This is a genomic window from Streptococcus sp. CCH5-D3 (assembly GCF_001556435.1).
Taxonomy (GTDB): Bacteria; Bacillota; Bacilli; order Lactobacillales; family Streptococcaceae; genus Streptococcus.
In genome coordinates, this window is sequence record NZ_LSIW01000097.1 from 57,672 (window position 1) to 115,342 (window position 57,671).

The 57,671-nt window shown below is 38.8% G+C and carries 51 protein-coding genes and 1 pseudogene (2 of these 52 cut by a window edge); 5 read left to right on the forward strand and 47 right to left on the reverse strand.

Translation table 11 applies throughout. From position 1 onward, the window contains the following. The 14 genes from AX662_RS06585 to AX662_RS06650 all read right to left on the reverse strand — a co-directional run. Nucleotides 1–391: the 5' end (the start) of an FtsX-like permease family protein gene (locus AX662_RS06585; RefSeq protein ID WP_060971964.1), read on the reverse strand. It extends 755 nt beyond the left edge of the window; only the first 391 of its 1,146 coding nucleotides appear in the window; it begins with the start codon at nucleotides 389–391; the stop codon falls past the left edge of the window. 3 nt (nucleotides 392–394) lie between these two features. Further along, complete coding sequence (locus tag AX662_RS06590) at nucleotides 395–1,075, reverse strand: ABC transporter ATP-binding protein (RefSeq protein ID WP_060971965.1); 681 nt, start codon at nucleotides 1,073–1,075, stop codon at nucleotides 395–397. Then, on the reverse strand, nucleotides 1,072–1,647 hold the full coding sequence (locus AX662_RS06595; RefSeq protein WP_060971966.1) for a TetR/AcrR family transcriptional regulator: 576 nt from the start codon (nucleotides 1,645–1,647) through the stop codon (nucleotides 1,072–1,074). The genes AX662_RS06590 and AX662_RS06595 overlap by 4 nt, the downstream gene beginning before the upstream one ends. Before the next feature lie 148 nt (nucleotides 1,648–1,795). Further along, the gene (locus tag AX662_RS06600) at nucleotides 1,796–2,719 is read right to left on the reverse strand and encodes an aldo/keto reductase (protein ID WP_060971967.1); all 924 of its coding nucleotides are present in this window, start codon (nucleotides 2,717–2,719) and stop codon (nucleotides 1,796–1,798) included. A 97-nt stretch (nucleotides 2,720–2,816) separates the two neighbouring features. Further along, nucleotides 2,817–4,031, reverse strand: a complete 1,215-nt coding sequence (locus AX662_RS06605; RefSeq protein ID WP_060971968.1) for an ABC transporter permease — start codon at nucleotides 4,029–4,031, stop codon at nucleotides 2,817–2,819. After that, the gene (locus AX662_RS06610; RefSeq protein ID WP_021153540.1) at nucleotides 4,028–4,921 is read right to left on the reverse strand and encodes an ABC transporter ATP-binding protein; all 894 of its coding nucleotides are present in this window, start codon (nucleotides 4,919–4,921) and stop codon (nucleotides 4,028–4,030) included. The genes AX662_RS06605 and AX662_RS06610 overlap by 4 nt, the downstream gene beginning before the upstream one ends. An 11-nt stretch (nucleotides 4,922–4,932) precedes the next feature. Then, the gene (locus AX662_RS06615; protein ID WP_173018562.1) at nucleotides 4,933–5,736 is read right to left on the reverse strand and encodes a DUF3169 family protein; all 804 of its coding nucleotides are present in this window, start codon (nucleotides 5,734–5,736) and stop codon (nucleotides 4,933–4,935) included. Beyond that, on the reverse strand, nucleotides 5,733–5,942 hold the full coding sequence (locus AX662_RS06620; RefSeq protein WP_002885361.1) for a helix-turn-helix transcriptional regulator: 210 nt from the start codon (nucleotides 5,940–5,942) through the stop codon (nucleotides 5,733–5,735). The genes AX662_RS06615 and AX662_RS06620 overlap by 4 nt, the downstream gene beginning before the upstream one ends. 5 nt (nucleotides 5,943–5,947) lie before the next feature. Further along, nucleotides 5,948–6,262: a hypothetical protein gene (locus AX662_RS06625; protein ID WP_060971969.1), complete on the reverse strand. Its 315-nt coding sequence runs from the start codon at nucleotides 6,260–6,262 to the stop codon at nucleotides 5,948–5,950. A 503-nt stretch (nucleotides 6,263–6,765) separates the two neighbouring features. After that, nucleotides 6,766–7,368, reverse strand: a complete 603-nt coding sequence (locus AX662_RS06630; protein WP_060971970.1) for a nitroreductase family protein — start codon at nucleotides 7,366–7,368, stop codon at nucleotides 6,766–6,768. A 136-nt stretch (nucleotides 7,369–7,504) separates the two neighbouring features. Next, nucleotides 7,505–8,359 carry a VOC family protein gene (locus tag AX662_RS06635; protein ID WP_060971971.1) on the reverse strand — a complete coding sequence of 285 codons (855 nt, stop codon included), beginning with the start codon at nucleotides 8,357–8,359 and terminating at the stop codon, nucleotides 7,505–7,507. Nucleotides 8,360–8,492: 133 nt separating this feature from the next. Further along, nucleotides 8,493–8,942 carry an Rrf2 family transcriptional regulator gene (locus AX662_RS06640; protein ID WP_049553619.1) on the reverse strand — a complete coding sequence of 150 codons (450 nt, stop codon included), beginning with the start codon at nucleotides 8,940–8,942 and terminating at the stop codon, nucleotides 8,493–8,495. A 179-nt stretch (nucleotides 8,943–9,121) separates the two neighbouring features. Then, nucleotides 9,122–9,985, reverse strand: a complete 864-nt coding sequence (locus tag AX662_RS06645; RefSeq protein WP_060971972.1) for an alpha/beta hydrolase — start codon at nucleotides 9,983–9,985, stop codon at nucleotides 9,122–9,124. Then, nucleotides 9,972–11,264: a PTS sugar transporter subunit IIC gene (locus tag AX662_RS06650; protein ID WP_048675316.1), complete on the reverse strand. Its 1,293-nt coding sequence runs from the start codon at nucleotides 11,262–11,264 to the stop codon at nucleotides 9,972–9,974. Before AX662_RS06650 ends, AX662_RS06645 begins: the two co-directional genes overlap by 14 nt. Before the next feature lie 248 nt (nucleotides 11,265–11,512). Between AX662_RS06650 and AX662_RS06655 the strand changes: the two genes are divergently transcribed. Next, on the forward strand, nucleotides 11,513–12,433 hold the full coding sequence (locus tag AX662_RS06655; protein WP_059749207.1) for an ABC transporter ATP-binding protein: 921 nt from the start codon (nucleotides 11,513–11,515) through the stop codon (nucleotides 12,431–12,433). Between the two features lie 4 nt (nucleotides 12,434–12,437). Continuing rightward, entirely contained in the window at nucleotides 12,438–13,193 is a 756-nt protein-coding gene (locus tag AX662_RS06660) for an ABC transporter permease (protein ID WP_060971973.1), read from the forward strand. Between the two features lie 54 nt (nucleotides 13,194–13,247). On the opposite strand, the pseudogene AX662_RS10380 reads toward AX662_RS06660, so the two are convergent. The 17 genes and pseudogenes from AX662_RS10380 to AX662_RS06740 form a co-directional block, all read right to left on the reverse strand. Beyond that, a pseudogene (locus tag AX662_RS10380) lies at nucleotides 13,248–13,466 on the reverse strand (IS3 family transposase); the annotation flags it as partial. A 114-nt stretch (nucleotides 13,467–13,580) separates the two neighbouring features. After that, nucleotides 13,581–15,209, reverse strand: coding sequence for a hypothetical protein (locus AX662_RS06665; protein ID WP_060971974.1), 1,629 nt, complete (start codon nucleotides 15,207–15,209; stop codon nucleotides 13,581–13,583). Then, on the reverse strand, nucleotides 15,206–17,452 hold the full coding sequence (locus tag AX662_RS06670; protein WP_060971975.1) for an AAA family ATPase: 2,247 nt from the start codon (nucleotides 17,450–17,452) through the stop codon (nucleotides 15,206–15,208). The genes AX662_RS06665 and AX662_RS06670 overlap by 4 nt, the downstream gene beginning before the upstream one ends. Nucleotides 17,453–17,988: 536 nt before the next feature. Continuing rightward, the gene (locus AX662_RS06675) at nucleotides 17,989–18,864 is read right to left on the reverse strand and encodes a sensor histidine kinase (RefSeq protein ID WP_060971976.1); all 876 of its coding nucleotides are present in this window, start codon (nucleotides 18,862–18,864) and stop codon (nucleotides 17,989–17,991) included. After that, a complete protein-coding gene (locus tag AX662_RS06680; RefSeq protein ID WP_060971977.1) occupies nucleotides 18,861–19,547 on the reverse strand; it encodes a response regulator transcription factor in 687 nt (228 codons plus the stop codon). Before AX662_RS06680 ends, AX662_RS06675 begins: the two co-directional genes overlap by 4 nt. Before the next feature lie 164 nt (nucleotides 19,548–19,711). Further along, complete coding sequence (locus tag AX662_RS06685) at nucleotides 19,712–20,344, reverse strand: nitroreductase family protein (RefSeq protein WP_060971978.1); 633 nt, start codon at nucleotides 20,342–20,344, stop codon at nucleotides 19,712–19,714. 90 nt (nucleotides 20,345–20,434) lie between these two features. After that, nucleotides 20,435–21,121 carry a YoaK family protein gene (locus tag AX662_RS06690; protein ID WP_060971979.1) on the reverse strand — a complete coding sequence of 229 codons (687 nt, stop codon included), beginning with the start codon at nucleotides 21,119–21,121 and terminating at the stop codon, nucleotides 20,435–20,437. Nucleotides 21,122–21,265: 144 nt separating this feature from the next. After that, nucleotides 21,266–21,520 (reverse strand): type II toxin-antitoxin system RelE family toxin, encoded by a 255-nt coding sequence (locus AX662_RS06695; protein WP_060971980.1) that lies wholly within the window; start codon nucleotides 21,518–21,520, stop codon nucleotides 21,266–21,268. Continuing rightward, nucleotides 21,510–21,725 carry a type II toxin-antitoxin system RelB family antitoxin gene (gene relB, locus AX662_RS06700; RefSeq protein ID WP_014632927.1) on the reverse strand — a complete coding sequence of 72 codons (216 nt, stop codon included), beginning with the start codon at nucleotides 21,723–21,725 and terminating at the stop codon, nucleotides 21,510–21,512. Before relB ends, AX662_RS06695 begins: the two co-directional genes overlap by 11 nt. Before the next feature lie 133 nt (nucleotides 21,726–21,858). Beyond that, the gene (locus AX662_RS06705) at nucleotides 21,859–22,701 is read right to left on the reverse strand and encodes an aldo/keto reductase (protein WP_060971981.1); all 843 of its coding nucleotides are present in this window, start codon (nucleotides 22,699–22,701) and stop codon (nucleotides 21,859–21,861) included. Between the two features lie 93 nt (nucleotides 22,702–22,794). Beyond that, the gene (locus tag AX662_RS06710) at nucleotides 22,795–23,961 is read right to left on the reverse strand and encodes a hypothetical protein (RefSeq protein ID WP_229040652.1); all 1,167 of its coding nucleotides are present in this window, start codon (nucleotides 23,959–23,961) and stop codon (nucleotides 22,795–22,797) included. Nucleotides 23,962–24,452: 491 nt separating this feature from the next. After that, nucleotides 24,453–27,470, reverse strand: a complete 3,018-nt coding sequence (locus AX662_RS06715; RefSeq protein ID WP_060971982.1) for a glycoside hydrolase family 2 TIM barrel-domain containing protein — start codon at nucleotides 27,468–27,470, stop codon at nucleotides 24,453–24,455. 3 nt (nucleotides 27,471–27,473) lie between these two features. Beyond that, the gene (locus AX662_RS06720; RefSeq protein WP_014632923.1) at nucleotides 27,474–29,378 is read right to left on the reverse strand and encodes a PTS sugar transporter subunit IIA; all 1,905 of its coding nucleotides are present in this window, start codon (nucleotides 29,376–29,378) and stop codon (nucleotides 27,474–27,476) included. A gap of 110 nt (nucleotides 29,379–29,488) precedes the next feature. Then, the gene (locus tag AX662_RS06725) at nucleotides 29,489–30,535 is read right to left on the reverse strand and encodes an aldose epimerase family protein (RefSeq protein ID WP_014634731.1); all 1,047 of its coding nucleotides are present in this window, start codon (nucleotides 30,533–30,535) and stop codon (nucleotides 29,489–29,491) included. Between the two features lie 70 nt (nucleotides 30,536–30,605). Beyond that, nucleotides 30,606–31,607, reverse strand: coding sequence for a UDP-glucose 4-epimerase GalE (gene galE / locus AX662_RS06730; RefSeq protein WP_002888050.1), 1,002 nt, complete (start codon nucleotides 31,605–31,607; stop codon nucleotides 30,606–30,608). A gap of 29 nt (nucleotides 31,608–31,636) precedes the next feature. Next, a complete protein-coding gene (gene galT, locus AX662_RS06735) occupies nucleotides 31,637–33,118 on the reverse strand; it encodes a UDP-glucose--hexose-1-phosphate uridylyltransferase (RefSeq protein ID WP_060971983.1) in 1,482 nt (493 codons plus the stop codon). A 19-nt stretch (nucleotides 33,119–33,137) separates the two neighbouring features. Further along, nucleotides 33,138–34,304, reverse strand: coding sequence for a galactokinase (locus AX662_RS06740; RefSeq protein ID WP_013990347.1), 1,167 nt, complete (start codon nucleotides 34,302–34,304; stop codon nucleotides 33,138–33,140). 140 nt (nucleotides 34,305–34,444) lie between these two features. Here AX662_RS06740 and AX662_RS06745 point away from each other — a divergent pair, with 140 nt between their 5' ends. Further along, nucleotides 34,445–35,440, forward strand: coding sequence for a LacI family DNA-binding transcriptional regulator (locus AX662_RS06745; protein WP_060971984.1), 996 nt, complete (start codon nucleotides 34,445–34,447; stop codon nucleotides 35,438–35,440). 58 nt (nucleotides 35,441–35,498) lie between these two features. Here AX662_RS06745 and dexB (AX662_RS06750) read toward each other — a convergent pair whose 3' ends face one another. From dexB (AX662_RS06750) to AX662_RS06785, 8 genes are all read right to left on the reverse strand, one after another. Then, the gene (gene dexB, locus AX662_RS06750) at nucleotides 35,499–37,109 is read right to left on the reverse strand and encodes a glucan 1,6-alpha-glucosidase DexB (protein WP_060971985.1); all 1,611 of its coding nucleotides are present in this window, start codon (nucleotides 37,107–37,109) and stop codon (nucleotides 35,499–35,501) included. A gap of 224 nt (nucleotides 37,110–37,333) precedes the next feature. After that, nucleotides 37,334–38,797, reverse strand: a complete 1,464-nt coding sequence (gtfA, locus tag AX662_RS06755; RefSeq protein ID WP_060971986.1) for a sucrose phosphorylase — start codon at nucleotides 38,795–38,797, stop codon at nucleotides 37,334–37,336. Further along, complete coding sequence (locus AX662_RS06760; protein ID WP_060971987.1) at nucleotides 38,790–39,725, reverse strand: carbohydrate kinase family protein; 936 nt, start codon at nucleotides 39,723–39,725, stop codon at nucleotides 38,790–38,792. Before AX662_RS06760 ends, gtfA begins: the two co-directional genes overlap by 8 nt. A 106-nt stretch (nucleotides 39,726–39,831) precedes the next feature. After that, entirely contained in the window at nucleotides 39,832–40,965 is a 1,134-nt protein-coding gene (locus AX662_RS06765) for an ABC transporter ATP-binding protein (protein WP_060971988.1), read from the reverse strand. Nucleotides 40,966–41,046: 81 nt separating this feature from the next. Further along, on the reverse strand, nucleotides 41,047–41,880 hold the full coding sequence (locus tag AX662_RS06770; protein WP_060971989.1) for a carbohydrate ABC transporter permease: 834 nt from the start codon (nucleotides 41,878–41,880) through the stop codon (nucleotides 41,047–41,049). Nucleotides 41,881–41,896: 16 nt separating this feature from the next. Next, nucleotides 41,897–42,763, reverse strand: a complete 867-nt coding sequence (locus AX662_RS06775) for a carbohydrate ABC transporter permease (protein WP_060971990.1) — start codon at nucleotides 42,761–42,763, stop codon at nucleotides 41,897–41,899. Between the two features lie 16 nt (nucleotides 42,764–42,779). Continuing rightward, entirely contained in the window at nucleotides 42,780–44,030 is a 1,251-nt protein-coding gene (locus AX662_RS06780) for an extracellular solute-binding protein (RefSeq protein WP_060971991.1), read from the reverse strand. A 15-nt stretch (nucleotides 44,031–44,045) separates the two neighbouring features. Beyond that, nucleotides 44,046–46,211 (reverse strand): alpha-galactosidase, encoded by a 2,166-nt coding sequence (locus tag AX662_RS06785; RefSeq protein ID WP_060971992.1) that lies wholly within the window; start codon nucleotides 46,209–46,211, stop codon nucleotides 44,046–44,048. Between the two features lie 105 nt (nucleotides 46,212–46,316). On the opposite strand from AX662_RS06785, the gene AX662_RS06790 reads away from it, so the two are divergent. Beyond that, nucleotides 46,317–47,144, forward strand: coding sequence for an AraC family transcriptional regulator (locus AX662_RS06790; RefSeq protein WP_060971993.1), 828 nt, complete (start codon nucleotides 46,317–46,319; stop codon nucleotides 47,142–47,144). Between the two features lie 169 nt (nucleotides 47,145–47,313). Here AX662_RS06790 and dexB (AX662_RS06795) read toward each other — a convergent pair whose 3' ends face one another. The 6 genes from dexB (AX662_RS06795) to AX662_RS06820 all read right to left on the reverse strand — a co-directional run bounded on the left by dexB (AX662_RS06795) (nucleotide 47,314) and on the right by AX662_RS06820 (nucleotide 54,480). Then, nucleotides 47,314–48,924 (reverse strand): glucan 1,6-alpha-glucosidase DexB, encoded by a 1,611-nt coding sequence (gene dexB, locus AX662_RS06795; RefSeq protein ID WP_060971994.1) that lies wholly within the window; start codon nucleotides 48,922–48,924, stop codon nucleotides 47,314–47,316. Between the two features lie 232 nt (nucleotides 48,925–49,156). After that, nucleotides 49,157–50,461, reverse strand: coding sequence for a sensor histidine kinase (locus AX662_RS06800; RefSeq protein WP_060971995.1), 1,305 nt, complete (start codon nucleotides 50,459–50,461; stop codon nucleotides 49,157–49,159). After that, a complete protein-coding gene (locus tag AX662_RS06805; RefSeq protein ID WP_060971996.1) occupies nucleotides 50,458–51,111 on the reverse strand; it encodes a response regulator transcription factor in 654 nt (217 codons plus the stop codon). The genes AX662_RS06800 and AX662_RS06805 overlap by 4 nt, the downstream gene beginning before the upstream one ends. A gap of 71 nt (nucleotides 51,112–51,182) precedes the next feature. Beyond that, nucleotides 51,183–52,559 carry an ABC transporter permease gene (locus AX662_RS06810; RefSeq protein WP_060971997.1) on the reverse strand — a complete coding sequence of 459 codons (1,377 nt, stop codon included), beginning with the start codon at nucleotides 52,557–52,559 and terminating at the stop codon, nucleotides 51,183–51,185. Nucleotides 52,560–52,572: 13 nt separating this feature from the next. After that, nucleotides 52,573–53,205 (reverse strand): ABC transporter ATP-binding protein, encoded by a 633-nt coding sequence (locus AX662_RS06815; RefSeq protein ID WP_014632914.1) that lies wholly within the window; start codon nucleotides 53,203–53,205, stop codon nucleotides 52,573–52,575. 15 nt (nucleotides 53,206–53,220) lie between these two features. After that, the gene (locus AX662_RS06820; RefSeq protein WP_060971998.1) at nucleotides 53,221–54,480 is read right to left on the reverse strand and encodes an ABC transporter permease; all 1,260 of its coding nucleotides are present in this window, start codon (nucleotides 54,478–54,480) and stop codon (nucleotides 53,221–53,223) included. 307 nt (nucleotides 54,481–54,787) lie between these two features. On the opposite strand from AX662_RS06820, the gene AX662_RS06825 reads away from it, so the two are divergent. Then, complete coding sequence (locus AX662_RS06825) at nucleotides 54,788–56,272, forward strand: DUF1846 domain-containing protein (protein WP_060971999.1); 1,485 nt, start codon at nucleotides 54,788–54,790, stop codon at nucleotides 56,270–56,272. A gap of 222 nt (nucleotides 56,273–56,494) precedes the next feature. Here the strand turns inward: AX662_RS06825 and AX662_RS06830 are convergent, their stop codons facing one another. After that, nucleotides 56,495–56,839, reverse strand: a complete 345-nt coding sequence (locus AX662_RS06830) for a hypothetical protein (protein WP_002891292.1) — start codon at nucleotides 56,837–56,839, stop codon at nucleotides 56,495–56,497. Between the two features lie 301 nt (nucleotides 56,840–57,140). Further along, nucleotides 57,141–57,671 carry the final stretch of a glycerol dehydrogenase gene (locus AX662_RS06835; protein WP_037601104.1) on the reverse strand. Its footprint extends 561 nt past the window's final position, so only the last 531 of its 1,092 coding nucleotides appear in the window; its start codon lies off the right edge, out of view; its stop codon occupies nucleotides 57,141–57,143.

The following is a 57,671-nucleotide window of genomic DNA, read 5'->3' on the forward strand; positions in this document are numbered from 1 at the left end:
CCATCATGAGAAATGAAGCAAAATAGCCAAGAAGCGCTCCAGCTCCAAAACTGAGTCCAAAGGCCCAAAATCGTTTAGCCAACTGGCCATTGCTATAGCCCAAAGCCTTTAAAATTCCTAATTGTTCCTTGTGGTCGTCGACAAATTGTTTGATATAAAAACACATGAGAAGGACCGACGTCAAGGACAAGACGACTCCACTGACCATGGCCACCATCCAGGAAAGCGCAACCTGGGCATCATAGTAGGTCTGAATCATGGGATTGGTTTTAGAAATCTCCAACTGCTCGATATCCAAGTAAAAATTCAAGAAGAGATTGGCCACAAAGACCGCACAGGCTCCAATGATACTGACGACAACTAATTTTCGAATATCTTTTACTGAAAACATGGCTTACCATCCAATCTCATAGGCAGTCTGAGGCTGATCATTGGTCACAACTTCGGTAATCTTGCCACTATTGACACGAATGATGGTTCTAGCCATATCCGCAATATTTTGGTTGTGCGTCACCATGATTAAAGTGAAGCCCAGTTTTTCCTTCAGTTTCCAGATATAGTCGAGAATCTTGCGTCCTGTTTCTTCATCGAGGGCTCCCGTCGGCTCATCTAAGAAGAGAATCTCTGGCTTTTTGGCCAAGGCCCGAGCAATGGAGACTCTCTGCTGTTCCCCACCAGACAATTCACTCGGATACTTGTCCAGCTTATCGCCAAGCCCCAAATCCTCGATGATCTGCAAAAAATCATGATTGTTTGCCAGGTCAGCTCCCATCTTTACATTTTGTCTAACCGTTAGATTCGGCAATAGATAATACTGCTGGAAAATAAAGGCAATCTTCTCACGTCTAAAGGCCGTCAATTGAGCATCCGTAAATTGTGATAAATCTTGTCCTTGAATGAGGATATGCCCTTCGTCTACCTTTTCTAAGCCTGACAACACATTTAAGAGAGTTGATTTCCCTGATCCAGAAGGGCCGAGGATAACCACATCATCCTGGTCTTGAATTTGCAAATCAATCCCCTTTAAAACCTTGGTTTGGCCGTAGCTTTTGTGCACATTTTCTAGTTGAATCATTTCTTTCCTACCATTTCTTTGATGAGAGATTGACAAACTTCTGTCAGTAATCCAATCACTTCTTCCATGCTGAACTGGTAAATACCAGAAGCAACCATAGAGGCCATCCCATGCGAGTAGATAAATAGATGCTGGTACAAGCGACTAGCCTCCTCTAGAGTCAAAGGATAGTCTGCGACAATCGAATCCAGAACCATTTGGTAACTATGATCCTTCATGGGAAGAAAATCTTGAAAGCGACGAATCGGATCTTTGCTAGGATTTTGGAAAAGCAACTGAAAGAGTTGGGGCTCATTTGATGCGAAAAGGATATAAGCAACCCCGACAGATCGAAAAGGCTTTTCATCTTCTAAGGCCTTGCGAATATACTCCACCACCACCATCTCCGCAGCACCAATAACCTCTGCTTGTAACTCAGCCATATTAGCAAATTGCCCAAAAATGACTCTTGGTGTGGCTCCCAGTTTCTCCGCTAATGCTCTAGCAGTTAAACTAGCCATTCCCTCTTCTCTCACCAATTGTAAAGCTGCCCCAATGATAGCCTCTTTACTAAATTTAACCTTGGGTGGCATAATACTCCTTTTGCGCAACATACGTTGCGCAACACTTGTTGCCTAAAAGATATCATAAAAAGGAAAGGCTTGTCAAGAAAAAACTGAAGACCACAAAACAAAAAACCAGACTACCGATTAGAGTGGAATCTGGTTTGATAACAAGATTCTAAGGCAAATCATTTCCTGCAGCCAGGTAGATTTGGTACCATTCCTTGCGGGTCAAATTCACCTCTGCTGCTTTCCCTGCTTCAAGGACATGCTGGGGCTTGGTCGTTCCGATGACGGCCTGCATCTTACCCGGATAGCGGAGGACCCAAGCAAGAGCGATAGCTGTCGGAGTGATCTGGTATTTTTTCGCCAAGTCATTGAGGACGTGATTGAGAGCCGCAAACTCTTCCTTGCCGACAAAATTCCCCTTGAAATAGCCATGCTGGAGGACAGACCAGGCCTGAATCACCGTATCATTTAAGCGACAATATTCAAAGACACTGCCATCTCTCATGGCTGCCTTCGGTCCTTCCATATTGACATGAAAACCTGCATCAAAGCTCGGCGTAAAGGCTGCACTCAACTGCAACTGGTTGACCTTGAGAGGTTGTTTGACTGTCGTTTTGAGCAATTCCATCATCATAGGATTTTGATTGGATACCCCAAAATGACGTACCTTGCCAGCTTGCTCCAAGTGATTAAAGGCTTCTGCCACTTCTTCAGGTTCCATGAGGGCATCCGGTCGGTGAAGGAGAAGGCTATCTAAACGCTCAATCTGCAGACGCTCGAGGATGCCATCAACGGAATCCAAAATATAATCCTTCGAAAAATCAAAATAGGTAAAGCCATCTTTGCGAATCCCACACTTAGACTGAATCCACATCTGATCACGAAGATCTGGGCGACGTTTGAGGACCTTACCAAGGAGCTGCTCACACTGTCCATTTCCATAAATATCCGCAAGATCAAAGGTGTTGATTCCAATCGACAAGGCTGCCTCCACCAAGGCCTCGACCTCGTCTTCACTCAATTCGCTAATACGCATCATCCCAAGGACAATCGTTGACAAACGCTCATTTTCAGCAAAATCAATATACTTCATCACTGCCTCCTTTTCTGTATCTCTATTGTAGTGAAAAGGGTTTCAAAAATCAATTGCGAAATAAAAGACCCTCAGCTGTAACTGAGAGCTTGTTTGATTAGCGATAGCTAAGAGCACGTTTGATGGTCTTCCATGGTCCGAGGTCATCGGTCTGAAGGATCAGGCTCGCATAGATACGGGCGATGAGAACTGTTCCCACGATGGTAAAGAGAACCGCAATTCCTAAAGAAGACCAAGATTCAAGACCAGTCGCATAACCATTTATGGTACGGAAAGGCATGAAGAAGGTTGAGAAGAAAGGAATGTACGAACCGATCTTCAATAAGAAGACATCACCGGCACTTCCCAAGGTGGTTACCCCAAGGAAGCTAAAGATAACTAACATCATTAGTGGCGAAATCGCTTTCCCTGAATCTTCAGGTCGTGCAACTGTGGAGCCTAAGAAGGCAGAGAGCACCACATACATAAAGATCCCAAGGATAATGAAGAAGACCGTATTGAGCGAGATTGACTCTGCTAGGTGCTGGGTAATTGGAGAGTTTGGAGCGAGAAAATCCTTGACAACAGGGATATCTGCTCTAAAAATCCAAACAGCTACTAAACCAATCACATAGACAAAAATATGAGTAAAAATCACTCCGAAGAGTCCGAGCATGCGTGCGAAGAAATAGTCGGTTGCTTTGATACTAGAGAAGACCACTTCCATGATCTTAGTTCCCTTTTCACTGGCTACTTCTTGGGCTGTGATACTAGAGTAGAAGATCAATATCATATAAAGCAACATTCCCAGACCACCTGCAACCATGGTTTGCACCATTTTCAAGCCTTCTTTTTTCTCATCAATTTTTTCTTTGAGAGAAACCTGTTGAGACAAGGCCGTCAGTTGCTCTTTGCTTAGATTAGCACGCGCTAGATTGATTCCTTGTTGGACTTGGCTTAATTTCGCAGCGACAAGGGTTTTCAATTCTGTTTTCATGGCTTGGTCGCCCACATAAGTAGCTTCTAGCTGACCATCTTTTTCATCAACTGTCAAGTAAGCAGCAACTTTCTCATCCTTGATGGCTTTTTTAGCAGCAGCTTCATCTTTGTAGTCTAAGGTCAAGTTATCGGTTCCTTTGAGGCTTTCTTTGACAGCTGGCACTTCTGTCACCAAGGCCACCTGATTCTTAGCATCTGTAGAAGAATCCGTCAAATAACCGATTCCGACGCCCAATCCCAAAAAGAGGAAGGGACCGAAGACCATGAAGAGAAAACTCCATGATTTCACTTGTCTGATATAGGTTTCTTTCATTACGACAAACATCTGTTTCATACTTCTACTCCTGATTCAAGTTTAAAGATCTCATCAATAGTTGGGGCTTGGTGGTCAAAGGTCGCAAGGTAGTGGCCCTTGGTCAAGCGATCAAATAATTCTGGTCCAGCTGACGCATCATCCAAGATCAGCTTCCAAGTCCCTTGCTTGGTCATGCTGACCTTGGTCACGTGTGGCAGAGCTTCTAGCTCTTCTTTGCTAAAGTCGTTAGAGACAAAGAGGCGAGTCTTGCCATAGCTATTCCGGACCTCTTGGACAGGCCCTGAAAGGACAACCGAACCATCACGGATCATTAGGATATCATCACACAACTCTTCGACGTTGGTCATGACGTGGTCAGAAAAGATAATGGTTGCCCCACGCTCTTTTTCTTCAAAGATGACCTGCTTGAGCACCTCTGTATTGACCGGATCCAGCCCACTAAAGGGTTCATCTAAAATGATCAATTTAGGTTCATGGATCAAGGTGATGATCAGTTGCACCTTCTGTTGGTTCCCTTTTGAAAGGCTCTTGATTTTATCGGTCAATTTCCCTTTTACTTGGAGTTTTTCCATCCAGGTCGGTAATTTTTCCTTGACCTCGGCGGTGCTCATTCCTTTTAAGGCAGCCAAATAGCGGACCTGTTCAAAAATCGTGAGTTTTGGCATGAGACTACGTTCTTCTGGCAAATAACCAATTTCCTTGTAGGTCTCTTGCGTAATCGCTTTGCCACCTAGGCGAATCTCACCGCTGTAGTCCAAAAAGCGCAAGATGCTGTGGAAAATAGTTGTTTTCCCGGCACCATTTTTCCCAACTAAGCCAAGGATATGCCCTTGTTGAGCTGTCAGATCTACTCCGAAGAGAACCTGCTTATTCCCAAAGCTTTTTTCTAAATTTCTAATTTCTAACATGGATGACTCCTTTACTCTTTATAATAACGTTTGGTAATCTTGTATTGTGAGACCAAGATATAGAGATAAATCAGTGATACAACTACTAAGGCTAATAAGATATCGGTATGGAAAAAGGTACCAATCAAGAAAATTCCAATTAAAGCAAAAGGCAAGATATAATTGCTTAACTTAATGATAATTTCATAGTTTTCCTCGTAGCTAATCTGCTTTTCTGCTTCATCCATCATACTCATCATAAATTCCCGCACTTCTTTGGCATTAGCATTGCGGGGAATCGATTTTCCATAAATCAGATGGAAGGTCTTGCGAAAGAAGATATCCGATAGGAAAAATAGGGCAATCAAGATAAGAAAGAGATAGAGCATGGTAAAATCTCCAAAGATAAAAAACAAGTTTCCTGTTCCAGGTCTATCCATAGACATCAATTGACTATAAAATATGACGACTAAAAAGTATGGTAAAATCAAGATTCCTTTAAAAATGGTTGCTAAACCATAAAGTTTTTTCTTTTGAACGTCATAGTGATATGCCTCATCTTCATCTTCTATTTGAAGCATCTTTTGATGGACTTTTCTTCCCCACATCAGTAAGCCCATCGTAATCATAAACACAATCAGGAATAAAACTGCAGAACCCAAATAGAGTACTTCTGTACTAAAGAAAGATTGAATTTCAATTGGCTTTTCTGATCCGAACATCCCTGTCAAAACTCCGATAACTCCTCCGATCAAACCAGAAACTGTAATGATCCCTACATTTCTCCAAAAACGGTAACGTGGAAATCTTTTTTGTGGTTGCTTTTTCATAATCATTCCTCTTCCTCTACTAGACTAAAAACATTTTCCACAGGCTCTTTGAAAACCTGGGCGATGGTGATGGCAATAATAACCGAAGGAGTATATTCCCCCCGTTCCAAGAGACTGATGGACTGACGCGAGACCCCTGCTAGCTTGGCTAGCTCAGATTGGTTGAGCCCATCACGCGCCCTCAACTCTTTCAGACGATTTTTTAATCTCATGATGACTACCTCAATTGCTGAATTAATTCAACATCTTCAATACGAACTAATTTTGTCACCCTATGTTGTTTAATGCCCTCACGGCTTAATTTAACCCAATCTTCATCACAATCAACAATTTCCCAATTACTTCCAAAACCATTTAGTCTAATACTGACCGTTTGTCCTTTTAATTCTTCTAAAAGTCTAGACATTTCTTGATTTCCTTTCAATTGTTTTTCCAATCGTCTGATGCGTCTGTTCAATCCTTTTATCTTCTTTTCTGAGCTTGCATAAACTATAAGCAGAAAAGGGATAAATAGAATCCATATGGCTCCCATAAGAATACCTCTCCTTCCTTCGTCTAAAACTATTGTAACGCTTCTTTTTATTTTTGACAAGCATCTTTGTCAAAAATAAAAAGAACATTGTCAAAATCATTGGAAATAAAATATAAGCAGCTCACCTTTTCAAACCTTTTAATGTATCTCTCCTTCGATAAACGACTTGGAAAAATTGATGTGAAAGATACCGCTAAGAAAGTACCCAAAACCAAATAATTTTAGATACTCAGAGGTTTGGAGAACTGTCTTAACCTGAGCCTAAAAATAAAAAATCGAGGGCTCAAACTTTACTCATGAAACTTCGGAGAAGATCGCTGACATTTGCTATCACCTAAGGAAAGTTTCAAAATTCAAGCTATACATTTTCTTAGGCATTACTAGTTTTGAAATAGAAAAAACTAGCAAGATTCTTCAATCCTGCTAGTCATTTGTCTTATCATTATGATTTTGTTCAGTCAGTATGTAGCCTACTGGCAAGCTGACTGACTAAATTAAAGTGATTATTTGTCGCCAAAAACTTTGAAACGACCTTCTGTCTGGATGTCTTTATCTCCTGCTGGTGCAACGATTTGACCAAATGGCGCTTGAGCACGGAGTTTCCAGTTAGCTGGAATGTCGTATTTTTCAGCCAATTGGGCATCCACAAGTGGATTGTAGTGTTGTACGTTCATGCCGATATTCTTCTCAGCCAAAGCCAACCACGTCGCATAAAGGGCGATTCCGTGACCTTGCTCTGACCAAATTGGGAAGTTTTCAGCGTAAAGTGGGAATTGCTCTTGAAGGCCTTTCACTACATCTTGATCTTCATAGAAGAGGATTGTTCCCTTAGCTTGGGCAAAACCTGCCAAACGTTCTTTTGTTGCCTCAAAGGCTTCTGCTGGCGTTACTTTTTCAAGCTCTGAATAAGCAATCTCATTCCAGAAAGCATCTGATTCTTCATCCAGCAAGATAACCACACGTGATGTTTGTGAGTTAAAAGCAGTTGGTGTGTTAAGAACCGCTTCTTGGATAGTATCAATCAATTCTTGATTTGAAAGTTCCACATCTTTTCCCAATGCATAGATAGAACGGCGTTTTGTTTGTAAATCTGTAAAGTTTGTCATCGTTATTTCCTCTTTCTTTGTGATATATGTTAATTGTTAAAATTGTTAAGTTTATTTGTAATAACTTTGATTACAATAACTATTATATAGATCCTTAATATAATGTCAATGGTTACGACTTAAAAATCACTAATTGTTAATATTTTTTTCTTATCCGTGTCAAAATACCATCATTATCCTCCAAGATTAACGCATTAGAAGATAGCCATTTGACCTCTGCTCCACAATTCTTAGCACGTTCTGCTATGGTAATCAAGTCTTCTTTGTCTTCTACTTCAAGGACGTAGTAGGCAAGACCATTCATCTCTTTGTCACGTTTGGCTAAGTTTTTGCCACCCCATTCATTGACAGCCAAATGGTGATGGTAATCACCTGAAGCAATCCAACTAGCACTTGAAATGGTAAACTTATCTGCCAGCTCCAAAACATCCTGATAGAAAGCCGTTGCTAGCTGACTATCTTTGACCGATAAATGAATATGCCCCATGCGAGTATCCTTAGCTATCACAAAAGGCTCAACCTTGCGTCCCATCTCGTAAATTTCTTGAGCTGATAGTTCTTCTGTTACACCAACGATGCGACCATCCTCACGAATATCCCATTCAGCAACAGGCTTGTCTCTATAGAGCTCAATACCATTGCCTTCAAGGTCTTCCAAATAAAGGGCTTCACTATAACCGTGGTCAGCTGCACCGACAAATGGATAGTCTAGCTCAGCAATATGTTTGAAAACATCTGCCAAATCCTCGCGAGATGGCAATAAAATTGCCATATGGTAGAGACCATAACTAGACTTGACCGCTTCCTCACGATTGGTTTCAATCAAGTGAACTAGCGGCTTGTTTCCAGCTCCCAAAACAACTTCTGTTGCAGTTTGAGATAGGATTTCAAGTCCTATAATCTGTGTATAAAAGGCCGTCTGACGTGCCAAGTCCTTTACATTAAGTACTGCCTCCGCGACGTAAATCTTACTATTGTAGTCGTATGTCATATGTTTTTCTCCTTTGTTGTAATCATTTATATGACATTATTATACTTAGTTTTATTGTAATGTCAATTATTACAACCTGAAATTAAAAAGAAACCGAAAAACTTTCGATTTCTTATAGTTTAAAATCTAAAAATCAAGCTCCAGCTTCTTTCCAGTTGGCCTTAGCATCCTTTAAAATACCAGCCAAAGTTTTCTTTTCGAGTTCTTTTTCCATTGCCATTTGAACGTCTTCTAGGCTCTGATCCAAAATCCCATGGATATTACGTCCTACTGGACACGCTGGATTAGGATTGTCATGAAAACTAAAGAGTTTGCCACTTGGACCGATGCTATCCACCGCACGATAAACCTGCAAAAGGTTAATCTCCTCTGGTGCTTTGGCTAATGTGGCTCCTCCACTTCCCCTTTGAACTGAAATCAAGTCTGCTTTCTTCAGTTGCGACAAGGTTTTGCGGATAATAACTGGATTAACCCCCACACTACCTGCCATTAAATCACTGGTTAGCTTAGTTTCATTTCCCTTATTTTGTGCTATAAGGGTCAAAATATGAACAGCAATGGTAAAGCGACTTGGTATTTGCATATCAGGACCTCTCATTCATCTTTTTCTTTTCAATTAATTATAACAAAACCAACGTTGTAAAACAAGGAGTTACAACAACTTAAAGAGTTAGTCTTACTCTAAAAAATAGAGCCATCGTAGACTCTATTCTTTTGTATTTGATAATAACTAACTAGACTAATAATACATAGTATTCTAGGTTATTGAGGTTCTAGATTGGTCTTTTGCTTCTTACGAACACCTTGTCCTTCGATATGTTGTTTGATTAGTTCCACTACTTCATCATTGGTTGGTAAATCCGAGTGTTGGGCATCTTCACCTGTAACAGTGATTTCAGTATAACTTTTTGCCTGATTCTGATAGATATATTTCCCAGCGGACACACTAGCATCGGGAACCAATTCGTCCGAATCATAGGTGATAGTTCCCGCTACCGAATAGACATGTAGGGTAGCCGGAATATTCTCCTTAGCAGCTATAAAGTCTGCTAGCATGACCGATTTATTTTTAATATTGGTTTCAGTGAAATTATAGGGCGTTCCGATAGTCATCAAAGAATTTATCTTGACATCGTAGTCGCTAAGATAATTTTCAATAAAAGCCGTATAAATCAAGCCACCATTTGAATGCCCCAACCCTTTAAAATTATTGAAATTGTATTTATTCTGCAAGGCTTCAAATGCCTGATTCATCATCTTGGTTTGTTTCTTGATATTGTTATAGCCATCTTTGTTATTCTCAAATCCAATAACAATGACTGGCTCGTTATCCTTATCCTTGATTTTACCCTCAAAGGTGATACGCCCATTGTTCCAAACCTTAACCTTGAGGAGGCTATGCTTGACACCAGGACGGTCTTGATTGAGTTTACGTACTAGGCCGTCGAATCTATTTTCCGTAGCGGAGCTCCCTGGAATCATGATAATGGGAGACAATTTTGAATTATAGAAAGTCTCTATTTCCTTGACATTTTTCCTAGTCCAACTATAGGATGGGACGGCTAGCCCAATGAGAAAGAAAGCAACAAGGATAAAGACCAACTTAGTTTTTTTATTTAGTTTCAATGCTCTCTCCTTCCTCTTTTAGACCGTGTTGTACTTTATTAGACAGACGCACAAATGGAATAAAGATAACAATGTCGACTGCAAAACAGAGCAGACTAACAGCAAGAGCTCGTAAACTACCCCCAGTTCCGATAAAGGCGAAAAGAAGACTTGGTGTACCATCTGGAACTGGATAAACCGCAGCTGGCATAAGATGAATAGCCAAGGCCACCGCAGCAATGCCCATATTGATTATAGGTGCCAGTAGGAAAGGAACCAGATAAACTAAATTAAGCAAGACTGGTATCCCCACCATAAATGGAGCCCCATTGTTAAAGAGACTAGGAAAGACACTTAGAAGACTCACCTTCTTATCCTTATAACTGGTTGATGCTAAAAGCAGAGCCACCAAGAGGGCTAGCCCTGAGCCAATGCCAGCAACCAAGCCATAACTATGATAAAGATTTGTTAGTGTGTAAAGGTGGGGAAGCCCAGTCGTCGTATGATGGGAAACAGCATAGGTCAAATTTTCCAAGGCAAAACTATCCTCGGCAATTGAATTTAGGGCAAAAGCCTGACTATTTCCAATCCAAGCAGAAAAAGTGTTCAAAAGTCCCATCATAAAGGTTGAGAACAGGTGATTATCAGTTACAGTAAAGGTAGAGGTAACCTGCCTAATCGTCAGAAAAACATTATCTTGCTCTCCAATCACAAAGAGAATGTTAAGTCCAATAGCTAAAATGAGTGACAAAAAAATGGGACGGACGGTCTTTGGTTGATAAATATAGTCCTTGTCCACAATCTGATCATCACTAGCTCTTGAAAAGCGAAAAATCTGGCCAACCAGATAGCCCACAAAGATAGCCAACATAATGTTGATTGATGCCGGTAAATTGATGCGAGTCAAAACACCATCGTTTAGCGGTGACAGCAACAGCTCCTGCGATCCTATAATTAAGCTAACCAAAAGGGATGTCACACCAGCTGTACCAGTACTTCTACCATAGTGACCAGCTGTGTATTTTCCTGCAAAGTAGGTTGATAAGGGCCCGGCTAAGCCACCAAGAAAGTTGGAAAGATTAATGAGCACCTGCCCAGTTATCTTAAAGGCCGGTAACCAGTCAGAAACTGAAAACAATTGGTTAATATAACCAAGCTCCGAAAAGACAGATAGTGAAATCACCCGAATAATTCCTGAAAATAGGAAAAAGGGAAAGAGCGAAACCAAGGTTTTCTGCGTAATTTGGACGAAGCCTCGCTCACGAAACCAGAGAAACCTCTGGACCAAATAGTTTGTCATAAAAGACTCCTAGTAAAAGGCAAAATAAACTTTACATTCAACGTTTTTCTTCATTATAACACAAAGATAGAGGCCTTACCTTAATCGTGGGTTAAAGCACACACTATCAGAATTTAGTCACCACCATTTTCATGATTTCTTGAAAAATTTAAGAAATATTTGAGAATTTCTTGATGTTTATTTAATGACTTTATACTACAATAAAGATGAAAAGAAAGCGGTATCAAATAAGCGAAAGGAGGCTTATCATGAAAAAGGTACTTGAGGTCAGACATCTGACTAAACGTTACGGCCAACACCTAGCACTCGACAATGTAAACCTGACCTTAGAAAAGGGTGAGGTCTATGGCCTTATCGGAAGAAACGGGGCAGGTAAGACAACACTGATTAAAGTCATCACTAAACTCATCCGCCCTAGCCAAGGCAGTGTTTCCCTCTTCCACTCCGCTTCCAAATCAGAGTGGACTCACGCACTGAAACGTGTTGGTTCTGTGATTGAAACACCAGTTGCCCTGAATCATCTCAATGCACGTCAAAACCTACGTTACTACTGCAAGATTCATCACGTTCCAAATCCTGACAAGGTCATTGATGAAATCCTTGATACAGTTGGACTTGGACACACTGGCAAGAAAAAATTTCGTAGTTTCTCACTGGGTATGAAGCAACGTCTAGGTATCGCTATTGCACTGATTGCAAAACCAGACCTACTTATTTTAGATGAACCGATTAATGGTCTCGACCCAGTTGCTATCAAAGAATTCCGCCAAATGATTAAAAAATTGAGCGAAGAGCAAGGTATGACAGTTCTCATCTCTAGCCATATCTTGTCTGAACTCTATCAAGTTTCAACCCGCTTTGGCATTATTGATCACGGTCACATCATCCGTGAAATCACTAAGGACGAATTCGAACATCTCAGCGAAGACTATATCGTTCTTAAAACTAACCAATTAGCCCTGGCTAGTCGCATTCTCCAAGACCAACTCCATCAACACTTCAAAGTGGTTAACAGCGACAATGAAATTCATATTTTTGACAAATCCCATGTTATAAAGGCAATTGTCAAAGAGATGGTTAAACAAGAAGTTGACATCGATGAAATTTACTACAAACGTCAAGACTTAGAAAACTACTTCACACAACTAGTAGATTCAGAAAGGAGGTAGAGCCATGTTACACACTATTCACGCCGATTTCTATCGACTCTTCCGTTCTAAAGGATTTTGGATTTCTGAAATTATCCTAGCCCTAAACATTATTTCTGGTGTCCTATTGGGAGGCACAGGGCATGTAGGCGTAGAAACTGGGGCAAAACAAGCCGTTAAAAGCGCCTCTTCGTGGACTGGTGTCGGATCACTGATTAATTACTCTAGTAGTATCTCCATGACAGTCCTCTTCACTTTAATTGTGGTCTCTATCATTTTGGGTGTTGATTTAGCACAAAAATTGTACAAGAATAATCTCACCTCTGGCATTTCACGGAGCGGGTTCTTCTTCGCCAAGGCAACCGTCATTGTAGCTATCACTTTAGGACAACTCCTCCTGTCTTACGGCCTTGCCTTTGTTCTAGGTACTCTTTGCCACGGTCTTGGAACTGTACCTGATCACTTTGTTAGAAACTTTGCCTTAACTTTCCTTCTCCAATTCTTGTGTAATCTAGCTTGGGTAAGTCTGACCACAGTTGCCCTCTACCTCACACATTCTATCGTGACAACCTTTGTGACTTACACCCTTGGTTTAGTAGCTTTAACCGTACCAGCAGCAATCTTCCCTAAAGTAGAAATTTTGAAATACTTGTCAATCAACTTTAATTACGGCATGACTGCAGATAAAACTATCATTCAAAATACTGCAATCGTGGCAGTAGGATTTATCCTAGCATTCACAACACTCAGCTTGATTACTTTTGAAAAACAAGATTTGTGAAAACAAAAATAACATCATGCAAACTGTTCTAACCTAAAAAGTTGGCCAAATAATTTAAGTAAAGGATTTAGTTCTGTGTAGTACAGGGTTAAGTCCTTTTAATTTTACCTTTATTCGTTTGTTGTAATAATCAATATAGTCTAAAATAGATTGTTTCAGTTGGTTAAGCAACCGAAATGCCTTCTCATAACTGTAAAAAATTTCGAATGTCGTAAAGACAAAGAAAGATTCCATCATATCATTGTCTAGGCAGTTACTCTTACATGAGATGGACGGTTATAGCAATCTAGCCTCATTTATCAAAAAAACACTGGCATTCTCAGAAAAATTTATCAAGTACTATAACCTCTTTGAAGTATTTCAAATCGCCTACTAAAACTTCAATGATTATTTCAACAAATTACTATCTAAATTTTTCCAATCTTTGATTTTTTCATAAGCATCTTTTTTCAATTTTCCTAATGATATATTGATAAGTTCATCTTCTGATTTAAATATAATATCTCCATAAATAAGAGCATCAATCTTTTTATTCAGTTCACCTTCAGTCTCCGAAAATATAGATTTTAATAATTTTCTTTGCTCACGTCCGTACTCTTCTTCCCTATTAACCATTTCCTCAATATCAATACTATGAACTTGATACGCTTTGTCCAACTTCAAAACATCGTATATATCATTTTTAAAATTTTCTTTTTCTTCATCATCAATAGATTCACATATTAATTTAATTTTGTACCCTTCGTCTTTATCTTTTATTAGATCAAATTTTATATCAGAGTTATTCTCTTTTAAAAATGGATTATTTTTCAAGTCTTGTATATTTTTTATGTGATTACAAGTACTGCAACTAGGAATGAAATTATATAACGATACTGCAAACATTGGATACTTATCCTTACTATAAAAATGATCCATTTCAGCACCTAGAAAAGGCTCTCTATCATTAATATAGTTTCTATTACAATAAGGACAGACTAATAAGCCTTTATTATAGGGATTGATAAAATTTTTAACAATAAAAGTATTTATTTTTTCTTTTTTATTTTCTAACTCAATATCTTGAGTTAGATTATATAACCTTTTAAGTCTTTCAAAACTACCTGGATTCTTCTTATTTTGACCATTAATATATGTTTCCATGGTTTTAGGGTGGATTAAAATTAACTCACTTAGATAATCAACTAAATTAGTTATTTCCTCAGACTTTAACTCACAAATCAACTCTTTTATATTTCTGCTTCTCTCAGTTATTAACTTGTCAACAAACAATACAAAACCTTCATACCACTCTTCCTGTTTATAGTCGGAAAATTTTCCTTCTCTTACATTTTTTAATAAATGTTTGTTTTTTGTACCAATTATTTCTTTAATATAGTTTTCTATATCTTGTCCTTGTTTTTTTTTATATTCAGTAATCTTAAAATAATAATCCTCTTTAAAATAATGCTCTATAATCAATTTATCTATCAATGAGTCACTAGCGGTTCCGAAAGTACGTTTGAGATATCTTTTATATTCATTTTTAATAAAGTCTAGAATATATTTTTTCTTTTTTATATAGTCTAGAAGTTTCTTTCTCTCATTATTTAATTCACAAGTATCCCCTTTAATATTTCTCTCAGCTACAAACTTATCAACAATCAATACAAAACTCTTATACCAATCTTCCTCTTTATAGTTTGGAAATTCTCCTTCTCTCACTTTTTTTTGTAGGTGTTCGTTTTCTTTACCAACTATTTCTTCAATAACTTTTTTTAAATCTTGTTCTCGATTTTTTGCATAACCAATAATCTTAGAATAATAATCCTCTTTAGAATAATGCTCTATAATCAGGTTATTTATCAATAAGTCATTATCGGTTCCGAAAGTTTGTTTGAGATCACTTTTATATTCATCTTTAATAAAGTCTAGAATAGATTCCCTAATCGTTCTCTTTATATACTGGATAGTCATCAATTTGACGTAGGCATCGATAAACTCTCTTGGATAATTAGGAAGTTTTAAAGACATCATTTTCTTTCATTCCTTTCAAGTTCTTCAAGCTCTTGCTGAAGTTTATTAATCTGATTTTTGAGTTGATCAATCATACTGAGATCAGATCCTTCATCTATTTGGGGAAACGCTCTCTCAAATAACTCTTTAAGCTGGTTTGCAATAATAATATCACCAATAGAGTCAATTATCTTTTTGGCAGTTAGATTTCTTTTATTCTCTCCGAGTTCATAATATAAATTATCTTTATCTAGAGTTTTTTCACTAATCTCTGCACTCAGATATTCAACAGTATCTTCAATAGTTTTATAAGCATACTCACCCATCAACTTATTAAGAAAGAACGAACTCTTATATAAGGTATATATATTTTGGCCAAAGGTTTTTTCAAATTCTTGATTTATACTTACATCATTATTTTTTGTAAGGAAAATAACATTTTCTTTATAAATATCAGAAAGAAGGATAGGTGAATGACTAGTAATAATAAGTTGTAAGTGCTGGTTTTCAAATATTTTTTCAATGATAGGTAAAGCTGAATGAACCCATTTTCGTTGCCACTCTGGATGCAATCCTAAATCGACCTCATCCAACAACAACAGGAAATTATTCTTGTCAACCTCTGGATATCTTTTTCTCTGTAAAACTGTTTTCGCATAATTCAGATTACTGAAAGATCTTAATAGTCCTAGTTCACCAGAACTTAATCCTGTCCATTTTATTCGCAAAGAGTCAATAACTGCGGAGATGTCCACTTTTGAAATATTATCTATAATTATTGATAAAAGTTCAAAATCTGTACTAATTGCTCTTAATTTATACAACTGCTCTTCTATTTTTTGTAACAATTCTAGGTTTTTAATAGATGTTTTCCTTTCTAAATTATTCCATACCCTCTTAGGTGATAATATAAAATCGTCACATTCAGTCTTTTCAAAATAAGAATTATAACTCAATGTTTTAGCTATCATTGTACAAGGAGCTTCAAATATACGCCAAAAGTCTTGCCAAATATATTCTTTATTTCTATTATGAACCACATCAAAAAATAAATCTCTATAGTTAACAAGTCTATCAATTAGATTATCTAACTCTCGATTTCTTTCCCTCTCTATAATTATATCAGCATCAGTATCAATATACATAGCCATCTCATCTAATTGATTAAAAATACGTTCAATATCGCCTTTATATATATCCCTACTTTTATCTCTCTTTGTTAAAAATTCAATATATAAATGAAGAATATAAAAGAGATACCACATTCTTATCCAAGCCCGCCCTAAACCATACTTACTTAGTGACCCAGGTAAAGCTTCTCCTAATCGTCTCCTGTTAACATAAGTTGGTATGAGATAATTTACGCTAAAATTACTCTTCTTAACAGAAGACAAATGAAAATTCAAAAGTCTCTCAACATCGTCTAAGGTGTTTTCTGAGTAGTCTATTTCAATCATGTAATTAATCAATACCGAAAAATATTCTACCAACCTAGAATTAATAATTTTTTTTTCCTTCTCACTAATACTAAGACCCTGAACTTTATCTAAATAAATCAGTTGCTTACTTCTGGTGCCTACCCAATCACTTTCAAAACCTACTGTTACCCCCTTACGTGTATAATCAACAAATTTACTAACTTTATGCTTAAATTTCTCAACAAATCTTACTTGATTGATTGTTTCCCGTAAGTAATTATTTTTATTATTAGGTACCTCTCTATCCGTAACAGCTTGAAATTTATCAAGATTATATATATTCTCAAATCTAGAAGCATCAATTGCACCTTTAGGAATATAAATATTTCCATCAGAAAATTCCTCAGCATTTGAAAATTTTATAATATAAGGATGCTTGTAAAGGAATAGGCCTTCGTGAGGATCATCAATATAGAGATCTTTATCTAAACTTTGTAATGATATTCTACTTTCTCCTTCACTAAAGTATATATATATATTATTATACTGCTCGAAAATAAGATATATCTCTTTAGATCCACTTAATATTTGATTGATTATTGTTGTTTTTCCTGTTCCATTTTCACCAACTATAACAGAAATTTCTTTTATATTATTACTATATGGAATTTGAAATACAGCTTCCTTTTCTACACTAAAACAATACCTTCTCTTACTATCCTGTTTATGAACACCACTCTCTATAACTTTTTTTACTTTAAACTCTGGTAAAAAATTTAGTATTTTAAAATTATCATTTATATTTTCAATTAAGGCTATTAACCTATTATTATTTTCTTCCACCATCTGATTTGACCCTTTCTATATATCATTTTACAACACAAACGATTTCTCAGCATAATAAATCAATACTATCAAATCCACCTACTAATATATTAATAACTCCTTTCTTATATCATATGGAATTGTAGCCAACTTTATTTCTGATACATATATATGTATAATTGACTTTTTCCGAAAGAACAATAAAACCATGAATTTGAAGCTTTATTTTTCTAGTTACTACCGTTTAAATTAGATCTACTATTTCTCATCAAAAAACACACCTTAGTAAATAATAAAGATAATCAATTCCTCTTCTGAAAACAACAGTGAGAGTTTTTGAAACAAAGTAAGTAGCTATTTATTCCTTTGTACTGACACCAAAACGTTAGACAACTAACTTAAGTAAAGGATTTATTCCTATACTGTACATGACTAAATCCTTATCGTTCTATTCGTTTGTTGTTGTAATAATCAATATTGTCTACAATAGCTTGTTCCAAGGTAGTGTGAAATAAGGATGACTATATCCCCATCTTAACAATTCAAAACCTTTTAATTCATAATCTCACTGTTAAATAGAACCATTCATTCTCATAGGCCAGATGCAACTCACCCGATAAGACTTGGACTAAGTGTTCGGTGATATAAAGTCCAAGTCCAGAGGAATCCTCGGTGTCTGACAGGTTTTCAGAATAAAAGCGGGTCGTTAGTTGGTCCAGATGCTGTATCGGCTGTTGGACCATATTACTAACTGACAAATAAATGCCATCGTCCTTTTTCTGCAATGTCAGTTGAGCTTGAATCTTACCATGTTTTAGAACGTTACTGATAATATTCTGAAATAGACGTTCAAAAATATCAGCATCCATTTCGCATTGGATATCAGGGGTTACTTGAATATCTAGTGTAATCCCTGTCTCCTGAAACATGTCATAGTAAGGCAGGATAGACTTAACCACAAGTTGAGAAAAGTCCACATCTTGAAATTGTGGTTGGATGGCCCCCTCTGTTAATCGTCGATATTCCAACAAGGCTTCCAAACGCTTTGAAACAGTCAGTAGATTTTTAGAAATCTTCTCCATAGCCACGTCATCTTCACTACTACTTCGAAGACTTTGCTGAGCATAGCCACTCGCTACTGTCAGTGGCGTTCGTATATCATGGGCAATATTACTGATAGCCATATCCATGGTTTTCTTCTCTTGAAGAGCAACAAGATTAGTCTTTTCAACATGGTTAAAGAGAGACTCAATCTGATTCGTCAGGATAACTAAAGATTTTGGCTGGTTTTTAAGAGTAATCCGTCTATGGCTTTCTTCAACTAACTTTTTTTCAATCTGCTTTGAGAGAGACTTAACAGCCAAATAGTAACGGACGAGATAGATAGTCACACTCAGTAGGAGTACTGTCAATACAATAAGTAGTCCTCTCATGAGTCATCTCCTTTAAGTCGCACACCTAAGCCCCATATCGTTTCGATATACTCTGAACTCTCATCTACTTGGGCTAGTTTCTTTCGTAGATTACTCAACTGTGCATTCAAGGTATTATCACCTGATAGATAAGGGGCTTCCCAAACCGTCTCATAAAGGTCCTCTTTAGTAAAAATTTTCTTTGGATTTTGAAGGAGTGTGTGGAAAATTTGAAACTCTTTCTTACCCAAACGAATGACTTTTCCCTGACAGGAGACTTCAAAACTGTCTGGGTTTATCGTGATATTTTTGACTTGATAGATGTTATCAGGCCTACCACTTCCCTTGCTGTGTTCACGTAGTTGAACCGAGACACGTGCATAAACTTCTTCAAGATCAAAGGGCTTAACGATATAATCATTTGCACCATCAAGTAAGTACTGGCTAATCAAGTGCTTGTCACCCAAGGCTGTCAGCATAATGACAGGAACAGAGCTTCTTTGCCTGATAAACTTAAGCACTTCTTCGCCACCCTTACCCGGTAACATGATATCTAGGAGAACCAAATCAATCTCTTGACTTTGAAACAAAAGCTCTCCTTCGGTCCCAGAGTAGGCTTGGATAATATCATGTTCTTCAGAAAACAAGTTGAAAAGAATTCTCTGGATATCCTCATTGTCTTCAATTTGTAAAATACGTGCCATGTCTTAATCCTCCAATGATACTACCAATTGTATACGCTCACTTTTTCTTTCATCTTAACAAAAAGACAAATTAATGACAAGGTGCATTATGAGTTATTGATAGCATAAAAGGAAAAAATAAAAACCGTAAGCCTCCACTTCCGAGACTTACGGTCAATTATTTATTAAGCAAAAGTTGTTACATCAGAGGCATCCAGACGAACAGACTCAAAGCCTTCTTCATTGGCTTTCCCAAGAGCAATGAGCAAAACTGGTACATGACGGTCTTCATCAAGTCCAAAGGCTTTGGCAAGCCCATCTTTTTTATAACCACCGATGGCGTTGGTATCATAACCATAAGAACGAGCAACCAACATCAACTGCATAGCAGCAAGGCTAGCATCGATGTGGACAATTTCATTCATCATTTCGCGAGGAGCATTTTCATACATTGGCACAATGCTTGACAGTTGTTTTTCTTTGACTTCTTCAGGCATTTTTCCTTGAGCAACAGCCTTACCGTAGATATCTTCAGCTCTTTCTTGGCTCTTCAAATCGGCAAAAATAAGGACCATGGCTGATGATGTTTCATTTTGCACACCATTGTAGCTGACGAAAGGTGTCAATTTTTCCTTGCCTTCCTCACTATCAACGACAACAAAACGCCAAGGTTGCATGTTGACTGATGATGGTGCTGTGACAGTTTTATCTAGGATTTCCAACAGTTCTTCTCGCGGAATCTTAATAGATGGATCAAAGTTACGAATGGAACGACGGTTATAAACGATATCTGAAAAATCATTGCTTACTACAGGCATCTTATGTCTCCTTTTTTTGATTAAATGAAAATAATATAATCAAAATTATAACACAAGACAATTGTTATCAAAAATATTTGCTACAGACGACTAAAGATTAGTTTCCTTGAGCCCTAGCCGTTTCACTTCAGATGAATAGTAAACCATGATGATAATAAGACTGAGTGTGATTAGCCAGATTGACTTAAGATGCACAAAATGCATCAGAACGGCTGAGACGATAGCGCCAACGACAAAGCTCCCTACGATAAAGCTATAATTGACAGCCTGACGACGATATTCTCTCTGATCACCACTTCCCTGAATGGCATAATAGATGGCCGTTAACATCCTTCGATAATTTCCTGAGGTCATAAATATCACGAAGGGATGATTCTCAATCTGACTGCCAGTAAAAGTCTTCATCATGATACCTGCAGAAAAAGCGATAATCGGGAGCTCAATCAAGGCATTTGAAGGTAGAAAAGGCAGGATAGCTGTCATCACGCAAAGTGGAAGAAGACCATAAACACGCCAGTAGGCATTCTTACGATGATCTTTAAACCACATGCCAAAAAGAAAACCTAAGGAAAAGAAAAGGATGGAAAAGCATCGTAACATGTTATGGTACATGCTACTGTTCTGCCAGTCAGCGACCAAGAGAAGGATATTCCCAGTCTGTGTAGCAACCAAACTATGATAGTACATATGACAAAAGACATCCAAAGCCCCTCCCGAGAAACTCAACAAATTAGCCATCAGACGCGTATTTTGAGGAAGAAGGTTCCGCGATTCCATAGCATAACTTCCCTTCTAATAGTAATTGATATGATAGCCTTATTATAGCAAATTCGGGCACACACAGTATAAAAAAGCAACCCTAACGAGTTGCTTCTATCCTATTAAAAATTAACGGAACCTAGGATATTCTATGTCTTGATACTAATAGATATCACGTCTATGACCGACTTCGAGGGCAAGTATGATTAGTTCATTGTCCTGAATATTGACAATAACACGATAGGCACCAATACGATAACGCCATTGTCCAGTGCGATTGGCAACTAAGGCCTTACCCTTGGCTCTTGGATTATCTGTGACACGATTGAGATAAGCCTTAATTTGTTTCCTAACAAAAGGATCCAACTTTTTAAAACTTTTGGCAAATTTAGGGGTGGGTACTATCTTATAGGTCATCCCAATTTAGCACCTCCCCACCATTTTCAAGATAGTCTTCATATTCTGCCAAAGCCAAATCGGCTACTCTAGCGTCATATTCATCCTCAATGGCTTCTAAAGTTTTGGTACGAATTAATTCTGACAAGGATACGCCTTCGAATTTCGCAATGGCCTGCATGAACTTCTTATCTGCCTCTGAAACCTTCAATGTAATTGTTGTCATATCCTTAACCTCGTTCTCTTTTGTAACACCATTGTATTACCACTCCTCTTTTTTGTCAATTTTGATAATAGGTTCATACTTTTATTCGTAAAACAATAGAAAAAGCAACCCTTACGAGTTACTTGCAGTCCTATTAAAAATTAACTGTATCAGGATCATCCTGAGTTTTAATGCCTTGAATCTTATCCAATACTGCCATATCTTCCTCTGACAAATCAAAGTCAAAGATATCCAAGTTGGCTTCGATATTTTTTGGTGTCACTGACTTAGGTAGTGGCAAGAAACCTTTTTGAAGGCTCCAACGTAGGGCAACTTGAGCAACTGATTTTCCGTTACGTTCAGCCACTGCTTCTACATCTTCATTTCCAAAAATGCTACCAGTACCTAGTGGGCTATAGGCTTCAAGAAGAATGTCACGCTCTTGGCAATAGGCAACCAAATCTTCTTGGGCACAACCTGGAGCCAAAAGAATTTGATTGACATGTGGCACAATTTCAGCCGTTTCAAGGAGAGCATCAAGGTGATGCTGCATAAAGTTAGACACACCGATAGCACGCACCTTACCATCTTTGTAGGCTTCTTCCATTGCCTTCCAAGCACCTTCATTGCCAACTTTCCAAGCATCATTCTCACGAAGAGCCTTTGGATTAGGCCAGTGGATGAGCAAAAGATCCAAATAATCCACACCTAGTCTTTCAAGAGACTCGTCGATAGAGGCCTTAGCCAAATCGTAATCGTGCTTGTCATTCCAGAGTTTAGTCGTTAGGAAAATATCCTCACGCGCCACAACACTATCTGCAATCGCCTTACCTACAGAAACCTCGTTACCGTAGATTTGCGCCGTATCAATGTGTGTGTAACCCGCCTTAAGTGCGAAACTAACGCTGTTATAAGCTTCTTCCCCTTCTGGAATCTGCCAAGTCCCAAAACCAATTTTAGGAATCGTAACGCCATTTGAAAGTGTATATGTTTCCATCCTGTTCTCCTTTTCAAGTTGTAACAGAATTATCTTAAAGGATATAAGATAAAATTGCAAAGATTTGCTATGGCTTGTTTGATGAATAGTTCCTTACTTCTTTTTCCGCTTCTTTTTAAAGACAACACCATTTTCTTTAAGGATTTCCATGCTCACCTTTCCAACTCCTCTAATCGCTGCTACTTCCTCTTCCGTTTTCTTTTTAAAATCTTTAAATTCTATTAAGCTATGTTGACGAAGTATACGCTCCACACTTATTGAAAGTCCTTGGAGGGCTTTGCTTGGTTCTATACTTTTTTCCAATTCTCTAATTAGTTTGTGCAATTCTGGATTTTTCTTTTTCGCAACATGTCTTTGTGGACGTTTTGCACGATATTTTTCGATTAACCAAGTAAAATAATATTCTGACTGGGACAGATCAACGACTTGATTAAAAACCATTAAAAGACTTTGCATACTATTGGCTTCAAATAAGATAGGGTTGACTTTAAGCGTTTCGGCAACTAGACGCTCTTCATCACCTTGTTCAATCATTTTTAAATAATTTTCGAACTCTGGATTTTTTGCATAGAGAAGATCAAAATAGAAATCCGCATCCTCACTATGTCCCGTCATTAGAGAGACCGTCATCATTGGTACTATCATCAAATCTTCTTCGTGATATTCCATTTGCTCACATTCGAAAAAGCTTTTAGCCTTATCAAACTCCTCCAGATTACAATAGGTAGCCATCAATTCGTAACAGACTCCCATGTGATCTTGAACATCTATCTCTAGAATCTCTTCAAATTCCTTAATAGCAAACCGCTTCATACTGTTGCTTAAATAAAATTTAGCAAGATTATACTTCAAAGACAAATAAGGACGCTCGTCAAGATTAGCCCAGCCCATTTTTGGACCTTGATCCCACTTGGACCTTTGCTCTTTTTCTAAAGCAATTAGGCCTTTTAGATGTTCAAGTGGACTTTGAAAAGTTAAGAGCATCTGCTTAGCATCAAGATTTTCAGGATCTAGTTTTAAAGCTTCTGTCAAAAATTCCTGACTTCTCGAAGGATCTTCCTCGTGATAATGATAAGCCTCTTCAATGAGTTTCCAAGCTCTCTCCTGCTTTGAATCAGGGGAAGTAATCTCATCAAAAAGCCCTTGGTTGTATTGTCTTGCAAAATCTTCAAGAGCCATGTCCACACTGAGATACTCTGTAATATGTTCTTCTAAGAATGCTTCTGCTTTTTTTGTGAAGTCTTCAAAAGATGATGTCATCAATCTTCTCCAATCTATGTTTATTTCTCTAACTACTATTGTATACGTTTTCATAGAACATTACTATATTCTAAGTGAAATCAACAACCTCTTAAATTTTTATTGACAAAAATAGTCGCCAATCACAATACAGATAAGAATCCATAGAGTCTTATTTTTGGACATCTAGACTCAAAGTTGTACACTCATATTAGATAGAGTGCCATTGGACGATTAACATCAAGGCATAATCTTCAAGTTTCATTTAAAGCTACAAAAAATCATTAACTCCTTGGGAGTGGTTTAGTCCCTTCTCTATATCAATAACTTTAACTCACTTTTTCATAATTTTACTTGATCACTCCCATTTTTAAGGGAATTGAAAACTGAGTTATATTTTAAAAGGAAACAGAGGTCTGTTTCCTTTTTTCTTACTTCAAACCATGACAAAAGGAATCCCTTTCGAGTTTCCTTTATCAAATATATCGTTGGAGGCAAAGTCCAATAATACTTTAGTTGAGTGGTTCAATCATGAAGCTCAATTGATAGCTATCTGCTGAGCTAACCAAGAATTCGTCATGAACTGGAGCACCCCATGAGTCGTCACCACCGACACCCATTTGAGCAGCAAGAACTTTAATCCATGTAGCATCAGATTGTTGCAATTCATATTGATGACGAGCATTTTCAATTTGTTCAGTACTGTTACGCAAAGCACTGAATTCGAATGCCTTATTAAGTGCGGTGAATTTAAGACCATTATGGTTATCATCAGATACTGTAAATTCACGAGTACCATAGTGATTACCAGATTCTTGTGGCATTAGATATGGAGCAAATGTCTTTTCAACAGATGTTTCATATCGACCAAGATAGGCACCAGGAAGTTTATCAAGGTAGCTTTCTTCTGCACCGTATCCATAATAGCTTAGGTTTGTAAATTGTGAACCGATAGCAAATTCTAGACCAAATTCAGGGAAGTTTGGCAAACCTGCTTTACCATCATAGTTTGCAGTAACAAAGATTCGACCCTTGTAATCAACTTGATAAGTTACCTTAACTTCGACATCAGAAAAGCCAGGCAATTCATGAACATAAGTCACTTTAACAGAGTCATCTTCAATTTGAATTTGAGTATCTGTAACCTTACTATAGTTTCCAGCAACTTTCCAGCCTGCCATTTCGAATGGATATCCAGCACCACGATCGTTGTCGGTGTAAGCACGAGTAAAGTTAAGTTTAGGACCTTTCTCAATGAATTCAACACCATTATACTTAGCAGATACTAGCGTATTTTGTGCACGTGAAAGCAAGATAGAGAAGTTTTGTCCGTGGATTCCGATGTTGAAGTCGCCTTCAACAACATTCAAAGGTGCTTTAACTGGTGTTTCAGTGCTAATCTTTTCAGCAACATATTGACCACGAACAATTTCATGTCCTTTTGGAGCCCATTCAGTTGCTTCATTCTGAACACAAGCAACTTCATAAATTCGTTCAGCATTTGAAGCTCCAACAGCGAATTCTACTGGGAATGTTGCTTCTTCACCTGGTTTAACATCAAAGTGATATTCACTTTCGCTAACTTTTCTACCATCTTCGTAAACTCTAGCTAGGAAAGTATAAGCAGAAAGATCTTCAAAGACATTATCATTCTTGATAGTTACTGATTTTTCATCAACAGCAATCTTAATATTAGAGTAAAGATGTTTAACTGTTTGAAGTTTTGGAGTTAGGGTACGATCTGCGAAGACAATACCATTTCCACAAAATTCGTAGTCAGAAGGTCTATCATGCCAGTCACCACCATATGATAGGAATTCGCTACCATTTGGAAGTGGTTTGTAAATAGCTTGGTCAATGAAGTCCCAAATAAATCCACCTTGGTATTCTGGATATTTCTCTAAGTCAGTGTAGAGTTTCAATCCACCACCAGAATTACCCATTGTGTGCATGTATTCACATGAAATATAAGGTTTTTGAGGATTGTTAGTGAGGTATTCTTCAATATCAGCTGGTTTCGCATACATACGACTTTCGATGTCTGTAATGTAATCAAATTCACGACACCATGTAACACCTTCATAGTGAACTGGACGAGTATTGTCAACACTACGGAAGTAATCAGCCATGTCAGCAATATCTTTACCAGCATATGATTCATTACCACAAGACCAAATGATAACACTAGCATGGTTCTTATCACGTTGGAACATGTTATTGGCACGATCCAAACAAGCAGGCAACCATTCTGGTTCACTAGCTGGGATATTCCATGAAGGTTCGCTTAGACCAAGTTTTTGCCATGTACCGTGTGTTTCAAGGTTGGCTTCATCGATAACATAAAGTCCATATTCATCACACAATTCATACCAACGTGTTTGGTTCGGATAGTGAGAAGTACGAACAGCATTGATGTTATGTTGTTTCATCACTTTGATATCCCAAAGCATATCTTCTTCAGTGATACAACGTCCTGTTCTAGCGTTAAATTCGTGTCTGTTAACCCCTTTAAAGACAATTCTCTTACCATTCAAAAGCATGAGTTTATCTTTAATTTCAAAGTGTCTAAATCCAACCTTAACTGGAACGACTTCAACAACTTGGCCATCATCCAAAACATGAAGGGTCAAATTGTAAAGTTTAGGACTTTCAGCACTCCAAGGTTTGATTTGCAAATCTTCAAGACTTACAGATAGTTCACCGTCAGCATTAACAGATGCATCACCTTCTGTAACGATGCCTTCATGATCTGAAAGAACATATTTAATTTTCTTATCTTCGTAATCACCAACAGTCTTCAAATCAATATCCAATTGACCTGCTTTTGTTTGGTAATCATAATCTCCCTTAACAAAGAGATCTTGAACGTGAACTTTTGGAATAGCGTACAAGTAAACATCTCTGAAAATACCGTAAAGTCTCCAGAAGTCTTGGTCTTCCAACCAGCTTGCTGTAGAGTAACGATAAACAGCTACCGCCAACTTGTTATCACCTTCAACAAGGTAATCACTGATTTCAAATTCACTAGGTGTAAATGAATCTTCACTGTATCCTACGAAGTTACCATTGACCCATACAAAGATGGAAGTGGCAACCCCTTGGAATGAGATAAATACTTTTTTATCTTTTAAAGCATCATTCAAGGTAAAATGTTTAACGTATGATGCAACAGCATTTGATTCTTGAGGAACTTGAGGTGGACGAAGGAATTCTTTACCATCCCAAGGATATTGGGTATTCACATATTGTGGAGAACCAAAACCTTGAAGTTCCAAATGACCTGGTACATTGATGAAATTCAAATCAGTTTCATCAAATTCTGTTTTATAAAAGTCTTTTAAAACTTGATTTGTATTCTGAGCATAGTGAATTTTCCATTTTCCATTAAGAGATTGTCTTAACTTCATCTCCCCTTCAGAAAATTCTGCAAGAGATTCAAAATACTTATGATCTGAGTGAGCGTCAACAGTATTAACGCTAACAATCTTTGGATCGTTTAAGTAAGTTTGAATTTTTTCAGTCGTGTTCATAGATTATTCTCCTTTTTTGAAGGTAATAACTTCAGACAAAGCTTCTACCTTTTCTCCAACTTCTTGTTCAAGATGGAAAGCACTGAATTTTTCTGAATTGGTTACAGTGACAAGTACTGTGTCATCAAGACCGTTTTTCTCAATAATTGGTGACCAGAACTCAAGAAGTTTTTGTCCAACTTCAACACGATCACCTTGTTCTACGTAACTAATGAATCCTTCACCTTTAAGTTTAACTGTTCCGATACCAACGTGGATAAGAACAATGACACCATCTTCACTTTCAATACCAACTGCATGGCGAGTAGGAAGAACTTGACGAATGGTACCACTAATTGGTGCAAAGACAGCTCCATCAGTAGGTTTAATGGCGAAACCTTTACCCATGCTACCTGAAGCAAAGTGTTCATCATTAACACTTGAGAGGTCAACCAAATGGCCAGTTGTAGGGTTTACAAGAGATACGACGTTAGCTTTAACTTCATTTTCAGAAGTTGCTACGCTAAAGCGATGTTCCAATTCTTCAACAATTTCAGCGTGACGTGCTTCAGTCAAAGTGATTTTACGAGCAATAATGAAGGCTCCGATAAGCATTGCTGCTGCTGGGAAACCAAACATGCTAAGCTTAAAGATAGACTGTTGATGTGTTGTAATTGTTGATGCTGAGGCACCTGTTGTCATACCAGCAGCTACGGCAATTGTAGAAACAAGCCAGTTTGACATCGCACCACCAAGTTTATCAACAAGTGGACGAACTGACAAAGTAAGTGATTCATCACGGTGTCCCAATTTCCATTGACCATATTCTACTGAGTCAGAGATAATCATGAGGATAACAAGGAACACAAGAGGTTGTGGAATAAAGAAGAGTTCAGCAGCAGTCAAGATCATTGGAAGTGATGTTCCTGCAATACTAAAGATTCCGATACCACCGAGCATTACTGCAATACATCCATAGAACAAACGTTTACGGTTGAATTTACCAGCTAGGCTAGGGAAGAGTGAAACTGAAACCAAACCAACAACTGTATTCAATCCGTAAAGGATTGAGTATTTCCCTGGATCACCAAGGATAAATGTGAAGTAAAAAAGTTGAAGAGCATTAAGTGTATTAATACCAAGACCATAGAACCAATATCCGAGAGACAACCACATCAATTGGTCGTTTTTACCAAGAACTTTAAAGACTTGTTTAAGGCTAGTTTTTTCTTTGTTATCACGAAGTTTTGACTCAACTTCACGTGTACCAATACCAACAGCAATTGATGTAATCACACCAATGAGAGCAACGATAAATGCAAACCAGAACCATCCAGATTTATCTCCAGAGCCACTACTGTTCGTCATAGAGAAGAACAAAACGATTGGCATGATGGCAACACCTACAATATTGGCACCAATCGTAGAACCAATACGGGCAAAAGTTGCCATTTTTTCACGTTCATGACTGTCAAGAGACAAGGCAGGAATCATTGACCAGAAACCGATATCTTTAATTGAGTAGAAGACATCCATTACAAGGTAGATAATTCCGAAAAGTACAAGGTACAAGAAAGGATTTGTTTTATTCAAACCACCTAAATCGGTGAAGAGAAGCAACAAGGCGATAGAACTGATGATACCACCACCAACTACCCATGGTTTGAATTTACCATACTTAGTATGAGTGTTATCAATCATGTTACCGATCAATGGATCGATAAATACTTCCAAGATACGCAAAATAGCGATGATGTTAGTAATTAATAGTACGTAGTGACTATTTTGCTTTGGATCACCTGTGTTAAACAAGTGAGTTGTCACAAACATGATAAAGTATGTTGACAACGTTGCATAGAAGACGTCGTTACCAAAAGCACCAGCTGAATAGGATAGACGAGACTTCATTTGACCTTTAGATTTTCCCATTACGAAAACCTCCTGTTAGTTGTTTTTTGAATACGCTTACATTATATAAGTATTAGTTTAAATCGTCAATAGTTTTAGTGATTTTTTACTAAACTTTTACTAAAACATGATTATTTTGATGAATTAAAATATTGGAAACCGATTTCATAGCTTACACTATGACCCTCCTCCAAGATGATATCTCCAAAATCTGTATGATTAACGGCATCTGGGAGTGTTTGAGCTTCCATAGCTATAGCTTCTCGTCCTTTTGCAATTGTTCCTCGATCTCTCGCAAAGTAAATATTATCCTCTATAATATCCATAGTATAAATAACTAAACCATTTCTGTTTGAGAAGATTTCGATACCATCTCCACTCTCTTTATCATGGAGAACAGCTACTTCTTTCACATGATCACAAGTTTCCCCTCCAACTACAAAGGCATCATCAAAACCATTATTTGCTTCAATTCGAGGTAGCAAGTCAGTTGTCTTTCTGAAATCATAATTCGTTCCATCTACATTAATTTTTTGTCCTGTTGGAATTAACTCAGAATCCAACTCTAAACGATAGTCTGAATAGATTTGTAACTCATGACTTGATAAATCCTGTTTGTCGCTAAGATTAAAGTAAACATGGTTTGTCGGATTAAAGACTGTTGACTCTGTAACATCGAAGGCTTCAAAGAGTATTGTTAAGCGGTTATTATTGTTAAGTCTATAACTAATAGAGACTGTAACATCACCAGGAAAGCCATCTACACTTGAATAAAGTCTTCTAATAAATTTTGTCTCAACATATTCATCATTCAGGTTTGTGACATAGTTCCAATTTTGAACCTGCATTCCTTTTGGACCGCCATGTAAACAGTTTTCTCCCTCATTCTTAGGAAGGCTATAAAGAACCATATTATGAGTATACGAAGCTTTCCCAATTCTTCCAGCCACCCTACCAATAGACTGGCAGGCACATAAATTATTCTTATAGTAATCCTCGTAATCACTGAAACCAAGTACTATATTTTTAAGAGCACCAGTTTCTGTTGGAACCAAAAACTCCTGAAGTGTAGCACCTGTTGTGAGTGTGGAAATGACAACACCATTATTATTTTCCATTGAAATTTTACTGACATCGCCTGAATCAACTTTTCCAATAATTTCGCAGTTTATTTTCATACTATTTCCTCAAAAAACAAAGAGTACAATAATTATATATACTCTTTGACCCTTTTTTTTATTATTTTAATTATCCTCGATCATCGTACCCTTTTGGATGGCTAGAATGCCATGCCCAAGCACTTGCGATGATTTTTTCGATGTTATCAAATTGTGGTTTCCATCCAAGAACTGTACGTGCTTTTTCAGATGAAGCAATCAATGTATCAGGATCACCAGGACGACGATCAGCTTTCTCAGCTGGGATTTCTTTACCAGTTACCTTACGAGCGGCTTCAAGAATTTGAAGGTTTGAGAATCCCGTTGATGAACCTAAGTTAAAGGCTGTAGATTCATTACCTTTACGAAGATATTCAACAGCAAGGAGGTGAGCATCAGCCAAGTCAAATGGGTGAACATAGTCACGAACATTTGTACCATCAGGAGTGTTGTAGTCATCACCAAAAATCATGATTTTTTCACGAACACCTTGAGCTACTTGAAGGATAATTGGGAGAAGGTGAGTTTCTGGACCATGGTCTTCACCGATAGATCCATCAGGTTTTGCACCAGCAACGTTGAAGTAACGAAGTGGCACATATTTAATACCATAAGCTTTATCAGACCACTTCATGATAGTTTCCATCATCAACTTACTTTCACCATATGGGTTGATAGGATTTTGTGGTGTTGTTTCAAGAATTGGAATTTCTTCTGGGATACCGTAAGTTGCTGCTGTTGATGAGAAGACAATGTATTTAACACCGCATTCGTTCATAACTTCAAGCAATTTAACCATTCCAGCTGTATTGTTATCAAAATATTTGAGTGGTTTTTCCATTGATTCACCAACCAATGAATAGGCCGCAAAGTGAATAACGGCATCAACATCAGGATTTTCTTTGAAGACCTTTCTCATAAAATCTTGATCAGAGAGATCGCCTTGGTAGAAAATAGCATCTGGATGTACGGCAGCACGGTGACCGGTTACCAAACTATCTACTACTACTACTTTTTCTTGACCTTTTTCAACTAAGCGATCAACCATGTGAGAACCGATATAACCAGCTCCACCTAATACTAAAATTGCCATTTCTTATCTCCTTTCTTCAGAAAAAACAATTAATCAGCTAAATTTACAAAATCTACAAATGCTTTAAACTGATCTAAGCCTTCACTATTAGTCTTATAAACACCAGCATCTTCCAACACACGAGCGAAAATATCAGCAACTGATTGGCGAACAACTTTCTTCGCATCATCAGCTGTCACATTTGGATTTTCGGCCTTAAGTTTATCCGCCCATTCTTGGTGCATTGGAGCAACTTGGTTACCTTGACCTAATAGATAATCTTCAACATCTTTAAGTTCTGTTTTCAAACGAGGAGGAAGAATGGCCAATCCCATAACTTCAATCAAACCAATGTTTTCTTTTTTAATATGTTGAACATCTTTATGTGGGTGGTAGATACCGTCTGGATGTTCTTCAGAAGTTTGATTGTCACGAAGAACCAAATCTAATTCAAATTTACCGTCTTTTCTACGAGCAATTGGGGTAATGGTGTGGTGAGGTTGTCCATCAGACTCAGCCAAGACACCAGCTTTTTCGTCTGAATAACCACGCCAACAATTTAAAATTTTGGTTGCAAGAGCAATAAGTCTTTCCTTGTCTTCACTTCTAAGACGAAGAACAGACATAGGCCAATTAACGATACCAGTCTCAACATCAGAGTATCCATCAAAGCTAACTTTTTCTTTAATGCCTGCTACTTCCATTGGGAAGGTGTGGCGACCACCTTGATAGTGTTCGTGTGTAAGAATTGAACCACCTACAATTGGAAGATCGGCATTTGAACCTGCAAAGTAACCAGGAAATGCTTCAACAATTGATAGGAGACGACCAAATGTCAATGGACTGATGTGCATTGGTTCGTGCTTACCATAAAAGAAGATAGAATGTTCATTAAAGTAAGCATATGGTGAATATTGGAAGCCCCAATCATTTCCTTCCATTTGGAAACGAATAACACGGTGATTACTACGAGCTGGGTGATTGATGCGACCAAGATAACCTTCATTTTCCATACAAAGTTGGCATTTTGGATAATCAGAAGCTACCGCATTTTTAGCTGCAGCGATGGCTTTTGGATCTTTTTCAGGTTTTGAAAGGTTAATCGTAATTTCCAAGTCACCGTATTTAGTAGGTGCTTTATAAGCAATATTTTGTGCAATGGCTTTGACTTTCACATAATCATTGCGTTTACTTTGTGCATAAAAGTCAGCAATTGCTTGCTCTGGGGCAGATTTATAAGTATCCCAGAAGTTACGATTGACAGCACTAGGGCTTGGTGTAATCAAGTCCATGAGTTGAGCTCCAATGATATCTTGCTCTTCATTAAGATCACCTACAGAACCAGCTTTAACACCTGCTTGAAGCAACTGGTCTTTAAGGTCAATCAATTCAGAGCTATCTGTTTCAACATCAGCAACTCCTTCTCCAACCAAAGCAAAAACTTTGTTTGTCAAATAGATACGGTCCAATTCCTCATAATCACTATTTTCAATAACCAGAGTTACAAAAGTGTTTACTAAATTTTCAGCCATAATCTCTACTTCTTTCTCATTAATCAAGTACTCGTGAACCGCCAGCTACTTCAGCAATATAGAAGCTTGGTGCATAACCAACGACTTCTTCATAACGTTGACCAACTGCTTTTTTGAAATCTTCAACTTTATCTTTGTTTACAAGTGCGATGGCACATCCACCAAAGCCCGCTCCTGTCATACGAGCTCCAAGAACACCTTCTTGTTCCCATGCTGTGTGTGCCAAAGTATCAAGTTCAAGACCTGTAACTTCGTAATCATGTTCCAATGACACGTGAGAAGCATTCATAAGACGACCAAAGCCTTCCAAATCTCCTGATTCAAGAGCTTTACGGGCTTGAAGTGTACGTTGATTTTCAAGAACTGCGTGACGGGCACGTTTGATACGGTTTTCGTCTTTAATCAAGTAGCTGTATGCATCGAATGTCCAGAGGTCCAATTCACCAAGTGTTTGGATATCAAGTTTTTCTTGGAGTTCAGATACTGCTGTTTCACATTCCGCACGACGTTCATTGTATTTAGAATCTGCCAATTCACGACGTTTGTTAGTGTTCATGATAACTACAACATTGTCTTTAAGGTCAAGCGGCACCAAGTCATACTCTAAAGTATTGGTATCCAAGTAAATCGCACGTTGTTCAGCTCCCATACCAATAGCGAATTGGTCCATGATACCAGAGTTAACGCCGATAAAGTCATTTTCCGTTTGCTTACCGATTTTAACCAAGTCAAGGCGTTCCAATTTAAGGTCATAAAGTTTTTCAGCAATAACACCAATCAACAATTCCAAAGATGATGATGATGACAAGCCTGATCCATTTGGAATGTTACCATAGATGTAAATATCCATACCTGAATCAATCGTATGACCAGCTTCTTGCAAGAAATGAAGAACACCTTTTGGATAGTTTGTCCAGTTGTGTTCTTTTTCAAAACGAAGATTTTCAAGTGGTACTTCGATGATTCCCTTATCTTCAAAGTTACCTGAGAAGAAACGCAAAACTTTGTCATCACGTTTACGGGCCGCTCCGTAAGTACCTAAGGTAATAGCTGCTGGGAACACATGTCCACCGTTGTAGTCAGTGTGTTCACCAATCAAATTAATACGACCTGGAGAAAAGAAAGTATGTTCTGCTTCTACACCAAAAACTTCTTTAAACTTTTCTCTTAACTGTGATGTCTTCATAGGATGTACCTCGCTTATTCTTTTTTACACTAACAGTGTAACCCCTTTCACAAGGAAAATCAATATTTTTACTGTTTTTTTAGTAAAAAATAGGTAAAATTTTAGAATTTATGATATACTTTGGATGAAAGGAGAACAATATGGCTACATTAAAAGATATCGCAAAATTGGCTGATGTATCAATCGCAACTGTTTCACGTGTTCTCAACCAAGATGAAAACCTCTCCGTTACTGAAGAAACCAGGCACCGTATTTTAACTGCGGCAGATGAAATCGGATATACCAAACATAAGAAAATCGGAAACTTGAAAAAAGAAAAACATCAAGTGGCAATTATCCAATGGGTAAGTGAGGAAGACGAATTAGATGACATCTACTATTATAATATTCGACTCGGCATTGAAAAAAGGGCTCAGGAACTCGACTACGAGATGCTTCGTTATTTCAATGACATTCCTTTTAGTCTCGCTGAAGAAGTCATAGGTATACTTTGTATCGGAAAGTTTAGTCGTGAACAGATTACTGAATTGGAATCATTGGGTAGATCACTGGTCTTTGTAGATAGTGATACCCTACTTCAGGGACATCCTTGTGTGACAACTGACTTTGAAAATGCTGTTCAAACGGCACTAAGTTATCTCACTGAGCAAGGGTGTAAGAGCATCGGTCTTTTAACAGGGCAAGAAAAAACAACGGATTCAACTGAAATCGTTCCGGAGCCTCGTTTACGTTCTTATCGTAACTACTGTATTGAAAAGAGCATCTATGACCCTCTTTTGATTCTTTCAGGTAATTTTACAGTTCGATCTGGCTATGACCTTTTAGCCTCTAAAATAGCAAGTGGTACACCCCTACCAGATGCCTACTTTGCAGCTAGTGACAGTCTGGCTATCGGTGCTCTTAGAGCCCTTCAGGAAAATGGCATTAATGTCCCAGAAGATATCCAGATTATCTCCTTTAATGACACCAGTCTAGCCAAACAAGTTTATCCGCCACTTTCTAGTGTTACTGTTTATACCGAAGAAATGGGACGAACTGCCATGGATGTCCTCAATAAACAAGTCTTGGCTCCAAGAGAAATCCCGACACTTACTATGTTGGGCACTAAACTGACTCTGAGAGAAAGTACGAAATAACAATCATTTAATAGACAAAAGGTGGTCGCCAACAGTTAGTTGGCAACCACTTTTCTTTTTATTTCATCTTCACACAAATAGCATCCCAGGCTTGGAGTTTGCCTTGGTCTGTAATTGGCTCTAATTCGGTATTTGCAATGACAACTTCTGCTCTTTCGAAATCATAACAGAAGTCTTGTTCTTGGTCCGATAGGTTGACTACAACCAGATAACTGCTATCTTTAGTTTTCCGAATGTAAGCAAAGACTTTGTCAGTTGTCTCCAAGAGTTCAAAGTCAGCATCTACCAACCAATCTTGAGTCTTACGAAGCTCTACGAGCTTCTGATATGTATAGAAAATTGATTCTGGATTGGCAAGGGCTGATTCAACATTTATGTCCTTATAGTTTGGATTAACAGGTAACCAAGTCTTATCCGATATGCTAAATCCAGCATTTTTAGACGTATCCCATTGCATTGGTGTTCGAGCATTGTCACGACCCACTTGACGGATTTGGTCCATGATAACTTCTATCGCTGCCCCTTTTTCGAGAGCTTCTTTGGCATAGTTGAGAGATTCAATGTCATTCAATTCTTCCAAAGTTCTAAAAGGATAATTGGTCATGCCGATTTCTTCACCTTGATAAATGTAAGGTGTTCCTCTCATCAGATGAAGGAGGATAGCCAAGGCCTTGGCTGACTTCTCACGATAGACACCAGTATCTCCCCACATTGAGAGAATACGAGGCAGATCATGGTTATTCCAAAAAAGTGAGTTCCAACCTTGTCCCAACTCTAACTCGGTTTGCCATTTATTAAAAATAGCCTTAAGTGCTGAAACATCCAACTCCTTCTCATACTCCCATTTAGGGCTATCTGGCTTATGCTGAAGTCCAATATGTTCAAACTGGAAAACCATGGAAAGTTCTTGATTATCTGGATTTGAATACTGTTTAGCAATTTCCGGTGTTGCTCCCCAGGTTTCACCAACGGTTAGAAGGTCGTGCTTTCCAAAGCTTGCCTGGTTCATCTCCTTGATATAATCGTGAAGTTTTGGACCGTTTGTATCAATCAGTTGATCTGGGATCTTACCAATCATATCAATCACATCCATGCGGAAACCACCGATTCCCTTATCAATCCAGAAATTCATCATGTCATAAACTTTCTGGCGCAACCGTGGATTTTCCCAGTTGAGGTCTGGCTGTTTCTTACTAAAGAAATGCAGATAATATTGGCCTGAGGTCTCATCATATTCCCAAGCGGAGCCACTAAAGATAGACACTAACTCATTAGGTTTGTCTCGCCAGATGTAGAAATCTCGTTCAAGACTTTCTGGATTATCACGCGCTTCGATGAACCATGCATGCTCATCAGACGTATGGTTAACCACCAAGTCCATAACAATTTGAATATCACGCTTCTTGGCTTCCGCCAAAAGCTCATCCATGTCACTCATGTCTCCAAAAATATCTGCAATAGCCTCATAGTTAGCAATATCATAGCCATTGTCATCCATTGGACTGTCATAGACAGGCGAAAGCCATAGGGCTGTAATTCCGAGTTTTTGAAGATAATCTAGTTTACTTGTAATCCCCTTGAGATCACCGATACCATCACCATTGGAATCCATGAATGATTTAGGGTAAATTTGATAAATCGTAGCTTTATGCCACCAGTGTTTTTGCATACTTGTCTTCCTTTCGAAAATCATTCTTTAGTTATTTTGACTGCTTACTATCCAGATTAACTTTCTTGAGTTAAGGTAAGCATTTTTCATTTCTAGTTTTATTTTACGCTTCTTATCTATTTGTGCAAGCGTTTTCGTTTTTTATTTTGAAAAAGTTCTCCTGGAGATAGGGGAGAACTTTCATATATATCTGTTATCGATTATCGATAACAAGGATAACATAATTAAATTGTGAAGACTTTTTCCTGACCATTTTCCGTGTAAGCCACACGTCCAGTTTTAGCTTTCAAGTCAATAGTTAAACTTGCACGTTCAGCACCATTTTCCCAAGAGAGTAGCAATTCGGTCGGACTTGGAGCTTGTGCAGTAAAATCACCTTCGAAGGCTGGGTGTTGATTTCGGAAGCGGATAAGGTTAACTAAACGTTTAACCACTTCAGTTTCTGCCGCTGCTGCGATTTCTTTTTCATCAAAATTATGGCGGTTGATTTCACGACCATCGCCTCGTGCTTCGACTGCTTCAACATCGTTCTTACCTGCGAGTAAACCAACATAGTAGATTTGTGGAATACCTGGTGCGAAGACTTGTAGAGCTCGTGCAGCGAGGTAAGTATCATCATCTTCACCAAAGAGAGAATAAATCGTTGAGCGAATTTGATGGACATCAAAACCATCCTCATCCTTATGCTCATCCGATACGATAAGACTGAGGTTAGCACCTCGATCTAAAGCCAAGTCAACCAACTTACGAGCATCTTTACTATCTATAAGTCCATCTAAGTCTGGTTTGACCGGAAGGCCATCATGGCAATCAAGCATCGTAAATTGACCATGTGGACGTGTTTGAAGATAATCAACAAGAAACTTAGATTCTTCATTACTAAGAGCCTCAAAAATACGGTACGGCAAGATAAAGTCATAAATCCAGCAACCATGCTCTGCCAATTTGTATTGAATAGAATAATGGGCGTGCACCTCTGGTAAGAGGGCAATATCGTAAGATTTCGCCACATCAAGAATCCAGTCAAGGAAATCATAGATATCAGGCTCTACAAAGAAACATGATGTTCCAAGTTTTTTCAAAACATAGCCGACAGCATCTAGTCGAATAATCTTAACCCCATTGTCATGGAAATGTTTAAAAATATCGACAAACAGTTGTTTTACTTGCTCTGAGTGTACATCCAAGTCAATTTGTTCAGATGGGATTGTTTTACCAAAAGTTGTCCAAACTTTTTCTACTTCACCAGTCTTTTCAATAATGAACTCTGAATACGGTACTTTGCGACGCAAGAACATTTGATCAATATCAGATTGAACTGGGACACCATCTTCCCAAATTTTTTCAAGCGTCAAGAAATAATCAGCATATTGAGAATCACGGCCATTTTTCAAGAAATCTTGGAAATATGGAGATTTTTGAGAAATGTGGTTAACCATGATATCAAGAAGAATATCGTAATCCTCTGCAAGATTTCTCATATCCTCCCAGTCACCAAACTGAGGATCGATTTCAAAATAGGTTAATGGTGCAAAACCACGGTCCCCTGAAGAAGGGTAGGGTGGCAGAATGTGGATTCCACCTTCAAAAAGGTTTGGAAAGTAAGTATCTAGATTTGATTTAAGTGCTTTTAAATTTCCACCAAGTGAATCTGGATAGGTAATGAGTTGTACCTTATTTTTAACCATTGAATACATCCTCCAATTTTTCCAATGTTGGCAATTCAACGACTGCTCCAACATACTGTAATTTATAGGCTGAGGTACGACTGCCATCGTCTACAGCTTCTAGAATTGTTTTTCCTTTACAAAGCCCTGTGTAGAAGCCTGACCAGAAAGCATCGCCTGCACCTGTCGCATCGACAACTTTTGTGGCTTTGGTTTTTCTACGAACCATTTGCTCTTTATTAGCAACAACTAGACCATCTTTGCCAAGTGTCATGACGACCAGTTTAGCACCCAAATCCAGGAATTTCTTGATTTGATTGTCAACAGTGTCAGGTCCAAAAATGCGTTCGGCATCATCTTCAGAAGGTTTGATAATATCTACATGTTTAATCAACTCTTTTATGTAGTCAATACCGTCATGTCCTTCTTGCCAGAGGGCAGGATGATAGTTAGGGTCAAAGGAAATCAAGGTTCCTTCTGCTTTGGCTTGTTCAATCAAACTTTCAATGGTTTGACGAGAGTGCTCTTGAGAAATTGGCCATGATGAGAAATGAAGAATCTTGCTTTCAGAAGCCAGTTCTTTCAATTCGTTAGTGTAATCCAGCTGGTAATCAGCACCACGATAAAAGATAGGAATCGGTGTGCCAGTCGTTTTATTGACCAAAACCATACTGGTAGATGCCTTGTTTTCCTGAATAATGCCATCGGTTAGGCCACGCTGGTTGATAGTCTCTTTCAAAAACTCGCCCATACGGTCTTTACCCACAGCAGCTACCAAAGCTGAGCGTCCCCCTAAGGCTTTGACGTTCATGGCGATATTAGCAGGGGAGCCTCCAAAGAAAGGATGATAACTCCCTTCAAGATCAATCATGTCTACTAAAACCTCTCCCACTGTAAGCACATCAATTGCTTTTTCTTCCAAAGGTAAAGGCTTTTCTAAATCATACATACTTGTCTCCTTATATCAGTTTTCAAAGAAAATTGCCACCTGATAGTTTGCCTTGGACAATCGTCAGGACATTTTTACTCTATCAGAGGACAATTTTCAAACAGTTTTATCGAATAGCTTTTTCAGTAGTTACATCGAAGAAGTGTCCTTTAGCAACATTGAATGTCAAGGTAACTTTTTCGCCTGGATTGTGGAAGTCACGAGCATCAACACGGGCTGCGAACTCATCATGACCGATTTTGACGTAGAGCATCGTTTCAGCTCCGAGGAGTTCAGCGACATTCACTTCTGCTTCTACTGTAGCATTTGGATAGGCTTCACGAGCAACAAGTTCACTGGTAACATCCTCTGGACGGATACCAAAGATGACTTTCTTACCAAGGTAACCTTTGTCTTTCAAAATTTTAAGTTGACCAAGTGGTACTTCAAGCTCAAACCCACTATCACTCACAATCTTATCGTCGTGAACAGTGACTTCGAAGAAGTTCATAGCAGGGCTACCGATGAAGCCGGCTACAAATTTATTAGCTGGAGTGTTATAAAGTTCTTGAGGTGTACCGATTTGTTCCACACGTCCGATTGTTCCTGAACCATCAGGATTTTTTGTTGAACTCATGATGACGATACGGTCAGCCAAGGTCATAGCTTCAGTTTGGTCGTGTGTAACATAGATTGTTGTTGAACCGATACGTTGGTGAATTTTAGCGATTTCAGCACGCATTGACACACGAAGTTTAGCATCCAAGTTTGAGAGAGGTTCGTCCATGAGGAAGACTTTGGCGTCACGAACGATGGCACGTCCCATGGCTACACGTTGGCGTTGTCCACCTGAAAGGTCAGCTGGTTTACGTTCCAAAAATTCTTTAAGTCCAAGAATATCTGCTGCTTCACGAACACGTTTATCAATTTCTTCCTTGCTATATTTACGTAATTTAAGACCAAATGCCATGTTATCGTAAACTGTCATATGTGGGTACAAAGCGTAGTTTTGGAAGACCATAGCGATGTCACGATCTTTAGGTGATTTGTCGTTAACGACTTCACCATCGATTTTCAATTGCCCCTCAGTGATGTCTTCAAGTCCTGCGACCATGCGAAGTGTTGTTGATTTACCACACCCTGATGGTCCGACAAAGACGATGAACTCTTTATCTTTGATATTGAGGTTAAAATCTTCTACTGCATAATGTGTAGCATTTGGGTATTTTTTGTGGATGTGGTTAAGGTTTAATTCGACCATTGTTTTCTCCCTTTATCTGAGTGATTCTTTCTTTGATTGTTACTGTTATATTTTATTGAGTTGGGCTAGTGTCTAAATAGCTTATTTTACTGCACCGTTGCTCATTCCTGAAATGATATTCTTTTGGAAAATAAGGTAAACGATTGTGATGGTAATGATACCTACGATGTATGATGCGAAACTTGGTCCATAATCGTTGAAGTATTGCCCTTGATAGTTGTATTGGAAGAGTGGAAGCGTCCACATTTTTGAATCTTTGTTCAATACCAACAATGGAAGCATGAAGTCATTCCAGAACCAAAGGGCATTGATGATTAGGGTTGTCGCATGCATTGGTTTAAGCATTGGGAAGATGATTTGACGGTAGGTTGTGAACTTATCCGCACCATCAATTTCTGCCGCTTCATCTAAACTATCTGGCACACTAATTTTGATGTAACCTACATAAAGGAAGAGGGTTTGTGGAATGGCATATGTTAGATAAAGGATTACCAAGCCGTACATATTAGCAAGACCAAGTTTACTCATCATGACAGTGATTGGGATCATGATAACTTGGAAAGGTACAAAGATTCCCAAAATCAACAGTGAATACATGATGTTGAAAGCTTTACGTTTTGACATGTTACGAGCAATTGAGTAGGCTGCTGCTGGGATGAATATTGCTACCGCAATAAGTGAGAGGATTGTAATAACTGCTGAGTTCCAGAAGTAACCACCAATACCATCCGCAATCAAACGCTGGTAGTTGCTTAGCGTAAATGGATTAGGCAGGCTAAAGAAATGATTCATGATGTCCTTAGTAGTCTTAAAGGAACTAAAGACTGTTACCAAGAGTGGTACGAGAATGAGGATACCACCGACAACGAGGAGGGCGTATTTCCAAAAATTCGTTACTTTTTCTTCTTTTTTCATTTGTGATACTCCTCCATTAAATTTCAAATTTCTTAGATAGTTTGATTTGTAGGACTGATACGACACCGATAATCAAGAAGAGGATAATGGCAATCGCATTAGCATAACCGTATTGGTTGCTCTTGAAAGCATAGTTATAAACTAAGAGACCTAGAGAGGTTGTGGCGTTATTTGGTCCACCACCTGTAAGTGCAAAGATTTGGTCAAAAGCTGTCAACCCTGATTTAAGTGCTAGGATGAAAACCATTGAAACTGTTGGAAGCAAGTATGGCAACTCAATCTTCCAGAAGGTTTGTTTAGCAGTAGCCCCGTCAATAGCTGCAGCTTCAAGAATATCATCTGGAATACTTTGAAGACCTGCAAGGAATAAAATGATAGGCATTGCGACCCCTTGCCAAAGGAGAACAAAGATTGTTGCAATGACAGCTCCAAAGCTAGTTCCGAGTAAGCTGTCTTGCAAGAAACCGATACCCAAAACCTTACCGATTGTTGGAAGACCATAGTTAAAGAATTGTTTGAAAATCAAGGAAACAGTCAAACCAGAAAGTACTGCTGGAAAGAAGAACCAAGCACGGAAGAAGGTTTGTCCCTTAATTTTCGAATTAAGCGCACGCGCCACAACCATACCGATGAAGATTTCACCAATAATCAAAGCCAAGGTTAAGATGATGGTAAAGATGATTGCTTGGAAGAATTTTCCATCGATCATGAGAAGTTTGTAGTTATTGAGACCGACAAACTTATAGTTGTAGGTCAAACCAGTCCAGTTAGTGAGACTATAGAAGGCTCCTTGTACCATAGGGAAGTAAAAGAAGACAGCTTGTAAGATGATTGGTACGATGAGGAAGGTCCATCCCCAATATTTATTCAAAAATTTTCGCATTTTGTTATTACTCCTCCTAGTCAAGATCGGCCTTCATAGGGTTGAAGAAGGCATTGAGGTTATTAGCCATGTTATCGATATTTTGATCCATCAAGTAACTTGCACTCAAGTTAAAGAAATCTTCTTCAGAGTTCCAGTGTTGTCCCAACCAAACGTAGTGTTTATCTGTGAAGGCAAGTTGAGAAATATTAGCAAGTGGTGATTTTGGATCCTGTTTCACCCCTTCTACGGCAACTGGAGAACCATCAACATCATAATACTTTTGCATTGCCTTAGCTGAGGTCATATATTCAATAAACTTCTCAGTTTCCTTAGGATGTTTTGTTTTAGCTGATACTGAGAGGGCTAAGTCCCCTGCTCCCACTGTAGCCTCATGTCCTGCCTTATCTCCAGGAAAGGCGAACATACCAATTTCAAACTTTGGATCTTGTTGTTTAACTGCCGCTAAAGCCCATGATCCTTGAGGCATCATCAAGGCTTTACCGTTGGCAAAGGCGACAACTGCATCATTATAGGAAGCACCACGCCAACCATTTTGTGCATTTTCAGCTAGAAGATCCATTTTCTTAGCATCCTCTTTTAGAGTTGGGTCAGTTGCCTTGATAGCATTTGGTTTTGAGAAACGGAGATAATCGTTTGCTTTATCTCCACTACCAGTTGTTGTAATGAATGACAATTGGTGGTATCCGTTAAGTGTCCAACCTTCTGTTCCTGCAACTGCAAATGGTGATGTACCACTATCCTTAATTTTCTTGGTAATCTCTTGGAATTCTTCAAAAGTTTTTGGTTCTTCAAGGCCAAGTTCCTTGAATTTAGTCTTGTTATAGTAGATACCAGAAACATTGGCATTCAATGGAACATTGTAAATTTTGCCATTTATGGCATACTTTTCGGCATAATTATTTTTGATTCTTTTCAAATAATCCTTACCAGTCATATCTTGGAAATAACCAGCTTTTGCCCATTCTTGAAAGTCCATATTTTGTGGGTAAATGTGGATGATATCAGGCACATCCCCAGACAGGATACGTGTCTTCAAGACGATACCAGCTGATGGAACTGTAGTTAATTTGACATGGATATTTGGGTTTTCTTTTTCAAAATCCTTTACCATTTCTTGAAGAGTATCAGTCATTTCTGTTTTTTGGTTAAAATACTCAATTGTTACTTTACCATCAGCTGACTGATCCTTCTTTTGACAGGCTGCAAGCCCCACAACAGCTAATGTTGCTAGTCCAGCCAGAGCAAGTTTTTTGTACCACTTCATTGCTTAGTCTCCTTATTAATCTTCTTTGACAAAATAAAATTGTTTACTGAGGAAGTCTCCCTGTGGAAGAACGACTGTGATTCCAGCATACATCAGTTCAGCGCCAGAATAAACTTGACCTGTTCCTTGTAACATGTAGTTGGCATCTTGTTCGAGATTTTTCAGTTTGAGTGTCGTTTCAACCGTCTCAACTGTTGAAAGAACTCGTATATAGGTTGCTAGAACCTTATTTTCATAGTTAAATTGAACAGCTGCTTCATTGCTTCCAGCTTCAGGATTTATGAGGCGGTATTGCTGACCAAATTGAACCACTGGACGAATATCCTTATAATGAGCGATTTGTGCAGCAATGACATCTTTTTCTTCCTGAGTCAAGCTCGTCAAATCCAATTCGTAGCCTAAATTACCCATCATAGCTACATCTCCACGCGTTTCCAGAGGTGTTATGCGTCCCATTTGGTGGTTAGGGACAGCTGACACATGAGCTCCCATAGAAATGGTTGGATAAAGATAGCTTGAACCATATTGAATCGGTAATCGTGCAATGGCATCCGTATTATCACTCGCCCAAACTTGTGGGAAATAACGCATCATACCGAGGTCGTTTCGACCACCTCCACCAGAACAAGATTCAAAGAGAATATTCTCATGCTTACTTGTAAGGAATTCCACCAAGTCATATAGTCCCAACATGTATTGATGACTCTGCATCTGACTTTCAAGGTAGTTTGCACCATTTCCGATGTTAGTCATGTTACGGTTATAATCCCATTTAACATAATCGATAGCATTATCTGTAAGAATCTTATCCAAGACATCTTTCAAGTAAGTCACCACATCTGGATTAGCCAAGTTCAACATAAGTTGGTTGCGTGAGTAGGTATGACCATAATTAGGCACTTGGATGGCCCAGTCTGGATGTTTTCGATAAAGATCGCTATCCACCGAAATCATTTCAGGCTCAAACCAAAGTCCAAACTTAAGCCCCTTGGCATGAACTTTTTCGATCAAGTCTTGAAGCGGTCCACCAAGTTTTTCTTCATTGACAAACCAATCTCCTAGAGCACGGTTGTCGTCGAAACGATTTCCAAACCAACCATCATCCAAGACAAAGAGTTCAACACCTACTTGTTTAGCATCTTCTGCTAACTCAAGAAGTTTTTCTTTTTCAAAATCAAAGTAGGTGGCCTCCCAGTTATTTAGGAGAATCGGACGTTCCTCATGGGCAAACTGCTTAGGAATGATGTAGTCTGTAACAAAGGCTTGACTTTCTTGGCTAAGTCCAGTCAAACCTTGATGGGAGTAAGTAATGAGAGCAACTGGTGTTTCAAAACTTTCGTTTGAAGCTAGTTCCCAGGCAAAGTTCTCATCCTCAATTCCGATAGCTACACGCACCTCATTGATTTGACTCTTTTGAACAAATGTTTGGAAATTACCGCTATACATGAGTTGGAAGCCCAAGGCTTCGCCTGCCCCCTCGCTTGCTTCGTGATCACAAAGAATTAAAGCTGGTGTCTGAGCATGACCTGAGGCACCACGGTTAGAAGCGACTTTAAAGATACCTTGCTCAACTCTTTGGCGACGAACCGTTTTCTCACGAGCGTAAGCACCTTGGAGAGTGACCACATCATAGTCACGAGCAGGTACATCAGCCATAGCGCTGAGTGCTCGGTGGATTACCACGGCTTGTTCAGAACGATTGATGACTTCGCTATAAGTTACAATTGTGTTGTTATCTTCAACTACTGTATAGTAGAGTTTCAATTCCAAGTTAGCGACTTTATCGACTAAGGTGAAAATAAGTGTTTCTGCATTTTCCAAAGAATGTGGATATGGAAGTTTGCCTTCTAGTGAAATCCCTTTGACCACCTCTGCTTTTGAAAATTCAAAGCGTGTCACATCTGAGACACCATGCTGGATTTTCAAAGACGGTTGACGAAAATCCCCCAAACCATGCAGGCCTACCACTTGACGTTGTGTATCATAACTATAGGTTCTGACGTCTGGATTGAGCTGTCCTGAAAAAGCATGATCTCTTTCATTTACAGCATTTGAGCCATGGTAGCGATTTACCTTTCGACCTAAGTGTCTTAGCAAAAGATCCCCGTCATGTTCTTCAATAATGAGCGACAAATCTTTGCTAGTGATGTAATAATAATTTTTGTTAACAACAATGCTCATAGTGTTCTCCTTATTTACAGGTTTAATTATAAATAATGTATGCGTTTTCTAAAATGGAATTTTGTCACTATAATATGGTAAAATGTTAGGTAAGGAGGATAAAATATGCTCATTTTTTCTGAACTTGAAACAGGAACCTTAGACCTACGACTTGATTTTTATGGCTATGAAGATTGTTTACCAGACCAGTTTTTTGGTCCTGCCATTCGAGAAAACTACGTGCTTCACTATATCACTGAAGGTAAAGGCTACCTTGAATATAAGGAGCAAAAAATCCCCCTTCAAAAGGGAGATTTCTTCCTTCTCATACCAGGTGAAGTCACTTATTATTTTGCAGATACTCAAACCCCTTGGTCTTACTATTGGCTAGGGATTAGTGGCATAAAATCTCATGAGTACTTTAATCTCTCACAAATCAATGAGACGGCTTATCTTAGGTCGTCCCCTCATACCGAAGCACTAGGCAACTTCATAGGGACCATTGTCAAAGATGCTGAACGGCTAGATGAAAGTAAGGCATCTCAACTGCACGTTATTAGCCAACTTTTTGAGCTCATGCATCAGTTGAATGCACTCTCACCAAACCTTTACCAAGAAACCATCTCGCCTAGTCAAAAACTCTATCGCGAAGCCAAACACCTAATCGATATTGGTTATAACTCACAGGACATTAGTATCCAATATATAGCTGATAAACTAGGTGTGCACCGCTCCTACTTATCTTCCATCTTCAAAGATTTTCATAAAATTTCCCCAAAAGAATACCTACTCGAAGTACGTATGAAACGCGCCAAGGAACTTTTAGAAACAACCGATCAACCCATCAAAATTATAGCTTATTCTGTAGGATATCTGGACCCTTTGCATTTTTCAAAAGCCTTCAGACAGCATTATGATTGCTCGCCAAGTCAATATCGCACCTCGAAACAATAACAATTGTCTCACTTTGGCTACATGAGTATTCTGTAATGATGAACATAAATTATTGCAATAAAACTTCTTCTCCAAAAGAATAGTCTGACATAAAATTAAATTCAAATAGAGCTTTAAGATAGAACAAATCCAGTTACCACTCCTTCGTGATAACTGGATTTTATTCTTTCTATTTCACCTTCACACAAAGGGCATCCCAGGCTTGTAGTTTGCCTTGGTCTAAGATTGGTTTCAGTTCGGTATTTGCAATGACGACTTCTGCTTTGTCAAAATCATAATCAAAGTCTTGTTCTTGGTCTGATAGATTAACCACAACTAGGTAGCTGCTATCTTGGGTCCTACGGATATAAGCAAAGACCTTATCTACCGTCTCCAAGAGTTCAAAGTCGGCATCAATCAACCAATCCTGTGTTTTGCGAAGCTCAACCAGTTTCTGATAGGTATAGAAAATCGAATCTGGATTAGCAAGGGCTGAGGCAACATTGATATCTTTATAGTTAGGATTAACAGCTAGCCATGTTTGTTCTGCTGAGCTAAAGCCAGCATTCTTACTTACATCCCACTGCATTGGTGTTCGGGCATTATCACGTCCTACATGCCGAATCTGGTCCATAATCACTTCCAGTGGTGTCCCCTTTTCAAGGGCTTCTTTGGCATTGTTGAGCGACTCAATGTTATTAACCTCATCAAGCGTTTGAAAAGGATAATTGGTCATGCCGATTTCTTCGCCCTGATAAATGTAAGGTGTCCCACGCATAAGATGTAGGAGAATAGCCAAGGCCTTGGCTGACTTCTCACGATAGGCACCAGTATCTCCCCACATTGAGAGAACACGAGGTAAGTCGTGGTTGTTCCAGAAAAGTGAGTTCCAGCCCTGTCCCAATTCCAACTCAGTCTGCCATTTGTTGAAAATCGCTTTGAGAGCTGGCACATCAAGTTCCTCTGCGTACTCCCATTGCGAGGCGTCAGGTTTATGTTGAAGGCTAATATGTTCAAACTGGAAGACCATGGAAAGCTCTTTATTGTCAGGATTCGAGTATTGTTTGGCAATCTCAGGTGTCGCTCCCCAAGTCTCACCAACCGTTAAGAAATTAGGATCAGTCAGGCTTGCTTGATGCATTTCCTTGAGGTAGTTGTGGAGCTTTGGACCATTATTGACAATCTCTTGATCTGGAATCTTACCGATGATGTCAATCGCATCCATACGGAAACCACCAATTCCCTTGTCAATCCAGAAGTCCATCATGTCATAAATTTTCTGACGGAGCTGTGGATTTTCCCAATTTAGATCTGGCTGTCTCTTACTAAAGATATGAAGGTAGTATTGGCCTGAAGGTTCATCATATTCCCAAGCTGACCCACTGAAGATTGAGGTTAACTCATTTGGCTCATTACGCCAGATGTAGAAATCACGTTCAGGACTTTCTGGATTTTCACGCGCTTCAATAAACCAAGCATGCTCATCAGACGTATGGTTCACCACCAGATCCATGATAATTCGGATATCACGCTTCTTGGCCTCCGCCAAAAGTTCATCCATGTCATTCATATCCCCAAAAATATCCGCAATAGCCTCATAGTTAGCAATATCATAACCATTGTCGTCCATCGGGCTATCATAAACAGGCGAGAGCCAAAGGGCTGTAATCCCTAGCTTTTGAAGATAGTCTAACTTACTTGTAATCCCCTTGAGGTCACCGATGCCATCACCGTTGGAATCCATGAATGACTTGGGGTAAATTTGATAAATCGTAGCCTTGTGCCACCAGTATTTTTGCATGATTCTACTCCTCGTAGTTATTATTATCGTGAGTCTGATAGTTCTATTTTACGTTTTTCTAGAAGTTATGCAAGCGTTTTCTTTTGCTGTTTAAAACATTTCAATGACCTATACTCCAGACTCCTTAAACTTTTGGTAATATTGAAAAATAATAGAGTTGAAATGTAAGGTTAGCCTTTGCTTATTTTAACAATACAAAAAAAACGATGGTTAATAGCTTAACCATCGCTTTTTACTTTTTGGGCAAGACCATAACAAAGCGCCTCCCCGTAGAACTTTCTTCAAATCTATAGCTAAGTTCCTCATGCTCTAAAAGGTATTTGACCACAAAAAGGCCTAATCCTCCTTCTTTCTTAGACTGAGCTTTAGTTGAAATATTTTCTTTAGATACACTCGTATTTTCAATGACAAAATCAGTTCCTTCATTTTCTAAACCTATTCGAATCACTCCACCCTTATCAGAATGCTTGACTGCATTACTGATGATATTTGAGAGAACCAATTTCAAAATAGGTAAATTCATGAAAATACTAGTTGCCGGAAGATAATTGTCAATTGATAGGGAGCGATTCTCAACCAACACTTGATTTTGAGTGAGTATGCGATTTACCACATCATCTAACTGAATCCACTCCTTATCACCACCTAATTCTTGAACAGAAGATAAAGACAGGATCTCTAGGACAATCTGGTTCATCTCATCGACGATGTCAAGAGAAACTAATAGGTAGCGGTCCCGATCCTTGTAGCGACCAATTTTATCTCGCATATTTTCTAGGATAATCTTCAAGCTGGCCAGAGGCGTCTTGAGCTCATGCGAGGCCCCCCGTAGGAATTCCACCTTCATCTGCTCCAACTTCAGATTTTCCTGTTTCTGCTGCTCTAGATTGTCGATCACCTCTAGGAGATGATGATAGAGGTCGTTGATCTGTTGCTTAAGGACACCGATCTCATCCTGCGAGTGAATAGGAAGACTGGCTGTCCGATCCAGCCGCTTCATCCGCTTGGTCATCTGCTTGATCTCAAGGATCGGAGCAGAAATCATGCGGGCATAGAGATAGGAGGCAATCAGCGATAGAACAAAGGAAGCAAGGAGACTATAGGGAAGAAAGCCCAGACTAATGTCCCGCGCTTCCTTTTGCGAATCGACGGTCGCTAAGAATTGCAAGGTTAAGTCTTTCCCTTCCTTGGTCTGAATCTTTCGCTCTTCAATCACCAGGGAATTATTCTGGCTGTCAGGGTTCACGAGCAGGTCATCCTTGACCTCTAGGGCATTTTGTTTTTCCTTGCCCTTAATCGAGACCTTGATATCATTGGTCTTGGAATAAAGGTCGATGACCGACTCAATGGTCCCTTCTTCCTGCCCCTGGAAACTCTTAGCCAGGGCTTGCGATTTCTTCAAAATCGTCTGGCGCTGGGACTCGATATAGGACGATGGAAAAATAAAGTAAACCGAAGCATGTAGAAGGATGACTAAGCTACTAAAAAGGGCAAAGGTAATCAGAAAGATTTTTGCAAAGATACTCCGTTTGGTCATGGTCTCTCCAATTTGTAACCGACATTGCGTACCGTTACGATACAGTCCAGCTCTAGTTTTTTTCGTAGTTCCTTGATATAGACATCGATCACCCGGTCAAAAGGTATCTCCTCAGTCTCCTTCCAGACGGCATCAAGGATCTGAGATCGGGTCCGGGCCTTGCCTTCATGCTGGAGCAGGTATTCCAAGATTTCCAACTCCTTGGCGTTCATGGAAATAGCTTGCCCAGCTATGCTAGCTGTGTAGCTCTCAAAGTCGACCCGTGCCTCTCCATAGGTGAAGACCCGGGAAGGCTGGAGCTTTTTAAAAATAGCTTCGATACGGACCTTCAAGAGGGACAAGGAGAAGGGTTTTTCCAGGTAGCCATCTGCCAACTCTCCAAAGGCCGTCAACTTATAGTCCTCATCATGGAAGGCCGTCAGCATGAGGACAGGGACTGAGCTAGTCTTGCGGATGGTCTTGAGGACTTCCAAGCCATTGAGGATAGGGAGCTGGATGTCCAGCAAGACTAGATCTGGTATCTCTCTGTGAAAGAGGTCCAGGGCCTCCTGCCCATCGCCTGCTTCAAAGACCTCATAGCCACATTCCATGAGATAGTCGCTCATCCCTTCTCGAATCAGGACTTCATCTTCTACGATTAGTATCTTCATACATTATCCTTTTAATCTATATATGGTCTCTTTCTTCCATTATACCGTTTTTTATAGGTGCAGCAAACTTATCATTCAACATCAACTAAGAGGTCCTTGGGTTTCTTGTGAAGAAGCCAGCGAGAAGAAATCAAGGATACCAAGCTTAAAATAAATCCACCGACTAGAATGACTACCAAAAGTTGCTTAGGTTGGACTGTCATGTGAATCTGAGTTAGAGTCTTACTGAAGCTTTCTGCCTCAGCCCCTCCACCAAGATTTGCAGCTAGAGATTCTTTGGTCATTTGCTTATTGATACCTTCTGTTACATTGGAAAGGACTGTATTACCAACTTTTTCGGCAAAGAAACTAGCTAAACCATATGACAAAAGAAAGGCTGGTAAGGCAATCATCAGCAATTCTATTAAAAATTGACCCGCAACCTGTGTCTTTTTAAGTCCCAAGGACAAAAAGATACCAACTTCTCTACGACGAGCATTTAACCATAAAATTAACAGAAGGGTTAGCAATAAACTTGTAAAAATGAGACTTCCAATAAACATACGATTTGCCACACGATACATCCCAAGAATAGATTTCTGTAAAGCAGGGTAATTTGACGAGCTCTTAACAAGATCGTAGAGGGACCAGTTAATATTCAACTTTTTAATCTTTGCTATCAAGGAATCAAGATTTTGATCGCCTTTAGCAAAGAAAGTGGCATCCTCATAAGTGGCAGTTTCTACAGTATTACCATAGAGTTTTGCTACTGTATCTAGATCAGTGATGAGGGTGTTTTCATACAACTCCTGAGCATAGGTAACGGCTGCTTTATTTTGACCAGAAAATAAACCTTTGATAGTCACTTCTACTGTTTCATCAGCCCTTTTTTCGTTATCAGCGTCATAGAGATTAGATTTAAGCTTTACTTTATCTCCTACATTAAGACCATTCTTTTTAGCTAAATCTTCGTGCATCAAGATTTGATTATGGTCCTTATCGGTTAGATGTTCTCCTTCAACTAGTTTATAAGCACCTGAAACAAATTTATCTTCTTTTGATGAGTCATTGACTCCTGTCAACATCAAGGTAGACTTAAAATTTTTAGCACGTTCTGGCGATTGATTTTGTAGCGTTTGCTCTGTTTCAATAATCTCATAATCTAGTAAATCACCAATACCATTTATCCGTTTAATAGTCGAAACAATTCCTTTAGTCTCACTAATCTTTTTAATATCTTCTCCCTTAAGATTTCCAGCCCCTCGAGGAGTTCCAGGATTCGTGTTACGATTAATCTGCATTGAAAAACTATTGGTAATTGCCCCTAGACTCTTGGATGCAGCTTCTTGGGTTGCACTTCGCATAGCAAGTCCTAACAAACTAAGAGTACTCATCAAAAGAATAATAGTTAACAGTAATAGTGACTTTGACCATTTTCGTGTAATATATGCAAAAGCGTTTCGAAACATAAGAGTCCTTTCTTTATTTTTTCTTTTCTATGAGTTGTTTCTTCTTCAACTCTAAAACCACATCAGATGCCTGAGCAACTTCCTTACTGTGCGTGACAACTATAACACATTTTTGGCGATCTAAGGCCATTCTTTTAAGGATAGCAATAATATCCTTGGCAGTTTCGTCGTCTAGATTTCCTGTCGGTTCATCTGCTAAGATAATCGGAGCCTCTGAAACCAAAGCCCGTGCAATAGCTACGCGTTGTTGTTGCCCACCTGATAGTTGCAGGACATTTCGATTAATTTGTTTTTCATCTAATCCCAATTCAGAAAGTATCTTCTTATCAGCATTTTTATTAACAAGTCGTACATTTTCTAAAGGTGTAAGATAATCAATGAGATTGTAATTTTGAAAAACAAGGGCAACATGGTGTCTACGATGATAACTAGAGCTTTTTTTCTTGATATTTTCTCCGTTAAACAAGACCTGCCCCTTCTTGGGATAATCAAGACCTGCCAAAAGGGAAAGTAAGGTCGTTTTTCCCGCTCCAGATTGCCCAATAATACTATAAAATTTACCTTTCTCGAAACGATAATTCACCTTCGAGAAGATAGCTTCACTTTTATTTTGATAACTATACGTAACATCTTTGAGTTCTAACATAGTGTTCCTTTCTCCTTAACTCATATTAGATAAGATTTCTTTTGGAGTTTTGCGCCAAATGAGACCTGTTGTCACACCGAGTGATAATATTACCAAGACTAGAAGACATAGATAAGATAGCCCTAAAGGTAGTCCCTGAGGAATTTGATCTAATAACTGAAGAGCCTGCTGCTGTCCTTGCTGTCCTATAAATTCTTGCAAAAACAGTCGACTTAGTAGTCGTCCAATAGCAAGGGCTGGTAGCAAAGACATAAGGGACACCAACAATATCTCCATAAGAAATTGAGCAAAAATGCGTCCCTTGCTCTTCCCAATTGCTAAAAGAATACCTATCTCATGATTTCTCTCACGCGTCCATAGTGCCATTAAAAACGAGAGGATACCTGCTCCAGTAACAATTAAACTAATCATCATCGTTCTGACTATTTCTTGTAGCGCTTGAGACGATTCCTTCAAGGAGTCAAAAGACTTTCGGTCCTCGTCCAAACGTAGACGATACCAATCGATATCTAATTGTTCCACTTGTTTAATGACTTGGTCGATTCTATCTGGATTCTTAATACCAAAGGATAATTTTGTCACTAACTTATCAGTCAAATTAAGCAGCTGGCTAGAGTCCTCATAATGGAGGAAGACTTGATTTTCACTTAAATCTGAGGACATTCCAGTAAATGTCTCCTCCTTCTTGCCAGAAAAAATACCAACGATATCAAAGCTCATTTTCTTAGCTCTATTTTCAGTCACCTGAAAATTGGACAAGGTCAGCTTGTCTCCGACGCTTAGCTTATTTTTTCTAGCAAGCGATTCATGAATCATAATTTGACCTTTAGCAGATAAGTGCTTTCCCTTAAGGAGTTGAAAAGCACCACTCCTAAAATCAACACTTTGTCTTGTTCCCTTAGTGAAAGTGGCTCCCAAGGCTTGATTAGCCTCATTATCAAGGTCATCACGTTCCACCGTTTGTTTTCCTGTAACGACCTTCTTATCGATTAGTCGTACTGGACTTATATATTCAGGTATCGTTGTCATTACATCAGATAGATGACTAATCTTTTCCCCCTCTTTCCAGGAGAATGCACTCCCTCTTTCTTTACTTACCAGATCAAAACTTGCCCCACTTGACTTCCTGATTTGTGCCTCCATTCCTCCACCAACTTGCATAAGAGAAAAACAAAAATACAAGCAAGATAATATCAAAAATAAAATAAGAAAAAGGATAAAATTCCGTGTTTTTTTGCGGAAAATATAAGCAACTGCCTGTTGTAAGAGAACCATCTTCCACCTCCATTTAAGACATTGGCCCTCAGCTACACCAAAGATAAATGAGGACTCTTCATTTTTCTTATCCTAATTATAGACGACAAATGTGAAACCTTTATGAAATTCAATATTCTAAAGTGATTGTTATCTAAAAATCTAACTGTTGAGATGAGAACTCCAATTAAATAATAACTCTAAAGGACTATCGTAAAAAAATACGTTTCATGATTGACTTCACCTCTTTTTCTCCCATAAATCGTCTCCCGCTAATAGCATTTACCCTCGGCATTTGATATAATTTTTCTCAGAGGTATTTTTATTTATGAAGAAACAAGCTTTTAGTTCTGAACAGTATTTGAATCTGCAACGCGACCATATTTTGGATCGCATTAACCAGTTTGACGGCAAGCTCTACTTGGAGTTTGGTGGTAAGATGTTGGAAGATTTCCACGCTGCCCGCGTCCTTCCTGGTTATGAACCTGACAATAAAATCAAGCTCCTTCAAGAGCTCAAAGATCAGGTCGAAGTGGTCATTGCCATCAATGCTAGCAATATCGAGCATTCTAAGGCTCGAGGTGACCTTGGCATTTCCTACGACCAAGAGGTCCTTCGTCTGATTGATAAGTTCAACGAGCTCAATATCTATGTGGGTTCTGTTGTTATTACGCAGTATTCTGGTCAACCTGCAGCCGATGCTTTCCGTAACCAATTGGAAAAAAATGGCATCACGTCTTACATCCACTACCCTATCAAGGGCTACCCAACGGATATGAACCATATCATTTCACCTGAGGGTATGGGGAAAAACGATTATATCAAGACTAGCCGTAACCTTATCGTCGTTACTGCTCCTGGTCCTGGTTCTGGTAAATTGGCGACATGTATGTCTAACATGTACCACGACCAAATCAATGGTATCAAGTCAGGTTATGCTAAATTTGAAACCTTCCCAGTTTGGAATTTGCCGCTTCATCACCCAGTTAACTTGGCCTATGAAGCTGCCACTGCAGACCTTGATGATGTCAATATGATTGACCCATTCCATTTGGAAACTTATGGCAAGACTACAGTAAACTACAACCGTGACATCGAGATTTTCCCAGTCCTCAAACGTATGCTTGAGCGTATCCTTGGTGAGTCTCCTTACGCTTCACCTACTGATATGGGTGTTAACATGGTTGGTTTTGCTATTACAGATGACGAAGCTGCCAAAGAAGCTTCTAAACAAGAAATCATCCGTCGCTACTATCAAACTGTACTTGATTTCAAAAATGAACGTGTTCCTGAAACTGCTGTCAAGAAGATTGAGTTGCTCATGAATGATCTTGGCATCACTCCTGAAGATCGTCAAGTGGTCGTTGCAGCACGCGCTAAGGCTGAAGAAACAGGTGGTTCTGCTCTTGCACTTGAATTGCCAAATGGTCAAATCGTCACTGGTAAAAATTCAGAACTCTTTGGTCCAACTGCGGCTGCTTTGATCAACGCTATCAAGACTTCTGCAGGTATTGATAAGGATACTAAACTTATCGAGCCTGAGGTGGTTAAACCTATCCAAGGTCTGAAAATTGACCATTTAGGTAGCCGTAACCCTCGCCTCCACTCAAACGAAATCCTCATTGCCTTGGCCATCACAGCTGCTAACAATGCGGATGCGGCCCGTGCCATGGAGGAACTAGGTAACCTCAAGGGGTCTGAAGCCCACTCAACCATCATTCTAACCGATGAAGACAAAAATGTTCTTCGTAAGCTCGGTATCAATGTGACCTTCGATCCTTACTATCAATACGACAAATTGTACCGTAAGTAATTCATGATTTAAAACAAGAAAGACCTCAGTTTTACCAACTGGGGTCTTTTCGAAATCACTTTAGCTGGAGAAAGAAAAAAAGGGAAACTCTATCGAGTTCCCTTTTTGATAACCCACTTTCTCTTCTCGACCCGTTCCCAATGAAAAGGGAGTGGCCTAGCATTATTATGAAAAAGTGAGTTAAAGGTATCAAACAGAGGGCTAAGCCACTCCCGATTCTAATCAGCCTACGATTTCTAACTTGAGAAAAGGTAAGCTAAAAAGCAAAATTATAGTAGATAGGACAGCAACAAGTGGGAGGTAACGACCTCCAACAAGATAAAGTAACAATGGCGCTATCGCTATAAAGCGATTTAGAAAATTGCTAGTAACACGGACAATTTGCCCATCCTCCACCGTAATAGTGTTAGACTTGTAACCCAATTTTCCGACACTCAAACGAGCTTTTGACGATGGTAGGGAAACGCTCACGTCTTCCACTCCAGAAACTGTCCCCACAAGACTACTGTCTACGCGAATAGGACTCTTTCTAGCTACCTTGCTCGCTTCGATTGTAATACTAGCCACTAGTCATCTCCTTTTCCTATCTTTTCATTTATAGTATACACCTTTTGAAACACTTACACAAGGAAATGACTGTTAAATCAAGATTTCTTGAAAATGTTTTATGTTTTCAAAAGTTCTTAAACCGCTTTGAGGGACTTTGGAAATATTGGTTTTTTAATAGTAAAAAGGGCTCAGTCCTATCTAATACAGAACTGAACCCTTTCCTATAACAATTTGTCTATCCTGTTGGGATAAGTGCCTGAGGGGGATAATATTCCTATACGGGAATGGTGGCACTTTCCCTACAAAAGACCAAATTTACTTAGGCTAATCCATGAACATAAGCATCTACAGCAACGATGGCTTGCGCAATATCAGAGGCTTTCACTTCAAATGGCATTTGATGGATAGTTTCTCCTTCAATAGTCGCTTGTTGACCAACCTTGAGAAGATCTTCATAGCTTGCATTTTCAAGATGCATTTCTTTAAGAGTAGTTGGCATGCCAATTTGTTGATAGAAGCGAATGTATTTATCCAAAACTTCTTTTGGACGATTTTCTAAGAACAATTGCACAAGAGTTCCGTAGGCTACTTTTTCACCATGAGTCAAATGGTGAATATCGCCAGTGAGAGCTGTGAAACCATTATGGATGGCATGAGCAGCAGCCAAACCACCACTTTCAAATCCAATACCACTAAGAAGGGTATTAGCTTCAATAATATTTTCTAGGGCAGGCGTTACCACTTTAGCTTCACAAGCGGCCATGGCTTGTAGACCATCTGCAAAAAGAATCTCTTCACAGCGTTCAGCAATGGCAACCCCTGCTAGAGTTTGGTGTTTACCTAGCATAGT

What these genes read in the sequence shown, in the direction of transcription:
- AX662_RS06640 (WP_049553619.1), bottom strand. Translation starts at nt 8,942, where the DNA reads ATGCAAATACCAAGTCGCTTTACCATTGCTGTTCATATTTTGACCCTT.
- AX662_RS06785 (WP_060971992.1), bottom strand. Translation starts at nt 46,211, where the DNA reads ATGAGCATTGTTGTTAACAAAAATTATTATTACATCACTAGCAAAGAT.
- AX662_RS06760 (WP_060971987.1), bottom strand. Translation starts at nt 39,725, where the DNA reads ATGTATGATTTAGAAAAGCCTTTACCTTTGGAAGAAAAAGCAATTGAT.
- AX662_RS06740 (WP_013990347.1), bottom strand. Translation starts at nt 34,304, where the DNA reads ATGAAGACATCACAGTTAAGAGAAAAGTTTAAAGAAGTTTTTGGTGTA.
- AX662_RS06705 (WP_060971981.1), bottom strand. Translation starts at nt 22,701, where the DNA reads ATGGAAACATATACACTTTCAAATGGCGTTACGATTCCTAAAATTGGT.
- AX662_RS06675 (WP_060971976.1), bottom strand. Translation starts at nt 18,864, where the DNA reads ATGAGAGGACTACTTATTGTATTGACAGTACTCCTACTGAGTGTGACT.
- AX662_RS06665 (WP_060971974.1), bottom strand. Translation starts at nt 15,209, where the DNA reads ATGATGTCTTTAAAACTTCCTAATTATCCAAGAGAGTTTATCGATGCC.
- AX662_RS06685 (WP_060971978.1), bottom strand. Translation starts at nt 20,344, where the DNA reads ATGCCTGTAGTAAGCAATGATTTTTCAGATATCGTTTATAACCGTCGT.
- galT (WP_060971983.1), bottom strand. Translation starts at nt 33,118, where the DNA reads ATGGCTGAAAATTTAGTAAACACTTTTGTAACTCTGGTTATTGAAAAT.
- AX662_RS06715 (WP_060971982.1), bottom strand. Translation starts at nt 27,470, where the DNA reads ATGAACACGACTGAAAAAATTCAAACTTACTTAAACGATCCAAAGATT.
- AX662_RS06690 (WP_060971979.1), bottom strand. Translation starts at nt 21,121, where the DNA reads ATGGAATCGCGGAACCTTCTTCCTCAAAATACGCGTCTGATGGCTAAT.
- AX662_RS06820 (WP_060971998.1), bottom strand. Translation starts at nt 54,480, where the DNA reads ATGGTTCTCTTACAACAGGCAGTTGCTTATATTTTCCGCAAAAAAACA.
- AX662_RS06660 (WP_060971973.1), top strand. Translation starts at nt 12,438, where the DNA reads ATGTTACACACTATTCACGCCGATTTCTATCGACTCTTCCGTTCTAAA.
- AX662_RS06670 (WP_060971975.1), bottom strand. Translation starts at nt 17,452, where the DNA reads ATGGTGGAAGAAAATAATAATAGGTTAATAGCCTTAATTGAAAATATA.
- AX662_RS06815 (WP_014632914.1), bottom strand. Translation starts at nt 53,205, where the DNA reads ATGTTAGAACTCAAAGATGTTACGTATAGTTATCAAAATAAAAGTGAA.
- dexB (WP_060971985.1), bottom strand. Translation starts at nt 37,109, where the DNA reads ATGCAAAAACACTGGTGGCATAAAGCTACGATTTATCAAATTTACCCT.
- AX662_RS06635 (WP_060971971.1), bottom strand. Translation starts at nt 8,359, where the DNA reads ATGACATACGACTACAATAGTAAGATTTACGTCGCGGAGGCAGTACTT.
- AX662_RS06610 (WP_021153540.1), bottom strand. Translation starts at nt 4,921, where the DNA reads ATGTTAGAAATTAGAAATTTAGAAAAAAGCTTTGGGAATAAGCAGGTT.
- AX662_RS06625 (WP_060971969.1), bottom strand. Translation starts at nt 6,262, where the DNA reads ATGGGAGCCATATGGATTCTATTTATCCCTTTTCTGCTTATAGTTTAT.
- AX662_RS06805 (WP_060971996.1), bottom strand. Translation starts at nt 51,111, where the DNA reads ATGAAGATACTAATCGTAGAAGATGAAGTCCTGATTCGAGAAGGGATG.
- AX662_RS06810 (WP_060971997.1), bottom strand. Translation starts at nt 52,559, where the DNA reads ATGTTTCGAAACGCTTTTGCATATATTACACGAAAATGGTCAAAGTCA.
- AX662_RS06590 (WP_060971965.1), bottom strand. Translation starts at nt 1,075, where the DNA reads ATGATTCAACTAGAAAATGTGCACAAAAGCTACGGCCAAACCAAGGTT.
- AX662_RS06765 (WP_060971988.1), bottom strand. Translation starts at nt 40,965, where the DNA reads ATGGTCGAATTAAACCTTAACCACATCCACAAAAAATACCCAAATGCT.
- AX662_RS06720 (WP_014632923.1), bottom strand. Translation starts at nt 29,378, where the DNA reads ATGGGAAAATCTAAAGGTCAAATGAAGTCTCGTCTATCCTATTCAGCT.
- AX662_RS06825 (WP_060971999.1), top strand. Translation starts at nt 54,788, where the DNA reads ATGAAGAAACAAGCTTTTAGTTCTGAACAGTATTTGAATCTGCAACGC.
- gtfA (WP_060971986.1), bottom strand. Translation starts at nt 38,797, where the DNA reads ATGGTTAAAAATAAGGTACAACTCATTACCTATCCAGATTCACTTGGT.
- AX662_RS06775 (WP_060971990.1), bottom strand. Translation starts at nt 42,763, where the DNA reads ATGCGAAAATTTTTGAATAAATATTGGGGATGGACCTTCCTCATCGTA.
- AX662_RS06725 (WP_014634731.1), bottom strand. Translation starts at nt 30,535, where the DNA reads ATGAAAATAAACTGCGAAATTATTGGAAAAGTTGATTCAGGCGATGTC.
- AX662_RS06650 (WP_048675316.1), bottom strand. Translation starts at nt 11,264, where the DNA reads ATGACAAACTATTTGGTCCAGAGGTTTCTCTGGTTTCGTGAGCGAGGC.
- AX662_RS06630 (WP_060971970.1), bottom strand. Translation starts at nt 7,368, where the DNA reads ATGACAAACTTTACAGATTTACAAACAAAACGCCGTTCTATCTATGCA.
- AX662_RS06595 (WP_060971966.1), bottom strand. Translation starts at nt 1,647, where the DNA reads ATGCCACCCAAGGTTAAATTTAGTAAAGAGGCTATCATTGGGGCAGCT.
- AX662_RS06710 (WP_229040652.1), bottom strand. Translation starts at nt 23,961, where the DNA reads ATGACATCATCTTTTGAAGACTTCACAAAAAAAGCAGAAGCATTCTTA.
- AX662_RS06620 (WP_002885361.1), bottom strand. Translation starts at nt 5,942, where the DNA reads ATGAGATTAAAAAATCGTCTGAAAGAGTTGAGGGCGCGTGATGGGCTC.
- relB (WP_014632927.1), bottom strand. Translation starts at nt 21,725, where the DNA reads ATGACAACAATTACATTGAAGGTTTCAGAGGCAGATAAGAAGTTCATG.
- AX662_RS06695 (WP_060971980.1), bottom strand. Translation starts at nt 21,520, where the DNA reads ATGACCTATAAGATAGTACCCACCCCTAAATTTGCCAAAAGTTTTAAA.
- AX662_RS06770 (WP_060971989.1), bottom strand. Translation starts at nt 41,880, where the DNA reads ATGAAAAAAGAAGAAAAAGTAACGAATTTTTGGAAATACGCCCTCCTC.
- AX662_RS06790 (WP_060971993.1), top strand. Translation starts at nt 46,317, where the DNA reads ATGCTCATTTTTTCTGAACTTGAAACAGGAACCTTAGACCTACGACTT.
- AX662_RS06745 (WP_060971984.1), top strand. Translation starts at nt 34,445, where the DNA reads ATGGCTACATTAAAAGATATCGCAAAATTGGCTGATGTATCAATCGCA.
- AX662_RS06800 (WP_060971995.1), bottom strand. Translation starts at nt 50,461, where the DNA reads ATGACCAAACGGAGTATCTTTGCAAAAATCTTTCTGATTACCTTTGCC.
- AX662_RS06655 (WP_059749207.1), top strand. Translation starts at nt 11,513, where the DNA reads ATGAAAAAGGTACTTGAGGTCAGACATCTGACTAAACGTTACGGCCAA.
- AX662_RS06605 (WP_060971968.1), bottom strand. Translation starts at nt 4,031, where the DNA reads ATGAAACAGATGTTTGTCGTAATGAAAGAAACCTATATCAGACAAGTG.
- galE (WP_002888050.1), bottom strand. Translation starts at nt 31,607, where the DNA reads ATGGCAATTTTAGTATTAGGTGGAGCTGGTTATATCGGTTCTCACATG.
- AX662_RS06600 (WP_060971967.1), bottom strand. Translation starts at nt 2,719, where the DNA reads ATGAAGTATATTGATTTTGCTGAAAATGAGCGTTTGTCAACGATTGTC.
- AX662_RS06780 (WP_060971991.1), bottom strand. Translation starts at nt 44,030, where the DNA reads ATGAAGTGGTACAAAAAACTTGCTCTGGCTGGACTAGCAACATTAGCT.
- dexB (WP_060971994.1), bottom strand. Translation starts at nt 48,924, where the DNA reads ATGCAAAAATACTGGTGGCACAAGGCTACGATTTATCAAATTTACCCC.
- AX662_RS06680 (WP_060971977.1), bottom strand. Translation starts at nt 19,547, where the DNA reads ATGGCACGTATTTTACAAATTGAAGACAATGAGGATATCCAGAGAATT.
- AX662_RS06615 (WP_173018562.1), bottom strand. Translation starts at nt 5,736, where the DNA reads ATGATTATGAAAAAGCAACCACAAAAAAGATTTCCACGTTACCGTTTT.